The organism is Geodermatophilus sp. SYSU D00766 (assembly GCF_054049915.1).
In genome coordinates this window covers 1-57323 of record NZ_JBJGYI010000027.1, presented here as the reverse complement: position 1 = coordinate 57323, position 57323 = coordinate 1, and the positions used below count along the sequence as shown (strand labels likewise).

Below are 57323 nucleotides of genomic sequence, written 5' to 3'. Positions count from 1 at the left end.
GCGGTCCGCACCTCCGCCGGGGACGCCGGAGACGCCGGGGACGCCGGGGACGCGGTGGAGCTGGAGGTGCGGCCCTTCCAGATCGTCACGCTCCGCTTCACCGAGGTGACCGGGGGCTGACCCCCGTCACCCGCCGGACTCCCGCCGGAACGCGCCGGTGGTCCGCCCGGTGGCCGCCCGGAACCGCCGGGCGAGGTGGTGCTCGTCGCTGAAGCCGAGGCTGGCGGCGATCTCGCGGTTGCCCAGCGACGTGCGGCGCAGCAGCTCCGCCGCCGCCTCGATCCGCCGCTGCGCCCGGTAGCGGGCCGGGGGGACCCCGGTCTCTGCCTGGAAGCGCTTGCGCCACGACTCGTACCCCAGGCCCACCTCGGCGGCCACGTCCGCGAGCGCCAGCGGCTCGGACAGGTCGGCCGCGAGCCGGGCCCGGGACCGGGCCAGCCACCCGCCGGGGCCGCCGTCGGCCGCGGGGCCGGACCGCCGGGCGGCGAGCTCGGCGAGCAGCCGCAGCACGTCGCAGACCTCGTCGTCGACCCCGGCGGCGCCCAGCGGGGGGCGCCGGGTGCGGAACCCGTCCAGCCGGGACAGCCACCACTCCACCGGCGCGAGCCGGTGCACCGGCCGGCCGGCACCCAGCAGCCCCTGCTGCAGGCACAGGTCGAAGACCGGCCCCTCGAACACCAGGTGCACCTCGTCCCACCGGCCGGGCCCGGTGCACCCGTACCAGTGCGGGCGGCCGGGCAGCACCTCGACCAGGTCGCCCGGGACCAGGGGCAGGTCGTGCTCCCGGTCGCGGTACCGGCCGCCCCCGCCGAACACCAGCATCAGCGCGTACCCGTCGAAGCGGCGCAGGCCCGGCAGGGGGATCCCGCGCCCGCCCTCGATCCGGCCCGCGTTGCGCACCCGGCCCAGCCGCCCCGGCGGCGCGGCGCGGTGGCTGACCTGCGCCCGCCCGGTGTCCACGCGCGGCCCCCTACCACCCGGTGCACGGGGCGCCACGGCGTTCCCGGCCGGTCGGCGGTGCCGTCCCTAGCGTCCCTCCCGCGACGGCGTCCGCCGCGTCCCCCCGCAGCCCCGAGGAGCCGAGATGACCCTGCCCACCGCGCAGCTGCCCGACCTGCGCAACCCGCACCCCGTCGACGACGACACCGCGGCCGCGTTCGCGCGGGACGGGCACGTCCTGGTGCGCGGACTGGCCTCGCCCGAGGAGGTGGCCCCGTACCGGGAGGTGGTCTCCGAGGCGACCCGCCGGCACGCCACCGAGACCCGGCCGCTCGAGGAGCGCGACACCTACGGCCGGGCGTTCCTGCAGGTGCCGAACCTGTGGCGGCAGGACGCCGGGGTGGCCCGGTTCGTCACCGCGGCGCGGTTCGCCGGGGTCGCCGCCCGCCTGCTCGGCGCCGACGGGGTGCGGCTCTACCACGACCAGGCGCTGTACAAGGAGGCCGGCGGCGGCCCGACGCCCTGGCACCAGGACGCGCTGTACTGGCCGTTCGACACCGACCTGACCGTCACCATGTGGATGCCGCTGGTCGACGTCGCCGAGGACATGGGCGGGCTGTCCTTCGCCAGCGGCTCGCACCGCCGCCGCGCGCTCGGCGAGCACGTCATCTCCGACGCCTCCGACGACTTCTTCACCGAGCTGCTGTCCCGGGGGGAGTACCCGGTGGTGGAGCACGGCCCGGTGCGCGCCGGCGACGCGACCTTCCACCTCGGCTGGACGCTGCACCGCGCCCGCCCCAACACCAGCGCCGTCCTGCGCGAGGTCATGACGGTCATCTACGTGGCCGACGGCTTGGGGGTGGCCGAGCCCGCCAACCGCGACCAGGCCGCCGACCTGGCCACGTGGCTGCCCGGCCACGCTCCCGGGGACCCCGTCGGCGGGGAGCTCAACCCGCGGCTGCCGGCCTGACCGGTGCGCCCCGGTCAGCGTCGGCAGCCGCCCTCGCGGTCGGGGCGCACCTCGGCGGCGAAGAGGTCCTCGTAGCCCTTCCAGCGGTAGGGGTCGGTACCGGCCACCAGGACGACGTCCCGGTGGTCGGTCTTGCCCAGGTGCACGCCGGGCCGGTGGAACCACGGCAGCAGCGACTGCGCGCTCATGTAGTGGTGCACCAGGGCGCGGCGGGTCCCCCGGCGGGCCGTGTTGGGCAGCGACTTGTGCAGCAGGTAGCCGTCGAACAGGACGACGTCGCCGGCGTCGACCTCCAGCGGCACCGCGTCCTCGTCCCGGTAGGGGAAGTCGAAGGCCTCGACGGTGCAGTCGTAGCGGGGGTCGTCGTGCTCGCGGTCGGGGTAGAGCACCCCGGCGCGGTGCGACCCGGGCAGCGCCCAGAGGCAGCCGTTGTCGACGCGGGCGTCGTCCAGGGCGATCCAGGCCGCCGTGAGCGACCGGTCCCGGGTCGGGATGAACAGCTCGTCCTGGTGCCAGGCCTGTCCCGGCTTGCCCTCGGACTTGAGGAAGAGCATCGACTGCATCGACTTGACGTCCGGGCCGATGACCCGGGTCAGCGCGTCGACCAGCACCGGGTGCGCCAGCGTGTCCCGCAGCAGCGGGGAGGCCTTGTGCGGGAAGTGCAGGCACAGGTAGCGCCGCAGCACCTCGTCGTCGGCGTCGTCGGAGGCGTCGTCGGAGGCGTCGTCGTCGGGGTACCGGCCGGCGGGGCCGGCCGTCCCGGCGGGAGCGCCGGGGTCCCGCTCGGCGACGGTGTCGGGGTCGAAGTCCACCGTGCCCCAGTCGGCGCGGCAGAGCCGGACCGCCTCGGCGTTGACGGCGGCGACCTCCGCGGGGCTGAACGCCCCGCGGAGGACGACGTAGCCGTCGCGGTGGTAGTCCTCGAGCCAGTCGGCCCGGACGCCGTGGGTGGTCATGGTCGGGATCTCCTCGGGGGTCAGGCGTCGGCGCGGGCGACCATGTTGAGGAACTTCCGGGTCCGCTCCTCGCGGGGGTTCTCCAGGACCTCCGCCGGCGTGCCCTCCTCGACGACGCGCCCGCCGTCCATGAACACGACCTTGTCGGCCACCTCGCGGGCGAAGCGGACCTCGTGGGTGACGACGATCATCGTCATCCCGGCGTCGGCCAGCCGGCGCATGACCGACAGCACCTCGCCGACCAGCTCCGGGTCCAGGGCGGAGGTCGGCTCGTCGAACAGCATGAGCCGCGGGGTGATCGCCAGCGCCCGGGCGATGGCCACCCGCTGCTGCTGGCCACCGGAGAGCCGGTGCGGGAGGTGGTGGACGTGCCGGTCGAGGCCGACGTCGGCGAGCAGTCCGAGCGCCGTCGCCCGGGCCGTCTCCGGCTTCTCGCCGAACACCTCGACGGGCGCGATGGTCACGTTGTCGATCACCGGCAGGTGGTCGAACAGGTTGAAGTGCTGGAACACGAAGCCGATCCGCGCCTTGGCCCGCGCCCGGTCCAGCCGGTCGGACGGCTTGAGCGCACCGTCGACCCGGCGGTACCCGACGTGCTCGCCCTCCACGAGGATCTCGCCCCCGTCGACGGACTCCAGGTGGTTGACCAGGCGGAGGAACGTGCTCTTGCCCGACCCGCTCGGTCCCATGAGGACGACCACCTCGCCGCGCCGCACCGTGAGGTCGACGCCGCTGAGGATCTCCCGGTCGCCGTAGGACTTGCGGACGCCGCGGGCGGTGACGACCTCCTCGCTGCCGGCCTCGGCGAGGCTCTGCTGGGCGATGACCGCGGTGACCCCCCGGTGCGCCCGGGCCTCGGCGACGGCCGCCTCGTCGGTGGCGGCGGCGTCGTTCGCGCCGGCAGGGGCACCGGGACCGCCGGTGAGCGGGGCGTCCGGGCCGGACCCGCCGTCCATCTCGCCACCCCGGCGCCGGCCGCGGATCCCCAGCATCCGGGCCATCACGCCGTTGCGCTCGGTGACCTCCCGGTCGAGGGAGTACCGGCGCTCCAGCATGTTCTGGACGATGCTCAGCGCGGTCGTGATGAGCAGGTAGATCGCCGCCGCGGCGCCGAAGATGGGGAAGAACTGGAAGGTCTGCGACACGAAGGTCTGCGCGACGAGGGTCAGCTCCTCGACGGCGATGACGGAGGCGAGCGACGTGGCCTTGAGCAGGGAGATGGTGTTGTTCCCGAGCGCCGGCACGATGGCCCGCAGCGCCTGGGGCAGCACGATCCGGCGGAGGGTGAGCACCGGCCCCATGCCCAGCGAGTGCGCCGCGACGACCTGGCTCGGGCCGACCGACCGGATGCCACCCCGGATGATCTCGCCGGCGAAGGCCGCCTCGTTCAGCGCGAAGCCGATGACCGCGGTCCAGAACGACGAGAGCGGCACGCCGATCGCCGGGAACATCACGTAGAAGAAGACCAGCTGCAGCAGCAGCGGCGTCCCCCGCATGAACCACACGTAGAAGGCGGCCGGCCAGCGCAGCCAGGCGTGCTTGGACTCGCGCATGAGCGCGAGCAGGAGCCCCAGCACGAGTGCTCCGGTCATCGCCAGGGCGGCGATCTGGACGGCGACCCAGGCGCCCTCCCAGAGGGCAGGCAGTCTCAGGTAGTACCAGAAGTCGGCCATGTCGGTCTCTCAGTCCGTTCGGATGGGTGTGCTCGGGGCCCCCGCTCGGAGGTCACCGGGTCACTGGACGATCTCCGGGTCGATGACGGCGTCGGCGGAGAAGCCCCACTCCTCGGCGATGGCGACGACCTGGTCGTCCTCGTGCATCGCGACGAGGGCGTCGTGGATGCCGTTGAGCAGCTCCTCGTTGTCCTTGCCGACGCCGATCCCGAACCGGAAGTCCGACACCAGGTCGAAGCCGACCTCGAGGCCGTCGAACTCGTCGGCCAGGTAGGCGGCCACACCGGTGTCGGTCAGGAAGACGTCGGCCCGCTGGTCGGTCAGGGCGCTCACCATCTGGTTGTTGGTGGTGAAGTCCAGCGTCTCGATGGCCGGCTGCCCGCCGGCCAGGCACTGCTCGTTCTGCTGGGCGGCCAGCTCGACCTCGACGGTGCCGACGACCTGGGCGACCGTGGTCCCGCACAGGTCCTCCAGGCCGCCGATGTCGGAGGGGTTGCCCTGCTGCACCACGGCCGACTGCGAGGCGTTCATGTACGTGACGAAGGAGACCTCCTGGGCCCGCTCCTCGGTGGCGTACATGCCCGAGGTGATCAGGTCGATCCGGTCGGACTGCAGCGCCGGGATCAGGCCGTTGAAGTCGGTCTTCTGGTACGTGTACTCGAAGCCGAGGCACTCGGAGACCGCGCGCATCAGGTCCGGCTCCAGGCCGATCACCTCGTCGGGCCGCGACTCGTCGACGAGGTTGTAGTAGTTCAGGCCCGGGGTCGAGCCGATGGTCAGGGTCTGCCCCTCCAGGTCAGGGTACTGCTCCCCGACGTCGGAGCAGGAGCCCGCCGCCTCGTCGGCCACGCCCTCCTCGGCCTGGGCGGCGACCGCGTTCTGCCGTTCACCGCCGCTGCACCCGGTGGCGAGCAGCGCCGCCGCCGCGGTCAGGACGAAGATCCGGGTGTTCCTCATGGGGTGTCTCCTCGGTCGGGGATCCGGTGACGGGGCTCGACGGGTGGGTGTCCCCGTGAGACCCGGATCACAGTCGCTGTCTGATTCTTTATACGGTATTAGCGAGGTGTCAAGGGAACGCCGCGGTCCGCCGCCGCACCCCGTCCGCCGTCCGCGCCGGGCGCCGGCCTCAGCGGTGCCCGCCGGGCGGGTGCTCCGCGACCCTGGTGACGACGGGGTCGTGCCCGCAGACGACCCGCGCGTCCGTGGCGGCCGCCAGCGAGACGAGCCTGTCCATCGACGCGCGCGCGAGCTCGGGGGTGGAGCCGCTGGTGGAGCCGCACCCCCGCCGGTCGATCCAGTTCTGGGCGAGTTCGGCCGCGTCGGACGGGAAGAGCCACGTGCCGGTCTGCGGGAGGTCGACCCGCAGCGACACGTGCCCGGGCGTGTGGCCCGGCGTGGACAGCGCGGTGACCCCCGGCGCGACCTCGGTGTCGCCGCTCAGGGACACCCAGCCGTCCCCCAGCGGCGCCCAGTCCGCCCGGTCGAAGCCCTCCTCGAAGCGGGGTGCCCCGGAGCGGGCGAAGGCGATCTCGTCCTCGTGCAGCGCCACGGGGACGCCGGCGGCGGCGAGCAGCCCGATCCCTCCCGCGTGGTCCCAGTGCAGGTGGCTGATGACCGCCAGCCCGAGGTCGCCGACGGTGAGGCCCACGTCGGACAGCGCGGCCCGCAGCGGTTCGCCGTCCCGCCCCCACGTCCACCGCCCCGGCCCGGGATCGGCCGGGAAGACCGGGGGGACGGCTCCCCGCTCCGGGGTGTCGCGGCCGCCCCGGTAGGTCTCGTCGACCCGGCGGGCGTCGTGGTTGGCCCGGCGCATGCCCGAGTCGAAGAGGACCCAGCCGTCGTCGGTCTCGACGAGGGCCCCGGTGATCGGCGCCCAGAAGAGCGTGTCCGGGTCCCCGGCGACCGACAGTGACTTGGGGATCAGCTCGGCACCGAAGGTGAGCACGAAGAGCCGCCGCGCCCGGCTCCCGGTCACCGGCTGTGCCCGGCGCGGACGGACGGCGGGGCCGGCGACCGCGACGGGTCGCCCGCGTACCCGCGCCCCGCTGTCCGGGAGGTGCACAGGCGCACCAGCACGAGGTAGACGGCGGAGGAGACCAGCAGGCCGGGGATCCAGGACAGGTCCGCGTCGCCCAGCGCCGCGGCGGCCAGGCCGGTGTACCACCCGTTGGCGACGAAGGGCACGGCCGCCGCGACGCCCACGGCGTAGGCGACGAGGGCGGGGACGTTGAACCCCGCGAAGGTCCAGGTGGCCGGGTCCCGGTAGTAGCGGCCGCGCCGGTCGAAGAACCCGCGCACGTCGTACTCCCCGCGCCGCACCAGGTAGAAGTCGAGCAGGTTGATCGCCCCCCACGGCACGAAGCCCAGCGTCAGGAAGGACAGGAAGTTGCCCACCTGCGCGTAGAAGTCCGCCGACGCCTGCAGCGCCAGGAAGGTGCCGAGCAGCAGGGTGGGCAGCAGCATGGCGATCCGCAGGCCGACCGACGGGCGGAACGTCCGGAACGACGAGGCCGCGGTGATCAGGTTCAGCATGCTGCCGTACAGGTTGAGGGCGTTGTTGCCCGCGATGGCCGCCGCGGTGACCAGGAGGACGACCGCGGCCAGCGCCCCGCCTCCGAGGACCTCCCCGACCGCCTGGAAGGTGTCGGTGCCGACGACCTGGGCGGCGAGGAAGACACCCAGCAGCTCCGACCAGACCGAGGCGAGGACCGCGCCCGCGAAGGTCGCGGTGAACGCCGCGCGGGCCGGGGTGTCGACCGGCAGGTAGCGGGAGTAGTCCGAGACGTAGGGCGCGTAGGTCAGCAGGAACGTCGCGATGATCCCCAGGGCGCCGAAGAACGGGCCGGGGGCGAACCCGGAGACGGTGAGGACGACCCCCTCCCGGGCGACGGTCACGGCGGTGACGACGGTGACGACGACGACGGCGGCTGCCAGGGGCCACACCGCCCACTTCGCCGTCAGGTGGATGGCCCGGTAGCCGAGCAGTGCCAGCAGCAGGCTGATCGCCACGCTGACGAGGACGCCCTGGTTGACCGACACGGCGGGCGCGGCCGCGGCCAGCGCCTGGCCGCTGATGACCGCGGTGAGCGTGAAGAAGCCGGCGTAGAGGAGCGCCGCCAGCACCACGGGCAGCAGCGCGCCGTAGAAGCCGAACTGGCCGCGGCTCTGGATCAGCTGGGGGACCCCGAGCCGGGCGCCCTGGACGGAGTGCAGGGCCATGAACGTCCCACCGAGGACGTTGCCGAGGACCACGACGACCAGCGACCAGAAGACGTTGTTGCCCAGGGCCACGGCGAGGGCGCCGAAGACGGCACCGCCGATGTTGAGGTTCGCGGAGAACCAGACGGAGAACAGGTCCCGCGCCCGCCCCCGCCGGTCGGCCGGGTCGACGACGTCGATGTGGTGCTTCTCGAGGACGCTGCGGTCCGCTGCGACGGCTTCGCTCATCGGTGCTCCCTCCGGACGCCCCGGTACCCAGGGGGTGACGGCCGTCGGCCGCGACGGGCTGGTGGGGCTCTCGACCGCCCCGCTCCTCGGCGGGGACGGCAGATCGTATAAAGAATACGAATGATGACCCGGAGGATGTCAACCCTCCGGACGCCGTGCGGTCAGCCGAGCTGCCAGCCGCCGTCGACCACGATCGACTGCCCGGTGACGTAGCCGGCCATGTCGGAGGCCAGCCAGACGTAGGCGTCGGCGACCTCCGCGGGACGCGCCATCCGCCGGCTGGGGATCCGCGCCAGCATGGCCTGCTCCACCGCCTCCGGCGAGGACCCGGTCAGGCGGGCGCGCTCGGCGATCAGGTCGCGGATCATCACGGTGTCGACCTGGCCGGGGCACACCGCGTTGACGGTGATGCCGCTCTCCCCCAGCTCGGCGGCCAGGCACTGCGCCAGCCCCACCACGCCGAACTTGCTCGACGAGTAGGCGGTGTTCTCGACCCCTCCCCGCAGGCCGAACAGGGAGGAGGAGACGATGATCCGGCCACCACGGCCGGCCTGCACCATCCGCCGCGCCCCCTCGCGACAGGTGAGGAACGTGCCGGTGAGGTTGACGTCGAGGACCCGGCGGTAGTCCGCCGCCGACAGGTCCAGGGCGCGCTCGAGCACCAGGATCCCGGCGTTGGCCACCAGGACGTCGACGGCCCCCAGCGCGGCCTCCGCCTCGTCGAACGCGGCGGCCACCGACACCTCGTCGGTCACGTCCACGGCGACGCCGGCCACGCGGGCGCCGTCGGCCCGCAGGTGGGCGGCCGCCTCCCGCACCGCCCCCTCGGCGACGTCGGCCAGGACGACGGCGGCACCGGCGGCCGCCAGTCGCGCCCCCACCTCCCGGCCGATCCCCCGCGCGCCTCCGGTCACCAGCGCCACGCGCCCGTCGAGCAGTCCCATGAGCGGTCCCCTCCCCTGTCCCTGTTGCCCGATCTTGAGATACTGTATAAACAATCTCCAGCCCGGTGCGACGGCCCGTGTCCGTCCGGCACCGCGCGTCCCGTCCGGCCACATCCCCCGTCCCGAGTGGAGAAGCCCGTGACCCAGACCGATCTCGCCCCGGCTCCGACCGCGGACCCGCCGCCGCGCGACGAGCAGCTCCACCTGCTGCGGTTGATGCTGCGCATCCGGCGCTTCGAGGAGAAGCTCGCCTACCTGTTCAAGCGGGGGCGCCTGCCCGGGTTCGTGCACCTCTACCTCGGTGAGGAGGCGGTGGCGGTCGGCGTGTGCTCGGCGCTGCGCGCCGACGACCGCATCACCAGCACCCACCGCGGCCACGGCCACCTCATCGCCAAGGGCGCCGAGGTCGACCGGATGATGGCCGAGCTGCTCGGCAAGGTCGACGGCTACTGCCGCGGCAAGGGCGGCTCGATGCACATCGTCGACTTCGGGCTCGGCATCATCGGCACCAACGGCATCGTCGGCGGCGGCATCCCGATCGGCACCGGCTCGGCGTGGGGCGACAAGCAGCTCGGCCGGGACAACGTCACGGCGACCTTCTTCGGCGACGGCGCCTCCAACCAGGGCGTCTTCTTCGAGTCGATGAACCTCGCGTCGGTGTGGAAGCTGCCGGTCGTCTTCGTCTGCGAGAACAACCAGTACACCGAGTGGACGCACACCTCGAAGCTCACCGCGGGGCGGATCGCCGACCGCGGCCGGGCGATGGACATCCCGGGTGTCCAGATCGACGGCAACGACGTCCTGGCCGTGCGGCAGGCCACGGACGAGGCCGTCGCCCGCGCCCGGGCCGGTGAGGGCCCCACGCTCATCGAGGCCATGACCTACCGCTGGCACGGCCACAACGAGGGCGAGGAGGCCTTCGCCGGCGACTACCGCCCGCGCGAGGAGCAGGACCACTGGCGGGCGAGGGAGCCGATCGCCGCCTACCGCCGCCACCTGGTGGCCGCCGGCATCACCGAGGCCGACCTCGACGCCGTCGACGCCGAGGAGACCCAGGCCGTCGAGCGGGCGCTGGCCTTCGCCGAGGCCAGCCCGTTCCCGGACGCCGAGGAGGCGCTCCAGGCCCTCTACGCCCAGCACGCCGACGACGACCGAGGGGACATCTGAGATGACCGCCACCACCAGCGCCCCGCCGGCCGCCACCGCGCCGGCCGTGCGCCGCGAGTACTTCATCAAGGCGATGCAGGAGGGCCTGCGCGACGCCATGCGCGAGGACCCCACCGTCGTCGTCCTCGGTGAGGACGTCGACCGCTCGATCATCGGGGCCACCCGCGGCCTGATCCAGGAGTTCGGGGAGGACCGCGTCCGCAACACGCCCATCTCCGAGGCCACGTTCGTCGGGGCCTGCGTCGGCGCGGCCGCGGTCGGCCTGCGGCCGGTCGTGGACCTGATGGTCGGTTCCTTCTTCTACGTGGCCATGGACCAGGTGGCCAACCAGGCGGCGAAGCTGCGCTACATGTCCGGCGGCCAGGTCGAGCTGCCCATCGTCTACTTCACGATGAGCGGCCCCTCCGGCGCCGCCGCGGCCCAGCACAGCGAGAACCCGCACCCGATGCTCATGAACGTCGCCGGGCTGAAGGTCGTCATGCCGTCGACGCCCTACGACGCCAAGGGCCTCATGGTCACGGCGGTGCGCGACCCCAACCCCGTCGTCTACTTCCAGGACGCCGTGCTGGGCGGCACCAAGGGCGAGGTGCCCGAGGAGCCCTACGCGATCCCGTTCGGGGTCGCCGACGTGAAGCGGACCGGCACCGACGTCACCGTCGTCGCCATCGGTGCCCTGGTGCCCAAGGCGCTCAAGGTCGCCCGCGCGCTGGAGTCCGAGGGCGTCTCCGTCGAGGTCGTGGACCCGCGCACCCTGGTACCCCTCGACCGGGACACGATCCTGGCGTCGGTGGCCAAGACCGGGCGCCTGGTGGTGTGCGACAACGCCCGGCTGACCTGCGGCGTCGCGAGCGAGATCACCGCGATGGTCAGCGAGGCCGCCTTCGGCTCGCTGAAGAGCGCTCCCCAGCGGGTGGCCTGGGAGGACGTCCCGGTGCCGTTCTCCCCCGTGCTGGAGAAGCGCGTGCTGGTCGACGAGCAGGAGATCCGCGCCGCCGTGCAGAAGACCCTGGAGGGCTGACCCGTGGACGTCGTGCTGCCCAAGTGGGGGATGACGATGCAGGAGGCCGTCGTCGGCGAGTGGCTGGTGGCCGTGGGTGACGAGGTCAGCGAGGGCCAGCCGCTGGTGACCGTCGAATCGGACAAGGTGGACGCCGACGTGGAGTCCCCCGGGTCCGGCGTGGTCGCCGAGATCCTGGTCGAGACCGGCGAGACGGCCGAGGTCGGCGCCGTCATCGCCCGGCTGCAGTGACCGCGGCGGGCGCGCCGGCGGTCGCCGACCGGCTGGTGCCGCTCTCCCGGGTGCGCCGCGCCGTGGTGCGCACCGTCCTCGCCTCGGCGGCGGTGCCGCAGTTCACCGTCGAGCGGACCGTCGACGTCCGGACGGTCCAGCAGCTGCGCGCGGCCGGTGGACGCCGCTTCTCCCTCAGCGACGCGCTGACCGCCGCCACGGCCGCCGGGTTGGTCGCCCACCGCCGGCTCAACGCCTCCTGGACCGAGGAGGGCATCGTCGAGCACGGGGCGGTCCACGTGGGCCTGGCCGTGGCGGTGGAGGACGGGCTGGTCGTCCCGGCCGTCCGCGACGCCGACCGCCGCACCCTGGGTGAGCTGGCCGCCGAGCGGGTCCGGCTCACCGCGGCGGCCCACGCGGGCACGCTGCGCCCCGACGACGTCTTCTCCGCCACCTTCACCATCTCCAACCTCGGCCCGCACGGGGTGCACCGCTTCCGCGCCCTCGTGCTCCCCCCGCAGGCGGCCGTCCTCGCCGTCGGCGCGGTGGTGGACGGCCGGCTCGAGCTGGCCCTCTCCTGCGACCACCGCGTCGTCGACGGCGCGCCGGCGGCCGGCTTCCTCGCCGAGGTCGCCGACCGGCTCGAGGATCCCGCCGGGCTCCCCGGAGCCCTCTCCGATGCCCTCCCCGGTGCCCTCCCCGATGCCCTCCCCGATGCCCCGGAGGCAGTCTCGTGACCCTCACCGCCCGGACCCGTTCGCGGGCCGACGCCAGCCTGGACCTGGCGCTCACCGTCCTCGCCGGCGTCCGCGCCGAGGCCGAACGGCGCGGCGCCGCCATGGGAGCCGCGGTCGTCGACGCCGGCGGCAACCTCGTCGCCGCCATCCGCATGGACGGCGCGCAGCTGGTCGCCCTCCCGCTGGCCACCGACAAGGCCTACACCGCGGTCGCGCTCGACGCGCCGACCGAGACGTGGGCGGGGTCCACCGCGCCCGGCGGCGCGGACTGGGGCATGTCCACCGCACTGGGCGGGCGCCTGGTGGTGTTCGCCGGCGGGCTGCCGATCCACGCCGACGGCGCCCTGGTCGGCGGGGTGGGTGTGAGCGGGGCGGCCGCCGCCGTCGACCGCGCCTGCGCCCTCGCCGGGCTGGCCGCCGCCGGGCTGGAGGGCTGACCGTGGTCTCGGTGCTGGTCGCCGGCGGAGCCCGCGGCATCGGCCGGGCCGTGGTGCGGGCGTTCCGCGAGCGCGGTGACGCCGTCCTGGTGGCCGACCGGGACGGGGACAGCGCCAAGGCGACCGCGGCCGAGGACCTGCCCGGACCGGCGGCCCCCTTCGTCGCCGACCTGGCCGACCCCGGGGCGGCGGCCGAGGCGGTGGCCGCGGCCGCCGCGCACGGCGGCGGGCTGGACGTCGTCTTCGCCAACGCGGGCCTGCTGCTCGCCCGGCCGCTCCCCGACTGGACGGTCGAGGACTGGGACCGCTCGCTGGCGGTCAACCTGCGCGCCCCGTTCCTGCTCACCCAGGCCGCCCTGCCCCACCTGCGCGCCTCCACCGTCCCCCGCGTCGTCATCACCTCCTCGACCGGGGCCCTGCGCGGACACGCGGGCATGCCCGCCTACCACGCCTCGAAGGCCGGGGTCCTGAACCTGGTGCGCGCGCTGGCCGACGAGCTCGGGCCGGAGGGGATCACGGTCAACGCCGTCTGCCCGGGCTGGATCGACACCCCGTTCAACGACGCGTTCTGGGACCACCAGGACGACCCCGCCGGCGCGCTGGCCCGGCTGGAGGCCGCCATCCCGCTGCGGCGGCAGGGCGTCCCCGAGGACGTCGTGGGCAGCGTCCTCTTCCTCGCCTCCCCCGGCGCCGCCTACGTCACCGGCCAGGCCCTGGTCGTCGACGGCGGCTACAGCGCCGTCTGAGGCGCCCGTCCCGTGACCGTCCCACCAGGAGGGCGACCGTGTCGCACCGGCTGCTGCTGAACGAACCCGCCCGGCTCGGGTGGCCCGCTCCCCCACCACGCCCGCCTGCGGGCGACGGTCCCCCCGGACCGCGGGAGTTCCACCGCCTGCTGCCCGGCTACCGGCCCACCGAGCTGCGCGACCTGCCGTCGCTGGCCGAGCGCCTGGGCGTCGGGTCGGTGGTGGCGAAGGTGGAGACCCTCCGGATGGGCCTGCCGGCCTACAAGATCCTGGGCGCCTCCTGGGCCACCTACCGCGCCGTGCTCGCCGCCCGGGCCGAGCCCGTCAGCGCCTGGTCTGACCTCGACGGGCTGAAGTCGCAGCTCGGGGACCTGGCCGGCACCCGCCTGGTCGCGGCCACGGACGGCAACCACGGGCGCGCCGTCGCGCGGATGGCCCGGCTCCTCGGCTGGGAGGCGCACGTCCTGGTGCCCGCGGGGACGGCGCAGGCGCGCATCGAGGGCATCACCGGCGAGGGGGCCGGCGTCGAGGTGGTCGACGGCAGCTACGAGGACGCCGTGACCCGCTCGGCCACGTACGCCGACGAGCGCACCCTCGTCGTCTCCGACACCGCCTGGGAGGGCTACCGGGACGTGCCCGGCTGGGTGGTCGACGGGTACGCCACCGTCTTCGCCGAGGTCGACGACCAGGTCGCCGAGGCCGGGCTGGCGCCGCCCACCCACGCGGTGGTCCCGGTCGGGGTCGGCAGCCTGGCCGCCGCCGCCGCGCACCACCACGGGCCCCGGGGGACGACGCTGGTCTCCGTCGAGCCCACGTCGGCGGCCTGCGTCATGGCCTCGGTGGCGGCCGGCACCTCGGTGGAGGTGCCCGGCCCGCACACCTCGAGCATGGCGGGGCTGAACTGCGGGCTGCCCTCGCCCCTGGCGCTGCCGGTCGTGCGGGACACCTTCCGCGGCCTGGTGGCCATCGACGACGCGTGGGCCGAGGAGGCCATGCGGGTCCTCGCGGGACTCGACCTCGCCGTCGGCGAGTCGGCCGCGGCCGCTCTCGGCGGGCTGCTGTGCCTGCGGCCGGAGGAGTCGGCCGCCCTCGGCCTGGACGCGTCGGCCTCGGTGCTGCTGGTGCTCACCGAGGGCGTCACCGATCCGGTGAACTACGCGCGGGTCCTGGCCGGGTCGCGAGCGGCGGAACGATGATCGGCGCGCTCCGGCCGGTGATCCCGCGCCGTCCGTCCGGTCAGGCAGAATCGTTCTGGAACCAAGGGGGCACCACCGTGACCACGAGCACGTCGACGCCGCAGCACGGCCACCCAGCACTCGCGTCCCTCGACTCCGGCACGCTGCCGGCCCGGATCCACGAGATCCTCGAGGACGCCATCATCCAGGGCGTCTTCGCCCCCGGCGAGCGCCTGCACACCGACCGCCTGGCGGCGCAGTACGGCGTGAGCCGGATCCCGGTGCGGGAGGCCATGCGCTCCCTGCACGAGGCCGGCTGGGTCGACATCCGCCCGCGCTACGGCGCCTACGTGCGCGAGCGGTCGGGAGAGGAGCTGACCGCGCTCTTCGAGGCCCGGGCCGTGATCGAGGGGGCCATCGCCGAGTGGGCCGCCCAGCGCCGCACGCCGGCCGACCTGGAGGCGCTGCGCCGCGTGGTCGACCGCAGCCGGCGGCTGCTGGAGCTCGGGGACGACGAGGCCCTGGAGCGGTCGGGCTCGGACTTCTACGCGGCGATGCGGACGGCGTCCCACAACGAGGTGCTGGGCACCCTCTCGACGGAGCTGCACAAGCGCGCCCGCTTCTACTTCCACATGGTCGCCGGCGACCTCGGCAGCGACTGGGTCTCGCTGCACGAGCAGCTCGCCGACCTCGTCGGCCGCGGGGACGCGGCGGAGGCCGGCCGGCTCGCCCGGCAGCACGTGCTCGACACCGGGGAGGCGGTCGCCCAGCTGCTCGGGGAGCAGGACGCGCGCGAGGCCCGCTGAGCCGCACCCGTCTCCCGGCAGGCCCGGGACCGGCCGGAAGCCCCTACCCAGGCCGGGTCGCGGTCGGGACGCTGTCCCCACGCCGCCGGACCGCCGGACGTCGACGGCGCCCCTCCCCGAGGAGGACGCATGACGGTGCAGGAGCAGGCGACGGTCCCGATCCGGACGCCCGACCAGCGGCTGCGGGTGTTCGTGAGCTCCACCCTCACCGAGCTCGCCGGGGAGCGCGCCGCGGTGGCGCGGGCCGTCACGGCGCTGCGGCTGACCCCGGTGATGTTCGAGCTCGGGGCCCGGCCGCACCCGCCCCGTGAGCTGTACCGGGCCTACCTGGCGCAGTCCGACGTCTTCATCGGCCTGTACTGGCAGCGGTACGGCTGGATCGGACCCGACATGGACGTCTCGGGCCTGGAGGACGAGTTCCGGCTGTCGGGCTCGATGCCCCGGCTGCTCTACGTCAAGGAGCCGGCCCCCGAGCGGGAGGCCCGGCTGACGGCCATGATCGGCGAGCTCCAGTCGCAGGGGACCGACTCCTACCGGCCGTTCCGCACCCCCCGGGAGCTGGCCCGGCTGGTCCGCGACGACCTCGCGCTGCTGCTGAGCGAGCGGTTCGCGACGGCGGAGCGCACCGGCGCCCCCTCCCCGGGATCCCCGCCCGCGGACCGGCCGGCGACGCGGACCCTGCCGCTGACGTCGACGTCGCTGATCGGACGCGAGCAGGACATCGCCGCCGTCACGGCGCTGCTGGCCTCCCCCGAGGCGCGGCTGGTGACGCTCACCGGCCCGGGCGGGGTGGGCAAGACCCGGCTGGCGATCGCCGTGGCCGAGCGGGTGCAGGCCGGCTACCCGCGCGGGGCGGTGTTCGTGCCGCTGGCCTCCGTCGACGACCCGGCGCGGGTGCTGCCGCGCGTCTCCGCCGTCCTCGGCCTCCCGCCCGACGCCGCGCGCCCGCCCCTGGAGGCGCTGGCCGAGCACCTCGCGGAGGCGCCGACCCTGCTCGTCCTGGACAACCTCGAACAGGTCGTGGCCGTCGCCGCCGATCTCGACGGCCTGCTGGCGCGCTGCCCCGGCCTCACGATCCTGGCCACCAGCCGCACCGCCCTGCGGCTGCGGGCCGAGCGGGAGTACGCGGTGGGGCCGCTGACGGTGCCGGAGCCCTCCCGTCTGCCGACGACGGAGGAGCTGGCCGCGCTCCCCGCCGTCCGGCTGTTCGTCGACCGGGCCCGCGCGGTCCGCTACGACTTCGCGCTCACCGAGGACAACGCGCCGGCGGTGGCCGAGATCTGCCGGCGCCTCGACGGGCTGCCGCTGGCCATCGAGCTGGCGGCGGCGCGCACCCGCCTGCTGCCCCCCGACGCGCTGCTCGCGCGGCTCGGCACGCGCCTCGACGCGCTGGGGTCCGGGCCGGTCGACCTGCCCGAGCGCCAGCGCACCCTCCGCGCGGCCGTCGAGTGGAGCGTCGGCCTGCTGACCGACGCCGAGCGCCGGATGCTGGCGACCCTGTCGGTCTTCGCCGGGGGCTGGAGCGCCGAGGCCGCCGCGCACGTCTCCGGCCTGCCGGAGGACACCGCGCTGGACCTGCTCGACGCGCTCGCCCGGAACAGCCTGGTGACCATCGACCTCACCGACGCCGGTCCCCGGTTCCGCATGCTGGCGGCGGTGCGGGAGCTCGCCGCCGAGCGCCTCGCCGGCAGCCCGGACGCCGACGGCGTGGCCCGCCGCCACGCCGAGTACGTCGTCGGGCTGGTGGAGCACGCCGACTGGCCCACCGAGCACCAGGGCGAGTGGGCCGCCCGCCTGCGCACCGAGGAGGAGAACCTCCGGGTCGCCATCCGCTGGTTCCTCGCGCACGACATCACGCCGCTCCCCCACGTCTTCCGCATCCTCTGGCTGTTCTGGCAGATGCGCGGGCGCATGCCCGAGGGCCGGGCGTGGATCGACGAGGTCCAGCTGCGCGCCGCGGCACTGGACGACCGGGGCCGGGCCGAGCTGCTGCTCACCTCGGCCGTCACCGCGGTCGAGGTCGGCGACGACGACCGTGCGCTCACCGCCGTCGACGGGTTGCGCGCCCTGGAGGGCCGGTTCGACGACCCGTACCTGGTCGACTCCGCGCAGCTGGCCGTCTCGTGGATCCTCCCGATCACCGGCGACCTCGAGGGCGCGCTGCGGATCGCGTCGTCGGCCCTGGAGGGTCTGCGCCGCCAGAACGAGCCCTTCGCCGCGTTCGCCGCCCTCACCGTCGGCATGCTGGAGATGGCGCTGGACCGGGACGAGGCCGCCCGCGCGCACCTCGCGGAGGTCGACGAGCACGGTGGGCGGCTGGACAACGAGTGGCTGACGGCGACGGCCCGCACCCAGCTGGCCACCCTGGCGGTGCGGTCCGGCGACCTGGACGAGGCGCAGGCGCTGCTGGTCGCGTCGGTCGACGGGGGCGAGGACGCCGAGGTGAGCACCCTGACGCTGACCTTCGCCCTGGTCGCCGCCGCCGGGCTCGCGCTGGCCCGGGGCGACGCCCGGCGCGCCGCGACGGCCCTCGGCGCGGCCGACGGGCTGCGCCGGCGGGCGGGGCTGCGGGCCTGGCCGTCGGCGCGGCCGGGCGAGGCCGCCCTCGCCGGCCGCGTGGCGGGCGCCGTCGACGCCTCCCACTTCGCCGATGCCTTCACCGACGCCTTCGCCGCCGGCGCCGCGCTCGACCACCGCCGCGCGGTCGCCCTGGTCCGCGGCCGGTAGCCGTCCCGGAACCCCCGGGGGTCAGGGCAGCGCGCCGACCTCGCGGAGGACCGCGAGGACCTCCGGCAGGTCGGAGAACGCCTCGCGGACGTCCTCGGGCTCGGCGACGGTGTGGGCGTTCTCGGCGACGTAGCGGGCCAGCGCGGCGTCGAAGACGTCGTGCCCCGCGCGGTCGCGGGCCTCCACCAGCGCGGCGCCGCCGCGGGTGTAGACGGTGTCGTAGTACGCGCTGCTGGGGCGGTCGAACTCCGCGGCCCAGTAGGCCATCGACCCACCCACCGGCGGGTCGCCCCCCGCCGAGCCGTGCACGTAGGGCTCGTCGTCGTCGGCCACCACCTGGGCGAACGTCGCGAACGACTCGTCCAGCCACGGGTGCTCGCCCTGGTCGTTGCCCACCAGCCCGTAGAACCACATGTGCGCGAGCTCGTGCGTCACCAGCCCGCGCCGCTCGGCCGGGACGACGTCGCCGAACTGGATCGCCCCGGGGAACTCGATGCCGCTCGACTGGCTGGAGAGCACCACCACCTCCAGGTCGTCGTAGGGGAACGGGCCCAGCAGCTCGACGAGGTCGCCGGTGGACGCCTCGATCTGGTCGAGCCACTCCTCCCCGGTGCCCTCCTCCACCTCCCGGTCCAGGCCCACGCGCACGCGGACGCCGTCGATCGTCCGCTCGGTGACGTCGAGGTCCCCGACCGCGACGGCGACGTCGCGCACCGCCGGGGCGGTGAAGCGGTGCACGGTCGTCCCGTCGGGCCCGTCCTCCGTCCCCTCCGCCTGCCCGGTGCCGAGGACCTCGAGGCCCGACGGCGCGGCGACCTCCAGCGACCGCAGCCGGAAGTCCTCGCTCACGGCGGTCTCCCCGGCGACCGGGACGGCGGGCCCGCGTTCCCAGCCGCGCCCGCGCTCCCACGCCAGCAGGGGGAACGCCGTCGCGAACCAGGCGACCTCCGCGTCGGAGGAGGTCCCGACCCGCTCGTCGACCTCCTCGCCCAGCTCGACGTCGAAGCGCAGCTCGGCGGTGACCGTCTCCCCCGCCGCCACGCAGTCCTCGAGCGGGACCTCGACCAGGGTGCCGGGCGCGTCCTCCGGCGCACCGGCGGCGACGTCGCGGACGTCGACGTCGCGGCCGTCGACCCACACGCCGGACACCGTCAGCGAGCTGCCCGCCTCCGCGGTGGCGGGCTTGTTCGGCCACGCCCGGAAGACCAGCTCGCAGGTGTCCAGGTCGGGCGTGAACTCGACGACCTCGCGCCCGGCGACCGAGGCGAGGTCCTCGGCGACGTCGAAGCGCAGGTCGACCACCGGGCGGTCGGGCCGGGGCTCGGCGAGCGCGGGCCCCGGGGCGCCGGGCTCCTCCTCCTGCGTGTCCGGGGCCGCCGCGGTGCACCCGCTCGCCAGCACCACCGACCACGCCAGGACGACCGTGGACCACCGACGACCTCCGCGCATCCCCGTCCTCGCGAGCTGGCCACCGGGTGGCTCCGACCGGATCTCTCCCCGATCATCCCCGAAGCGCGCGACACGCGGGACGGTCGACGAACGCAGCACCGGTCGTCGGCAGGCTCACCGCGGCCCGTGGGGCGGGTGGTCCGGACGGGGCGGGTGTGACCCAACCCGCTCTGGTCGGCACGGAGTTGATCTGTCAGCCTCGTAGCGTCACAGTGCAATCACGGTCCGTCGTCACTGGCGGACGTCCGGAGGCTTCCCCACCCGTGCGCAGTTCCCTCTCCGCAGCCGGCCGTCGGGCCGGCGTGCTCGCGGCCGCGGCTCTCGTCTGCCTGACCACCGCCGCCTGCGACCCCGCCGGCCTGCAGCTCGGCGCCGCCGCCCCGTCGGGTGCCGCCGACGCGAGCAGCCAGGCGGGGACCGCGTCGCCGGCTCCGCTCGCCGACGCCGCCCCGAGCAGCACCGTCCCGGCGCCCGCGCCGACTCCGCCGGCGGAGGTCCCGGCCGAGGCGACGGTCCCGGCCCCGGTCGAGACCCCGGCCACCGAGCCCACCGAGCCCACCGAGGTCGTGGAGCCGCCGGCCGGGGACGCGCCGGCGCCGGACACGGCGGACGAGGAGACGGGCGAGGACCGGGGCGAGGAGGTGGCCGAGGACCAGCGGACCGCCGCGGCCGCCGGCACCGGCCGCAGCGGCACCGCCCCGACGGCGTCCCGCTCGTCGGGCGCCCCGGCGGGCGCCGCCTCGGCAGCAACCGCGGCCGGCGGCTCCACCGGCGGCTCGGGCGGGTCGTACACCGACCAGCCACGCCAGTCGTTCCGGGCCGGCAACGGGCAGACGGGCAACTTCCTCCTCTACGCCGCGGGGATCGACCCGACGCGCCCGGTGGGCCTGGTCGTCTACGTCGACGGGACCGGCGAGTACGGCGTCGACAACCCGGACTCCTCCTACGCGCTCGGCGGCCCGTCGGGGCTGGTCGCGACCAGCCGCGCCCGCAACACGGTCACGCTGGCCGTCGAGAGCCCGAACCAGTCCTGCGAGTGCTGGCACACCGGCGACACCGCCGCCTACGCCGACTTCCTGGCCGCGCTGATCGAGCGCCAGCTGGCCGCCTACCCGGTCACCGACGTGTGGCTGGCCGGCTTCTCCTCCGGCGCGCAGGAGATCACCCGCTTCCTCGTGCCGCGGCACCCCGAGCTCCTGCGCCTCGGCGGCGGCTGGGTGGTCTTCGGCGGCGGCGGCCCGCCCGCGGACGGCGGGGCCGCGGTGACCGCCGCCCGCATGGCCGGGGTCCGCGGCCACTGGTTCACCGGCACCGCCGACACCGCCGTCCCGCTGACCGCCTCCTGGGGCGCGCAGGCCGGGGAGCGCTTCTACGCCGACCGCGGCGTCGTCACCTCGCACGAGTGGCCGGCCGGCGTCGGCCACGGGCTCGACGGCCGGCTGGGCCGCACGGTGGGGCAGCTGGTCGACGGCTCCTGACCGCCGTCCCGGGGCCGCGGGGTGCTCAGGCCGCCCGGCCCCGGGGCCGGGCGGCCTGCAGGACCCGGTCGACGAGGTCCTGGGTGAGGTCCGCGCGGACGTCGGCCGGCACGGGCAGCCCGCTGTCGGTGTACCAGTCGGGCGTGGCCTCCGGGTGCGGCCCGACGACGCCGACCGCACCGTGCCCGAAGGGGGCGACGACCGCGGCGGGCAACCCGTTGCCGTAGGTGGCGAGCACCTCCGCCGGGCCCCGGGCCGGGTCGAGGTCGAACCACGGACCGTCCTGGAAGTACACCCGCCGACGGCGCCCGGCCCAGTCGACGTCGACCAGGTCGTCGCCGTCGTGGTCCGGTCGCGCCCCGGGTGAGGAGATGAACCGGCCGGCGTCACCGGGCAGCAGGCCGAAGCCCGGGGTCTCGCCGGCGAGGTAGCCGCCCAGGCAGAAGCCGAGGTAGCCCCCGCCGGACCGGACGAACTCCCGGACCGTCCCCGCCGAGCGCCGGAGCCTGCGGTAGGCCGCCCGCAGGCCGCCGCCGCCGGGCTGGGCGTAGAGGCGCGCCCCGGCGAGGACGGCGGGCTCCAGCGCGAGCTCCTCCCGCGGCCCGACGAAGCGGACCTCCAGGTCCCACCGGCTGCGCCGCAGCGCGGCCGCCACCGCCTCCGGGCACCCCGGGGTCGAGGCCCGGCCGCGGTAGACCAGCGCCAGGTCGCGACCCGGAGGCCGGTCCCCGTCAGGCGCCGGCACCGGCCCTCTCCCCGCGCCCCGCCTGCACCCGCCGCCGGACCGCGCCGGTCGCCTGCGCCACGAGGTCCTCGAGCGGGCCGCGGACGTGGGCGCTGCTCCACGCGAAGGCGAAGGCCACCAGGACCAGCACCTGCAGCAGCAGGGAGGCCAGGTCGTCGTCGGGCATGAACGGCGAGCTGAGCATCAGCAGGTGCAGGGAGTACAGCGTCAGCGTCATGCTCCCGGCCACCGCGAGCGGCCGCAGCAGGCCGGTCGTCATCCGCCCGACGAGCAGGCAGACCCCGAGGACCGCCAGGCCCACCCCGATGGTGAACACCAGGTCCAGCGGCGTGCTCGAGTGCGGCACGACCGTCGCCAGCCACCACGCGGTGTCCGCCGGCGTGGTGCCCGCGGGACCCCACACGAGCAGGTCGGAGTACTGCTCCCCGGTCAGCGACCGCAGCGCCACCTCCTCGAGGTCGGCGCGCCCGCCCAGGACGTCCAGGAGGACCCACGAGGCCATCCGGGCGGTCACCGCGAGGGCGATCCCGGTGAGCGTGATGGTGACGACGGTCCGGCGGGAGGACAGCGCCACCCGCCCCACGGCGAGCCCGACGCACAGGTAGGCCAGCCACGGCAGCGCGGGGTAGGTCCCGGTGAGCGCCAGCTCGGTGAGCACGCCCAGCGGGTCCGAGGCGAGCTGGCCGAAGGTCGTGTTGGGGGCGGTCACCAGCTCGCTGCCCGACCGCAGCAGGTGGCTGAGCACCGGCATCCCGAGGGCGATGGCGCCGGCGACCAGGACGAGGGCGCGGACCGACAGCGACAGCAGCGGGATCGCCAGCAGGAACAGCAGCGCGTAGTACGGCAGGATCACCGCGGCCAGCTCGCGGGGGACGACGGCCCCGAGGACGAGGCCCACGACGCCGATGACCAGCGCCCGGACGACGAGGGAGCTCGCGTCGGCCGCCCAGAGCCGGCCGTGCGGGCGCTCGCGGCGGCCGCTGGCGAAGGCGACGCCCACGCCGGCGAGCAGGGCGAACAGCGCCGCCGACTTGCCCGCCGCCAGCGACCACGCCAGGGAGGGGTTCTCCCCGTCGGCGGCGACCGGGTCCATCACGTGGACGGCGATCATGCCCAGCAGGGCGACCCCGCGCGCCGCGTCGATCCCGATCAGCCGCGTCCCGGCCCGCCGGCCCCGCGACGTCGTCACGGGGGTGCCCGAGGCGTCCCCCGGCGGCGGCGCGGGGTCGCACGCGTGCGCCAGGGCGGACGCCGGGGCGGGTGCCGTCACCCGGTCCCGCTGCTCCTCGGCACTCGTCGTCATCGCCGGCTCGCCCCCGCCGGCAGCCGGCGTCCGCGCCGGGACGGAGCGGCGACCGGGGCGCGGTCGACCTTCTGGGCGGGGATGCCGCACCAGGTGGTCTCCCGCGGCAGCACCTCGCCCTTCATCGCCAGGGACATCGCGGCCAGCGTGGCGTCCTCCTCGACGACGGAGTCGTACAGGACGACGGCCTTGTCGCCGATGGTGGCGCGGTCGCGCAGGACCACGTGGTCCATCTTCATGACGCGGTCCTCGAACAGGTGGGTCTGCAGCGACGCGTTGGCGCCCACCGAGACGTCGTCGCCGATGGTGACCAGGTCGAACTCCGTGACGTAGGTGGTGTCGACCAGCGTCCGCCGGCCCACCCGGCAGCCGAAGAGGCGCAGCGCCGGGCCGAGCAGCGGCGTGCCGGTGAGGAAGGTGAGCAGCGCCGGCACCGCCGCGGCCTCGTAGACGCCGGTGACGAACTCCGTCCGGCGGACGAACCCGCTCCACAGCGGCCGCACCCGCGGCCGGTAGCGGCCCACGACGACCCACTTGAGCGCGGCCACCGCGACCACCACCAGGACGCTGGAGGTCAGGGCCACCAGCGGGGCGAGCAGGACGGTGGCCGCCGTGCTCCACGACAGCGCCAGCGAGGACAGGCCGTAGAGGGTGGCGAACGTCGCGACGGCGAGCAGGGAGCTCGGCAGCACGATGCGCAGGAACTCGATGGCGTACCGGGCGCGGACCTGCCGCCGCGAGGGCGCGTAGGTCTGGGCCTCGGTGAACTCCTCGAAGACCTCCCGGCGGGGCAGGTAGAACGGCGGCGAGCCGAGCCAGGACGTGCCGGGCTCGGTCCCGCCCGTGGGCGGGACGCTGCGGACGCCGACCAGCGAGCCCTCGCCGAGCCGCGAGCCCGCGGGGACGAGGGCGGCGTTGCCCACGAAGGCCCGGGAGCCGATCTCGGTGCGGCGGAAGGCCACGTGCCCGTTGGCGTAGACCGCGCTCCCGACGCTGGCCATGTCGGCCACGAAGCTGCCCTCGCCGAGGGTGAGCAGGTCCGGGTCGATGTTGGCGATGGTGGACACCTCGGCGCCGGGGCCCACGCGGGTGCCGAGCGCCCGCAGCCACAGCGGCGTGTAGAGGGTCGAGTACATCGTGTTGGTGAACAGCAGGCTCTGCTCGAGCAGCTTGTCCCCGAGCCACTTCTCGACGCCCAGCTGGGAGCGCAGGTGGTGCACGCCCTCCGGCGTCTCGGCCAGCACCAGGCGGCGGGCGCCCAGCAGCAGCCCGCAGGAGACGAGGACGAACAGCGGCCCGGACAGCGCGCTGGCGAGGAACGCCGCCCCGGTGCCGAAGGTGAGCAGCGCCCACCACACGACGGTGACCACCGGCAGCAGGACCAGGAACGGCACCAGCTCCAGCAGGGCGACGCCGCCGGCGAAGCCGGCCAGCAGGCCCCGGGACCAGGTGCGGGGGGCGTCGGCGCAGCTGGCCATGAGCTCGACGACCGGGTCGATCGCCTCGGGCGCCGGCCGCGCCGGGGACCCCGCCCAGCTCTCCCCCGCCGGGACGACGTGGCCGGAGGGCAGCAGGGACTGGTCGCCGAGGATGGCGTTCTCCCCGACCTCGGAGCCGCACTCGAGCACGCTCTCGGAGCCGACGACGGCGCCGGTGCCGATGGTGACGGGGGCGAGGGTGAGCACGCCCTCGGCGACGCGGTGGCCGTGCAGCTGGGTGCCGTAGCCGATCGTCGCCCCGGGGCCGACGCGCAGGAACGACGGCAGGGAGACGGCCGCCGAGCCGAGGTGGCACTCGTCGTCGACCCGGGCGCCGGCCAGGCGCAGGTAGGTCGCCGCCCACGGGGACCCGCTGAGCACGGTCAGCGGGGAGAGGGCCATCAGCTTCTGCACCGCCCACACCCGCAGGTGCGTGCTACCCCACAGCGGGTGGTCACCGGCGCGCAGGCCGCGGCCGAGCAGCCGGGCGCCGACGACCGGGAGGACCCAGCGCAGGAGCAGGTACGCCGACGGCAGCGCCACGGCCAGCTGGAGGACAAGGGCGAGGGAGGGCTGGCCGTCGCTGAGGCCGTACGCGACGGCGACGGGGAGGAGGAAGAGCAGCACGATCGCGTAGAGGACCGACACCTGCGCCGACCCGAAGGCCAGGACGCGGCCGCGGGACGGTGGTGCCGGGCGGGGCTCGCGCGGCTCGAGCGTCGCGGCGTCGTCCGGCCGGTGGCCCGCGCCGTCCTCCAGGAAGGCGGCCAGGCCGCGGACGGTCGGGTGCCGGTAGAAGTCCAGGATGGACAGCCCGGCGCCCAGGTCGCTCTCCCGCATGGCGGAGACGACGTTCGCGGCCACCAGGGAGTGACCGCCCAGCGCCTCGAAGAAGTCGGCGTCGGCGGAGACCGCGCCGGCGGGCAGGGAGAGCATCTCCTCCCAGAGCCCGGCGATCCACGCCTCCGCGGGGGTGGCCGGGGGCTCGTGCTGCGGGCCGCTGCGGATCAGCCGCGGCCGCGTCGGCGCCGGGAGCCGGCCGCGGTCGGCCTTGCCGCTGGGCAGCATCGGGATCGAGGTGACCACGTCGAGGTAGGACGGCACCATGTACGGCGGCAGCTGCTGCACCGCCTGCTCGTGCAGCTGGGCGACGACCTCGTCGGCGCGGGCCGTGTCGCTCCCGCGCAGGACGACGTAGCCGGCCAGGTCGCCCCCGGTGTCGGCGGAGGACAGCAGGGTGACGACGGCGGCGGTCACCGCGGGGTGCTCCAGGAGGACGCTCTCGATCTCCTGCAGGTCGACCCGGTGTCCGCGGACTTTGACCTCGCTGTCGGCCCGCCCGAGGTACTCGATCTCGCCGTCGGGGAGGAAGCGGCCGAGGTCGCCGGTGCGGTAGATGCGCTCCCCGGGGATGCCGCGGGGGTCGGGGATGAAGCGGTCGGCGGTGAGGTCGGGCCGGTTGACGTAGCCGCGGGCCACGCCCGGACCGCCGACGCAGATCTCGCCGACCTCCCCGGCGGGCACCGGCCGCCGGTCCTCGTCGAGCAGGGTGACCCGGTAGGTGGGCAGCGGGCGCCCGATCGTCACCGGCTTGCCCGGCCGCAGCTCGGCCATGGTGCAGGTGACGGTCGTCTCGGTGGGCCCGTAGGTGTTCAGGATCCGGCGCCCCGGCCCCCACCGGTCGACCAGCTCGCGCGGGCAGGCCTCCCCGCCCACGTTCACCGTGCGGATCGCCGGCAGCAGCCGGTCGAGGGTGGCCAGCACGGTGGGGACGCAGTAGATCATCGTGATCTCGTGGTCCTCGAGGAAGTCGGCCAGGCCCGACCCCACGCGGCGGCCGTCGGTGGGCCCGGCGACGAGCGTCGCGCCCACCGCCCAGGTGGGCCAGATCTCCTCGATGGAGAAGTCGAAGGCGATCGTCATGCCCTGGTAGACGCGGTCGGAGGGCTCGACCCCGTACAGGGACGGCACGATGCCGATGAAGTTGCAGATGCTCGACTGGCTGATCTCCACGCCCTTGGGGCGGCCGCTCGAGCCGGACGTGTAGATGACGTAGCAGACCGGGTCGCCGTCGGACTCGGTGCCCGGACGCGCGCTCGACTGGACGGCGAGCTCGTGGCCCACCTCGTCGAGCAGCAGGCTCTCGCAGGGCAGGGCGGCGCACGACGCGGCGAACGACGAGTGCGTCACGACCAGGCCCAGCGCGCAGTCCTCGGCGATGTACTGCAGCCGGTCGGCCGGCGCCTCGGGGTCGATGGGGACGAACGTCGCCTCGGTCTTGGTGACGGCCAGCAGCGCGACGTAGGTGTCGACGGAGCGGTGCAGCAGGATGCCCACCCGCACGCCGCACCCCACGCCCCGGCTCTTGAGCAGGTTGGCCAGGCGGTTGGCCCGCTGGTCGAGGTCGGCGTAGGAGAGGCGCTCCCCCTCGCACTCCAGCGCCGTCGCCGAGGGGCGGACGTCGCAGGTCCGCTCGAAGTACCGGCTCAGGCGGGTGACGCCGCTCGTCTGGCCCAGCTCGGCGACGAAGTTGTCGTGCAGCCGGTAGCCGGAGGCGGTGGCGCCGGCCGGCTCGTCGAGGGGGGCCGGGACCGCGAAGTTCCCCGTGAGGTGCACGTCCGCCCGGTGGGGGGAGTCCCGGAAGTCGTGCGACCATTCGTTCTGCGTTGTCATCTACTCACTCTCTGCAGCCCCCGACATGACATTCGACCGACCACTGAACATGTCGCCCGGCGGATTCCCCAAGGAAGAGAGGGAAATGGGTCACGACACGCCCGGCCTCGTCACTGAGCAGCACCGATGGGCTCCGGGACGTAACGTGGCCGGGCATTGAGTGGTGCAATCCGTAACGTTGCGGAGTCGCTCGATCACGCCGTTTCCGTGCCCTACCCTCGCCCCCGACCACGACGTCGGCACAGCGGGGGCACCGGGATGCAGCGGGGATCCGAGGGGCCCCTCGTGGTGGCGGCCCGCGCCCGCGCGGTCCTCGACGTCCTCGACGACGGCGTCCTGACGTCAGCCGAGCGACGGCGCCGGGACGCGCTGCACCACCCCGCCGACCGGGAGTCCTACACCGCGGCGCACCTGCTGGTCCGGTACTGCGCCGCCGCCGTGACCGGCCGCGCCCTCGCGACGCTCGAGCTGGTGCAGCGGTGCCCGGGGTGCGGGTCGGGCGACCACGGCCGGCCGTCGCTGGCCGGCCTGCCCGACCTGCACGTCAGCCTCGCGCACACCCGCGGCGCCGTCGCCGCCGCCGCGGACCGGCACCCGGTCGGCGTCGACGTCGAGGGCCCTCCGGTCCGCGGCGCCGGCCGCGCGGTGCCCACCCACTCGCTGACCCCGGCCGAGGGGCACCGGGTGCGCTCGGCCGCCGACCCGGCGACGGCGTTCCTGCGCGCCTGGGTGCGCAAGGAGTGTCTGGTGAAGGTGGGTGCGGCGACCCTCGACGACCTGTCGCGGACCGAGGTCGCCCCCTCCCCCGGACACGACCCGGGCGACGGGCCGGCGGTTGGCCGGTTCGGTGCCCTGCACGTCGTCGACTGGTTCGACGACGCGCTGGGGGTGGCGGTCGGGGTGGCGGGGACGGGGACCCCGCGGCTGGGCACCCTCCCCGCGGCGGGGGCGGTCGACCGGGCGCACCCGCTGCGCTCCTGAGCCGTCCCGGGCGGGGACGGTCCAGCCGTTCGTGCCGGCCGGTGTCCCCCGGACGGTCGACGCCGCCCTCCCGGCGGCCTCGCGGGAGCGGACCCGGGGCGGGGCCCACGTAGAGTCCGCTGCCCGGGCGTCGGGTGCCCGGTCCCCCCTGGAGGTCGTGTGCGCAGGCCCGTGGTCGTCGTCGGGGTGGCGGCGCTGCTGTCGCTCGTCGCCGGACCGGCGGCGGCGGAGCCCCCGCTGGAGGTGACCGACCGGGTCACCGACGAGGTCGCCGCCCTGGGTCCCGGGGCGGAGGCGGCCCGGACCGCGGTGGCCGACCTGGCCGCCGAGGCCGACCTCGGGGTGCACGCCGTCTTCGTGTCCTCGTTCGACTCCGCCGACCCCGGCACCTGGGCGGAGGACACCGCGCAGCTGTCCGGCCTCGGGGAGTCCGACCTCCTGCTCGCCGTGGCCGTCGGCCAGGAGACCTACGAGTACGGCTGGTGGGTCGACGACGACTTCCCGCTGTCCCAGGTCGACGTCGAGGCGGTCGTCGCCGACGAGGTGGAGCCGCGGCTGGAGACCCGCGACTGGTCCGGCGCCGTCGTCGCCCTGTCCGACGGACTCGGGTCCCTCGCCGCCCCCGCGGAGGAGGAGGAGGAGGAGGAGGAGGCGGGCCCGCAGTGGTCGGCGACCCGGACCCTCGCGGTGGTCGGCGGCGTCGCCGTCGTCCTGCTCGCCGCGCACCTGCTCTCCCGTCGGCGGTCCTCGACCGGCCCGTCCCGGTGACCGCGCCGGGACACCGGCGGCCCCCGGTGTCCCGCGCCACTCCTCCCAGGGGACTCACAGGCCGGATCCCGGGCAACCCCCAGGCCGTGCCCCGACGCTGTCCGGCGTGTCCATCCCCCCGGCCGTCACCGAGCCGCCGTCGGCTCGCCCACCGGTCCCTCCGGCAGCACCTCCCGCCGCCGGCCGGCCGGTCCGGGACGACGTCCGCACGGACCGGGTGGCTCGCGCCGCGCCGGCCGGAGCCGCACCCGGCATGAGCCCGGCCGGCCCGCACGACCCCGAGCGGTGCGAGGGGCGCAGCTGCTCCCGGCACTCCCCCAGCGCCCACCACATGCGGACGTGGCCCCTGGTGTGGCGGGAGGCCTACGGGTTCTCCGACCGCATCTGTCCCCACGGCGTCGGGCACCCCGACCCGGACGACGTCGTCGCCCTCCAGGCGCTCGGCGGTGCCCCGACCGCCCACGCGTGCGACGGCTGCTGCCTCGCGCCGCTGCGGGACGCCCGCTGAGGGGAGGCCGCTGACGGGCCGGGACCCGGCCGCGGTGCCGCGGCCGGGTCCCGGTGTCTCAGGCGGCCAGCGCCGGCGTCGTGGTGGCCGGCTCCAGCGCCAGGGCGAGCACCTCCCGCACGTCGCCGACCAGGTGGACGGTCAGCAGGTCGCGGACCGCGGCCGGGACGTCGTCGAGGTCGGGCTCGTTGCGTGCGGGCAGCAGCACCTCGGTGAGGCCGACCCGGTGCGCGGCCAGCAGCTTCTGCTTGACCCCGCCGATCGGCAGCACCCGGCCGGTGAGGGAGACCTCGCCGGTCATCGCCACGTCACTGCGCACCGGCCGCCCGGACAGCACCGACGCGAGCGCGGTGACCATCGTGATCCCGGCGCTGGGCCCGTCCTTGGGCACCGCGCCCGCCGGCACGTGCACGTGCACCTCGCGCTCCCGCAGGTCCGACACCGGCAGCTCCAGCTCCGCGCCGTGCGAGCGGAGGAACGACAGCGCGATCTGCGCCGACTCCTTCATCACGTCGCCGAGCTGCCCGGTCAGGCGCAGCCCCGTCGCCCCGGTCTCGGGGTCGGCCAGCGACGCCTCGACGAAGAGCACGTCCCCGCCGGCGCCGGTGACCGCCAGGCCGGTCGCCACCCCGGGCAGCGCCGTCCGCTCGGCGGACTCCGGCGTGAACCGCGGGCGGCCGACCAGCCCGCGCAGCGTGCCGGCGTCGACGTGCACCGGTGCGCCGTCGGACCCCGACAGCCGGGCGGTCACCTTGCGCAGCAGCCGGGCGAGCTGGCGCTCGAGCTCCCGGACGCCGGCCTCGCGGGTGTACTCGGCGGCCAGCGTGCGCAGGACGTCGTCGTCGACGGCGACCTCGTCGGCGGTGAGGCCGGCGCGCTCGAGCTGCCGCGGCAGCAGGTGGTCGCGGGCGATGGTGACCTTCTCGTCCTCGGTGTAGCCGTCGAGGCGGACGACCTCCATGCGGTCGAGCACCGGCGCCGGGATCGCCTCGAGCACGTTGGCCGTGGCGAGGAAGACGACGTCGGACAGGTCGAGCTCGACCTCGAGGTAGTGGTCGCGGAAGGTGTGGTTCTGCGCGGGGTCGAGCACCTCGAGCAGGGCGGCCGCGGGGTCTCCCCGGTAGTCGCTGCCGAGCTTGTCGACCTCGTCGAGCAGCACGACCGGGTTCATCGAGCCGGCCTCGGTGATCGCCCGCACGACCCGGCCGGGCAGCGCGCCGACGTAGGTCCGGCGGTGGCCGCGGATCTCTGCCTCGTCCCGGACGCCGCCGAGGGCGACGCGGACGAACCGCCGTCCCATCGCGCGGGCCACCGACTCCCCCAGCGAGGTCTTGCCCACGCCGGGCGGGCCCACCAGCGCCAGCACCGCGCCGCTGCGCCGGCCGCCGACGACGCCCAGGCCGCGCTCCTCGCGCCGCCTGCGGACGGCGAGGTACTCGGTGATGCGCTCCTTGACCTCCTCCAGGCCGGCGTGGTCGGCGTCGAGCACCGCCCGGGCGCCGGCGACGTCGTAGGCGTCCTCGGTGCGGGTGGCCCAGGGCAGGTCGAGCACGGTGTCCAGCCAGGTCCGGATCCAGCCGGCCTCGGGGGAGGCGTCGGAGGTGCGCTCGAGCTTGTCGACCTCCCGCAGCGCCGCCGTGCGCACGTGCTCGGGCAGGTCGGCGGCCTCCACCCGCGAGCGCAGGTCGGCCGGCTCGTCGCCGTCGTCCCCGCCGCCCTGCAGCTCGCGCAGCTCCTTGCGGACGGCGGCCAGCTGCTGGCGGAGCAGGAACTCCCGCTGCTGGCGGTCCATGCCCTCCTGCACGTCCTTGCGGATGGTCTCGGCGACCTCGAGCTCGGCGAGGTGCTCGCGGGCCCAGCCGATCGCCAGCTCCAGCCGGGCGGCCACGTCCGGGGTCTCCAGCAGGGTCAGCTTCTGCTCGGCGGTCAGGTGGGACGCGTACCCGGCGGTGTCGGCCACCGCGGACGGGTCGGTCAGCCGCTGCACGCCGTCGATCAGCTGCCACGCCCCGCGGGCCTGCAGCACGGACACGACCAGCCCCTTGTACTCGCGGGCCAGCTCCCGGACGCCCTCGTCGGCGGCCTCGTCGGCGAGCACGGTGACCTCGACCCACAGCGCGCCGCCGGGCCCGGTGGCGCCGGCGCCGATGCGGGCGCGGGCCGTGCCGCGCACCAGCGCGCCCGGCTGCCCGCCGGGCAGCCGGCCGACCTGCTCGACGACGGCGACGGTGCCGACGCCGGCGTAGCGGCCGTGCAGCCGCGGCACCAGCAGCACGCGGCTGGTCCCCTCCTGGGTGCCGGCCGCCTCGACGGCGACGCGCGCCTCGGCCCCGTCCAGCTCGACGGGCACCGCCATCCCGGGGAGGACGACGGTGTCGTCCAACGGCAGCAGCGGCAGTCTCTCGGTTCCGCTCATCGTCTGCTCCTCCTCTTGCAACGGTGTAATCACCGATGCCGCGGCCAACGCGACCGGAGCGGGCGGCGTTCCGGGCGTTCGCCCACAGCGCACCGCCGGACCTGCGCCGCGGCACTGGACGCCCGGCCGCCCGTCGGACACGCTCGGTCCATGACCGCCGGCCCGCCGGGGCTCCCCCGGCCGACGGCGGCACGCACCACGGCGCCGGACCGCACCGGGCGCCGCGTCCTGGCGCTGTTCCGCCCCTACCGGCGGCGGGTCGCCGTCGTCGCGGTGGCGATCCTGGTGTCCTCGCTGCTGGGCATCGTGCTGCCGTTCCTCACCCAGGCGGTCTTCGACCGCGCGCTGTTCCCCCGCACCGCGGACGGCTCGGTCGGGCCGCCGCGGCTGGGCCTGCTCCTCGTGCTGGTGGGGGCGAGCATCGGCGTGATCCTGCTGGGCGCCGTCCTCGGGGTGGCGACGACGTGGCTGACCACCCGGCTGGGCAACGCCGTCATGCGCGACCTGCGCGACCGGCTGTTCGCCCACCTGCAGCGCATGGAGCTGGCGTTCTTCACCGGCACCCGCACCGGCGAGATCCAGAGCCGGCTGGGCAACGACGTCGCCGGGGTGCAGTCGGTGGTCACCGACACCGCGAGCTCGATCCTCGGCAACGTGGTGACCGTGGTCAGCGCGCTGGTCGCCATGCTGGTGCTGTCCTGGCGGCTGACGCTGGTCGCGGTGGTGCTGCTGCCGGTGTTCGTCGCGCTGCAGGTGCGGGTCGGCCGGGTCCGCCGCCGGGTCGCCGGGGCCACCCAGCGGTCGGTGGCCGACATGACCGCCATCACCCAGGAGACGCTGTCGGTCAGCGGCGTGCTGCTGGCCAAGGTCTTCGACCGCCAGGACGCCGAGGTGCGCCGGTACGCCGCGGAGAACGCGCGGCAGGCCGACCTGCAGGTGCAGCAGACCATGACCGGCCAGTCGTTCTTCGCCACCGTCCAGGCCTTCTTCGGGCTGACCCCGGCGCTGGTCTACCTGGTGGCCGGGCTGTCGATCGGCGGGGTCTTCCTCGCCGGCGGGGCCGCCACGCTGACCCCGGGACGATCGTGGCGTTCACGACGCTGCAGACCCGGCTGCTGTTCCCCGTGGTGGCGCTGCTGCGGGTCGGCGTCGACGTCCAGACCTCGCTGGCGCTGTTCGAGCGCGTCTTCGAGTACCTCGACCTGCGGCCGGCGATCGTCGACCGGCCCGGCGCCGTGGACCTGCGGGCGGAGGACGTCGCCGGGCACGTCGCCTTCGAGGACGTGCGCTTCCGCTACGCCACCGGGGACCGCGCCGGCAGCGACGGCACCCAGCCGTGGGTCCTCGACGGGGTCACCCTCGACGTCCCCGCCGGGTCGCTCGTCGCCTTCGTGGGGCCCAGCGGCGCGGGCAAGACGACGGCGTCCTACCTGGTGCCCCGCCTCTACGACGTCGACGCCGGCCGGGTCACCCTCGACGGCCACGACGTCCGCGACCTGACCCGGGCCACCCTCGCCCGCGCGATCGGCGTGGTGACCCAGGAGTCCTACCTCTTCCACGCCTCGGTGCGGGACAACCTGCGCTACGGCCGCCCGGACGCCACCGACGAGGAGGTCCGGGCGGCGGCCCGCGCGGCCAACATCGACGAGCGGATCGAGCGGCTGGCCGAGGGCTACGACACCACCGTCGGCGAGCGCGGCTACCGGCTCTCCGGCGGGGAGAAGCAGCGGCTGGCCATCGCGCGCGTGCTGCTGGCCGACCCCCGCGTGCTGATCCTCGACGAGGCCACCTCCGCCCTCGACACCGCCAGCGAGCGGCTGGTGCAGCAGGCCCTGGAGCAGGCCATGCGGGGGCGGACCACCATCGCGATCGCCCACCGGCTGTCGACCGTGCTGGCCGCCGACACCATCGTCGTGTTCGACCGGGGACGGGTGGTCGAGCAGGGCACGCACGCCGAGCTGCTCGCCCTCGGCGGCCTCTACGCCCGGCTCTACGCCGAGCAGTTCGGCGGCGGGGCGATCCAGGCGCGGTGCGACGACGGCGTCGTCCTCGCCGACGGCGACGTCGTGCCGCACACCCCCTCGACCCGCGACGGGTGGTCCACGACCGGCGCAGAGGTCGGGGCGGTGGACGGGGCGGTGGACGGGCGCGCGGCGCCGGCGGGGAGCCGGTGACCGCCGCGCTCAGCGGGTCAGCGCGGAGCTGTGCGCGAACGTCGTCCGGAGCTCGACGCCGGTGCCGAGCACACGGGTGAGGGGTGCCTGGCCGGCGACCTCGCGGGCGCCGTCGAGCTGCTCGGCGTCGAGGTCCTCGGTGTAGGTCACCCGGACGTCGAGGACCCACCCCGGGCGGACCGCCACGACCACCTCGAGGTCACCGCCGTAGGAGTACGTGCTGTCCAGGTGCGCCCGCAGCGTGATGGCGGTGTCGGAGGCCAGCGCGGCCGCGAGCAGGCCCAGCGGGCTCGGGCCGGCGCTGCCGCCGTCGCGGTGCGGCGGGGCGCTCACCGTGAGGTGCTGGCGGCCGACGTGCACCGCCGTCACCCGCTCCTCGGTGGCGGGCAGCAGGGCGCTGGCCACCGCCAGGCCGTCCTGCGCCGTGGTGTACGGGGTCGCCGCGGGATCGGTCACGTCGTCCTCCAGGTGGTCCACGCGCCCGGTGGGGCCGCCACGCCCGACCCTGGCACGCGGGCCGGGCCCCGTCGAGGTCGCCGGCCGCGGTGTCCCGGGACGGCGGCCGGTCAGTTGCGGCTGAGCAGCATCTCCTCGGTGTCGAGCTCCCGCAGGATCGCCGTGACGACCTCCTCCTCGATGCGGCCCTCGTCGCGGGCCCGGAGGAACACCGCCCGCTCCACGGCCAGCATCTCCCGGCGCAGCCGCCGGTAGACCGTCGACGGCGGCTCGCGGTCCTGGCTGCCCAGCCGTTCCCAGGCGAACAGCCCGCGGATCTCGGCCTTGTCCCGGAGCCGGTCGACGACGTCCGGCGGCACCGCGCCGTCGCCGGCGACGAGCTCGTCGAGGCGCTTGATCGCGGCGTTGGCCGCCTCGTGCTGGACGGCGGCCTCCTGCAGCGCGTCCTCGGTGGCGCTGGGCCCGGGCAGCGCGGCCCGGCGGATCACCCAGGGCAGCGTCAGGCCCTGCCCGACCAGGGTGGCGACGACCACCACGAAGGTCAGGAAGACCAGCAGGTTCCCCTGCGGGACGCCGGGCAGGAAGGCCAGCGCGGCGGCCAGGGAGACCACCCCGCGCATCCCGGCCCACGACAGCACCGCCGGGTACTGCCACGGCGTCACCGGGTCGCGCCGGCGCACCCGCGGGACCAGCCGCCCCAGGTAGGTGGCCGGGAAGACCCACGCCGGGCGGCTCAGCACCACCGCGAGGGTCACCGCCACCGCGGCACCCACCACGGTGGCGGCCGGCAGCCCGCGGACCTCCTCGAGGATCGACGGCAGCTCGAGCCCGATGAGCGCGAACACGATCCCGGTGAGCAGGAAGTCGATGATCTCCCACAGCGGGTCGGCGAGGGTCCGCGAGGCCGCCGTGAAGTACCGGTACCACCGGGTGCTCAGCCAGAGCCCGGTGGTCACCACCGCGACCACGCCGGACGCGCCGACGGCCTCGGCGAGCAGGTAGGACGTGAACGGCGTCAGGAGGCTGAGGACGACGTCGATCATCGGCTCGTCGTTGCGCCGGTGCAGCTGCGCGGCGACCCACGCGGTGCCCAGCCCGATCGCCACCCCGCCGACCGCGGCGAGGACGAACTCCCCGAGGAAGTCCGCGATCGTGACCGACCCGGCCAGCGCCGCGATGGCCACCCGCAGCGTGGTCAGCGCCGTCGCGTCGTTGACCAGGCTCTCCCCCTCGAGGACGCTCACCAGCCCCCGGGGCAGGCCGGCGCGGCGGGCCACCGCCGTCGCCGCCACGGCGTCGGGAGGTGCCACCACCGCCCCGAGGGCGAAGCCGGCCGCGAGCGGCAGGCCCGGGACCACCGCCCAGGCCACCAGCCCCACGACCAGCGTCGTGAACAGCACCAGCCCGACCGACAGCAGCCCGATGGTCCGCAGGTTGGCCCGCAGCGAGCGGTTGGACGTGCGCCAGGCCGCGGCGTAGAGCAGCGGCGGCAGCAGGAGCAGCAGGACCACGTTCGGGTCGATGCGGTAGTCGGGCACGCCGGGCACGTAGGACAGCGCGAAGCCGACCAGCACGAGCAGGATCGGGCCGGCCACCGGCACCTTGCGGCTGAGCGCGGTCACGGCCGCCACCACGAGGACCAGACCGAGCACCTCGAACAGCCCCCCGAGCGTCACCGCGCTGTCCGCCGCGGCCGCCAGGAGCGTCCGGTCCGTCGCCATCGAGCCTCCACCGGTCCGGGAGGGGGTCGGACCGCGGCCCAGTATCGGCCTCCCGGCCGCCTCCGCCGTCGCACCTCCCCCACGGGCCGCGCCCGCCACGGCGCCCCCTGGCGTTCCTGTACCGCCCGGTCCGCGGCGCGGAGCATGCACCGGGGTGCACCGGCGCACCCCCGGGGAGGTGCCAGGTGTCGTCGTTGTCGGATCCGGCCGTCGCGCGGGTGCTGCGCCACCACGCGCAGCGCTCCCCCGGCACACCGATGCGGGCGGTGGTCTCCAAGGCCGCGGCGCTCGGCTACGAGGTGGTCGCGCCGCAGGAGGGCAGCAGCGCCACGTACCTGCGGCTGGTGGCCACCGCGCCGACCGGCCACCGCACCACGCTGTACGTCGACGGCGGCAAGCTGAGCTCCGGTGGCCGGGCCGACCGGGAGTTCGCGCGCGGGGTGCCCGGTGCGGTCGAGACCCGGGCCGACGTGCAGTTCCCCTTCGCCGGCGCCGATCCCTTCGCGGTGCTGGTCGCCTTCGCGGAGGGGGCGCACCGCGCGGCCGCGGGCCGACCGCCCGTTGCGCCGCCGCCCGTGCCACCGCCGCCCGCTCTGCTGCCGCCCGCTCCGCTCCCGCCCGTCCCCCTCCCGCCCGCGCCCGTCCCGGCGGGCGGACCGCGGCGCCGGCTCGTCGTCCTCGGCGTCGTCGCGGCCGTCGTCCTGCTGGTCGCGGTGGCCGGCACCGCCGGCTCCGGGCCGGCCGGCGGCGTGCTCGCGCTGGGGCTCGCGCTGCTGCTGGTCGGCCTGGGTGCCGTGGTGGCCGGCCGCGCGCGGTGGGCCGGCATCGCCTCGCGCCGGGTCGGCGGGGCGGTGCTGGCCGCCGGGCTGGTGACCACCGGGATCGGCGGGGCCACCGTGCCCGCGGCCGCACCCACCGCCGCCGCGGGGCCCGCGACCGGCTCCGCGCCGGCCGCCCCGACCACCTCGGCCGCCGAGGTGAGCGCCGCGGCCGAGGCGGCGGCCGCCGCCGGCGACGCCGCGGCCACACAGGCGGAGACCGACGAGACCGCCGTCCCCGCGCTCGACCCGGCCACCGGCCTGCTCTCCGACGGCGCCACCGAGGCCGCCGTCGACGGCGCCGCGCCGTCCACCGCCCTCGCCGCACTGGCCGCCGTCCCCGTGCAGGGTCGGGCACCGCGCACCGGCTACGACCGCGACCTGTTCGGCGCCGGCTGGGTCGACACCGACCGCAACGGCTGCGACACGCGCAACGACGTCCTGGCCCGCGACCTCACCGGCGAGACGTTCAAGGCCGGCACGCGCGACTGCGTCGTCCTCGCCGGCACGCTCGCAGACCCCTACTCCGGCCGGACGATCGACTTCCGGCGTGGTCAGGGCACCAGCGAGGCGGTGCAGATCGACCACGTCGTCGCGCTGTCGGACGCCTGGCAGAAGGGCGCGCAGCAGTGGGACGCGGCGCGCCGCACGCAGTTCGCCAACGACCCGCTCAACCTGCTCGCCGTCGACGGGCCGCTCAACCAGGCCAAGGGCGACGGCGACGCCGCCACCTGGCTCCCGCCCGACCGGTCCTACCGCTGCGCCTACGTGGCCCGGCAGGTCGCGGTGAAGGTGAGCTACGGGCTGTGGGCGACCGCGGCCGAGCGCAACGCGATCGCCACGGTGCTGGCCGGCTGCCCGGCCGAGCCGCTGCCCGGCGGCGTGGCGGTCCCGGCGCGGCAGACGGCGGCGCCGACCACCGCGGCTCCCAGCCGGCCGGCGCCCGCGCCGACGACGAGCCCGCGTCCGGCGCCCGTGCCCGTGCCCGCGCCGGCCCCGGCTCCGGCGCCCGCCCCCGCGCCGCCACCGGCACCGGCACCGGTCCCCGAGCCGGCGCCCGCGCCCCCGCCGGTGGCCACGTCGTACGCGAACTGCGACGCCGTGCGCGCCGCCGGTGCCGCTCCCATCACGCCCGGCGACCCGGGCTGGGACCCGAAGTTCGACCGCGACGACGACGGCGTCGGCTGCGAGTGATCGCCGGGGCCTGGACCCCGCGCCCCCGTGGTGCGGGGGCCAGGACCGGCGGATCGGGGGGCCGGCCTCAGTCGGCCAGCAGGGCGGCGTGCGCGCCGAGGCGGTGCGCGAGGGCCGCGGCGGTGCCGGTGGCGCGCAGGACGTCGGCCAGCAGCTCGGCGAACTCCGTGGCGTCGCCCGCGCGCTCGTCGAGCTCGTCGTCGAGCAGGGCGTGGAGGTCGGCGGGCTCGAGGTCGGCCAGGTCGACCAGCACCAGGGGGAGGCCGGTGGTGTCCGGGGCGGTGTCCACGGCGGTGCTCCTCGGGTCGGGCCGGGGTCGGTCCCGGCACCTGCGACCCTGCGCGGGCTGCCGCAGCGGCGGCTGCGCGCAACCGCACGATCGGCGCAAGACCGCCGCACCGACCCCCTTCGGGTGACGCCCGGCGCACCCGGGTGTGAGCGCGCGCCGCGGCGGTCATCGACCGGGCGCCCGGCACCGCCCGGGCCCGCGGCACCCTGACCAGCGCCCCGGTCCCCCACGCGGGGCTCCGGACGGCTAGGGTCGTCGCGTCGGGAAGGCCCTGCGCACTGGCAGGACCCCGATGCACCATCGCAGCTAGGAGCGAGCAATGCCCGAAGGAACTGTCAAGTGGTTCAACGCGGAGAAGGGGTTCGGCTTCGCCACCCCTGACGGCGGTGGGCCGGACGTGTTCGTCCACTACTCGGCCATCCAGACCAGCGGGTACCGCTCGCTCGACGAAGGCCAGCGGATCTCGTTCGACATCGAGCAGGGCCAGAAGGGCCCGCAGGCGGCGAACGTCAACCCGCTCTGATCCCCTGATCAGCGCAGCGCCCCCGTCCGGCTCCGCCGGGCGGGGGCGCTGTCGTGTGCGGGCCGGTCAGCGCGCGCGGGGCACGTAGCCGCCGATCAGCGCCGACATGAGCAGCGCGCCGTCGTCGGGCCCCACGGCGGTCGCGGCGTCGGCGAACGCCCGCCAGCGGGCCCGCTCGACGTCGGTCGGGGCGTGGGCCGCCCGGGCGGTGAGCTGCTCGACCAGCCGCTCCCACTCCGACTGCGGCGTCGGCCAGAGCCCGGCCAGGCGGCGGGCCTCCGGCGAGATCCCGGTGAAGCGGACGATCTCCCCGGAGTAGGTGGTGAGCACCTCGACGTAGCCGGCGGCGACCAGCGCCCGGGCGGCGGCGAGCACGTCGGGCTTGGGCAGCCCGCTGGCCGGCACCACCTGGCCGAGGTAGGGGTTGCCGCCGTGGTCGGGCCCGTCGACGAGCCGCGCGACCGCCCGCAGCACGGGCAGGTCGCGGCGGAACCAGGTGTCGGGCAGCGGCGTGTCGGACCGCGGCGTGTCGGGCAGCGGCCGGTCGGGCGGGGTCACCGGCCCAGTCTCCGCCGGACGCGACGGAGCCCCGCCACCCGGGGGCACGGGGTGGCGGGGCCATCGGTGTGGTGGTGATCGGCCTGCGTGCAGGGTCCCGCCGCGAGCCTGCGAGCGGTGGGGGCACGGGAGTCCTCCGTCAGGCGTCGCGGGCGCCGGTCAGCTCCGGCCGCAGCGCCAGGACGACGCCGAGGGCGACGTAGCCGACCAGCAGGTGACCACCGGCGGTGTAGGCGATGAGCTCCGGCGCGATCTGCGCGACCGGGATGTTCACCGGCGCCCAGCTCTCGGCCACCATCGGCCACCAGCGGGCGGCGCCGGTCCAGCGGCCCGCGATCGCGATCCGGATGCCGATGAGGAACATGCCGACCATCGACAGCGGCCAGAAGACGTCGAGGGCGAGGTACCAGCCCTCCTCGGCGTGCTGCGGCAGGAACGCCGAGCTGAGCGTCGACAGGATCGCCAGGCCGAGCAGCACGTGCTCGAGGTGGAGGGAGAACCGGGCGAGCCGGCCCGTCCCGATCGCCCCGGTGCGCAGCTGCACGGAGACCAGGGCGAGGAGGCCGAGCTGGAACAGCAGCGCGGTCACCTCGTAGGTCAGGTCCTGCCAGCGGCTCGCGGGGTCGATGCCGAAGGCGAGGGTGGCGGCGGCCCAGGCCGCCGAGCCGGTGGCGACCGCGATGCCGGCGCGGCGCACCGAGCGGGTGGAGGCGACGGGGCGGGGCGCCGGTCCGGCCGGCACCGCGGGGGCGTCGGTCCGGGCGGGTGCGGGGGTGGTGTGCAGGGACATCTCGTCTCCCGGTTCGTGGCTCGCGGCGCCCTGTGCGCCGTTCCGGGAGAACCGTCGCGGGGACGCGTCCCGGGCGCCCAGGGCCCGCTCCCACCGATCCGGTCCCGTCCGGTGTCCCGGGTGACACGGGACGGCCGACCCGTGACGACGGGGACGGCGGCAGGTGAGGATCCTGCGCGTGCAGGCAGCGAGCGTGGTGGCCGGTCCGGGGCCCGAGGCGGCCGGGGCAGCGCCGCCCGCCTCGGCGTTCCCCGTGGACGACGACCCCGGGCGCACGCCGCGCGCGGTCCGGGTCACCGCCTGGGCGGTCGTCGCGGTCACCGTGGCCTCGCTCGCCGGGGCCACCGTCCTCGACCTACTCACCCCCGCGGCGGCGCGCACCGCCGCGCAGGCCGGTCCCGGCTGGCTGATCGGCCTGCCCGGCGTGGGGCTGGCGGTGCCCGCGGCGCTGCTGCTGCACCGGGCCCCGCGCAACGCCGTCTCGTGGGTCGTGGCCGGCACCGGGCTGCTGTGGGCGCTCGACGGCGTCGCGCAGTCCTGGCTGGTGTTCGCCGTGCAGTCCGACCCGCCGCTGCCCGGGGCGACGGCGTCGTTCTGGTTCGTCCAGCGGTTCGGCGCCTGGCTGCTGCTGGGCCTGCCCCTGCTGCTGCTCCTCTACCCCGACGGGCGGCTGCCGGCCGGGCGGTGGCGCCCGGTGGCGGTGCTCAGCCTGGTGTCCACGGCGCTGCTGCCGACGCTGCTGCTCGTCGTCCCCTCGGAGATCGCCGACGCCCGCACCGGCAGCCGCGTGCCGGAGGTCTACCGGTCGCTCGACCTCGACCCCACGAGCCTGCCGCTGCCGGAGGCGGTCGTGCTGCCGCTGCTGCGGGTGGCGTTCCCGGTGGCCGTCCTGGGTGTGGTCGTGCCGGTCGCGGCCGTCGTCGCCCGGTACCGGCGGGCCTCCGGGGACGGCCGCCGCCGGATGCGCTGGCTGCTGTGGGCCGCCGTCGTCGACCTGCTGCTCATGGTCGCGACCCTCTTCCTCCCCGGCGACGAGGCCTCGATCGCGCTCTCCCTCGCCGTCACCCTGACCGGGGCGGCGGTCGCCGTCGGCGTCCTGCGGCCGCAGGCGGTCGACGTCGACCGCCTCCTCGGCGGCACGCTGGTGTACGGCGGCCTGGCCGTGGGCGTGGTGCTCCTCGACCTCGCCGTCCTCGGCGCCGCCGGGGCGCTGCTGGGCGACTCCTTCGGCGAGCGCGACGCCACGCTGCTCACCCTGGTGCTGGTCGCCGGCGTCTACGTCCCGCTGCGCTCACCGCTGTGGCGGCTGGTCCGCCGGTGGGTGCTCGGCGAGCGCGAGGACCCCTACCGCGTCGTCTCCGGCCTGGCCGAGCGGCTGGAGCGCACCGACGGCGCCGAGGAGCAGCTCATGGCGGTCGCCGCGGGCATCGCCGAGGCGTTCCGCAGCCCCTACGTCGGTGTCGAGGTCGACTCCGCCGACGGTGGGCGGCTGGTCGCCGAGCACGGCACCCGGCCGGCCGCCGTCAGCTCCCTGCCGATCGCCTACCGCGACGAGCAGGTCGGCCGGCTGCTGCTCCCCCGCGACGGCGTCCGCGCGCAGCTGGTGACCCGCGACGAGCGGCTGCTCGCCGACGTCGTCCGGCAGGCCGCGGCGGCGGCCCGGGCCGGCGCCCTCGCCGCCCAGCTGCAGGCCAGCCGGGAGCAGCTGGTCACCGCCCGCGAGGAGGAGCGCCGTCGCCTGCGCCGCGACCTGCACGACGGGCTCGGCCCCTCGCTGGGCGCGGTGGTGCTGCGCATCGACACCGCCCGCAACCTCGCCGCCGCCCGGCCCGAGGACGCCGACCGGCTGCTCCGGCAGGCCCGCGACGACGTCGCCGCCGCGCTGGCCGACGTCCGCCGGCTGGTGCACGACCTGCGCCCGCCGGCCCTGGACGACCTCGGTCTGGCCGGGGCGGTGCGCCAGCAGGCCGAGCGGCTGCTCGCCCCGCGGGTGCCGGTGACCGTCACTGCCGACGGCGTGGGTGACCTGCCCGCGGCGGTGGAGGTGGCCGCCTACCGGATCGCCTCGGAGGCGCTGGCCAACGCCGCCCGGCACGCGCGGGCCTCCCGGGTGGACGTGACCCTGGAGCGCGACGGCGACGGCGCTCTCGTGGTCACCGTCGCCGACGACGGCACCGGCATCGCGCCGGACCGGGCCGCCGGGGTGGGGCTCGTGTCGCTGCGCGAGCGAGCGGCCGAGCTGGGCGGACACTGCACGGTCAGCTGCCCGGCCGAGGGCGGCACGCGGGTGCGGGCGGTGCTGCCCGGCGAGGGAGGGGTCCCCGGTGAGCGAACCGGATGAGCCGGTGCGGGTGGTCGTCGCCGACGACCACCCCGTCTACCGCGACGGGCTGGCGCTGCTGCTGGGCTCGGTGCCCGGGCTGGAGGTGGTCGGCACCGCGGCCGACGGCGCGGCAGCGGTCGAGGTGGTCCGCGAGCACCTGCCCGACGTCGTGGTGGTGGACGTGCAGATGCCGGTGCTCGACGGCATCGAGGCCACCCGGCGGATCGCCGCGGAGGCGCCGTCGGTGGGCGTGGTGGTGCTGACGATGAGCGAGGACGACGGCACGGTGTTCGCCGCCGTCCGCGCCGGCGCCCGCGGCTACCTGCTCAAGGGCGCCGACCAGGAGGAGGTGGTGCGCGCGATCACCACCGTGGCCTCGGGCGGGGCGGTGTTCGGCGCGGCGCTGGCCCGCCGGATCGCCGACTTCTTCACCGCCGGGCCGGCCGGTCCCGAGACGGCGTTCCCGCAGCTGACCGCCCGCGAGCGGGAGGTGCTCGACCTGGTCGCCGCGGGGCGGTCCAACGCGCAGATCGCCGCGGCGCTGTACCTGTCGCCGAAGACCGTGCGCAACGTGGTCTCCAACGTGCTGACCAAGCTGCAGGTCACCGACCGCGCGCAGGCGATCGTGCGGGCCCGCGAGGCCGGCCTCGGGCGGTGACGGCCGACGACGCCGACGACGTCCGCGGCGTCCTGCGGCGGGTGGCCGGCTGGGCCGCGGGCCGCCCGGACGTCGTCGCCGTCGGGCTCGCCGGGTCGCGGGCCCGCGGGACGGCGCGGCCGGACTCCGACGTCGACCTCGTCGTCGTCACCCGCGACCGGGACGGCTACCGCGGCGCCGACCGGCTGGCCGGCCTCCTCGGTGCCGGGGCGGCCGACCTGCGGACGCGGCGCTGGGGGCCGCTGCTCGAGCGGCGCCTCCGGCTGCCCGGGGGGCTGGAGGTCGACGTCGGGCTGGTGCCGGAGAGCTGGGCGTGCGACCCGGTCGACGCCGGCACGGCGCGGGTCGTCGAGGACGGGTTCGTCGTCCTGCACGACCCCTCGGGGCTGCTCGCCCGGCTGGTCGCGGCCGTGCGCCCGGGGAATCCGCCCGTCGGCCGGCCTGTTCCTCCAGGCATGACGACCACTCCCCAGCCCAGGGTGACCAAGACCGACGAGGAGTGGCGGGCCGAGCTCTCCCCGCAGGAGTACGCCGTGCTGCGCCAGGCCGGCACCGAGCGCCCGTTCACCGGTGAGTACGTCGACACCAAGACCGTCGGCGTCTACACCTGCCGCGCGTGCGGGGCCGAGCTGTTCCGCTCGGAGACCAAGTTCGACTCGCACTGCGGCTGGCCGTCCTTCTACGAGCCGTCGTCGTCGGACAACGTGGTGCTCCGCGAGGACCGCACCTACGGCATGGTCCGCACCGAGGTCCTCTGCGGCAGCTGCCACAGCCACCTCGGCCACGTCTTCGACGACGCCCCGCAGACCCCGACGGGCGACCGCTACTGCATCAACTCGGTCTCCATCCGGCTGGTCCCCGCCGAGGGCTGAGCCCTCCCCGCACGCCCCGAGGGCGGTCACCCGGATCGGGTGGCCGCCCTCGGTCGCGTCGGGGCGCGCGGCGCCGTCCTCCCCCACCGCAGCGCGTCCTCCCCCACGGTGGACCGTGCGGGAGGACCCGCCACGATCAGGTCACCTGATCGTGGCGCGGCCCCGCATCAGGCCAGGTCGCGCACCAGCTCGGCGACCGGCTTGCGCATGCCGGTGTAGAAGGGGATCTCCTCGCGCACGTGCCGGCGGGCGCGGCTGGCCCGCAGGTCGCGCATGAGGTCGACGATGCGGTGCAGCTCGTCGGCCTCGAAGGCGAGCATCCACTCGTAGTCGCCGAGCCCGAACGAGGCGACCGTGTTCGCGCGGACGTCGGGGTAGGGCCGGGCCTGCATGCCGTGCTCCTTGAGCATGTCCCGCCGCTCCTCGTCGGGCAGCAGGTACCACTCGTAGGACCGCACGAACGGGTAGACGCAGACGTAGCGGCGCGGCTCCTCGTCGGCGAGGAACGCCGGGATGTGGCTGCGGTTGAACTCCGCCGGGCGGTGCAGCGCCATCTGCGACCAGACCGGCTCCAGCGCGCGGCCGAGCGTGGTGCGGCGCAGCCGGGTGTAGGCCTCCTGCAGCGCGTCGGGGGACTCCGCGTGCCACCACACCATCAGGTCGGCATCGGCGCGCAGGCCGGCGAGGTCGTAGGTCCCGCGGACGACGACACCCTTGCCCGCCAGCTCCTCGAACAGCCCGGCGACCTCCTCGGCGGCGGCGGTGCGCTGCTCGTCGGCGAGCGGCCGGGCGAGCCGGAACACCGACCACATCGTGTAGCGGATGAGGGCGTTGAGCTCGTTGGCCCGCTTGCCGGTGCTCTTCGTCTCCGTCTGCTCGCTCATGCCCCCCATCCTCCCGCGGTGGGCGGGGGCCCTGCCGGGGCGCGGGGTGTGGCGCGGACCGCAGCGGCGGCGGACGCCAGCACCAGCGCGTCCTCGGCCAGCGCCGCCGGCAGCGCCCCCAGGCGCGGCGCCGCCTCCCGCCGCCAGCGCAGCCCGCCCAGCGTGCCCGCCGTGGCACCGGCCGCCCCGGCCAGCGCCGCCGGCACCGCCGTCCCGCCGGCGCGCCGCGCCAGCAGCACCCCGCCGGCGGCTCCCGAGAGCACCCGGACGGCGAAGCTGGGCGGCATCGTGCGGTCCGGGGTCGTGGGCAGCTTGTCGGCCACCAGCTCCCCCCCGACGGCGGCGAGCGCGGCCCACCGCACCGGCGCGCGGGGCGAGGCGGCGAGCGCGGGCGCGGCCACGCCGAGGGAGCTGCGGCCACCCGCGGCGGTGCCGAGCAGGGCGGCCCGCAGGAGGATCGAGGCGGTCACCGGCACACCCTGTCAGGTCAGGCCAGCGCCTCGACCGCCCGGCGGGCGCCGCGGATGCACGCCGGCACCCCGACCCCGTCGTAGGCCGCCCCGGCCACGGCCAGGCCGGGCACCGCGGCCACCGCGTCCCGGACGGCGACCACCCGCTGCGGGTGCCCGACCAGGTACTGCGGCAGCCCGCCGCCCCAGCGGGCCAGGTGCGTCTCCACCGGTTCCCGGCGCTCGAGGTCGAGCAGGTCGGCGACGTCGGCGACCACCGCGGCGGTGAGGTCGTCGTCGTCGCGCTGCAGCTGCACCTCCTCGCCGTAGCGGCCCACCGACGCGCGCACCCGCACCAGGCCGTCGCCGGACAGGTGCGGCCACTTCGACGACGACACGGTGACGCCCTTGACCAGCCGCCCGGTCACCGGCGGCACCAGCAGCCCGGACCCGGCATCGACCGGCTGCGCCGGGAAGGCCATCGCCACCACCGCCATCGAGGCGTACGGGATGCCGCGCAACGGCTCGACCGCGCCGGGCGCGACGCCGGCCAGCAGCCGGGCGGACTTGCCCGCCGGCGAGGTCACGACGACGGCGTCGGCCTCGATGACCTCCGGTGCCGCGAGCCGGCCGACGGCGACCTCCAGCCGCCCGCCCGCCCGGCGCAGCGCGTGCGCGGGCGTGCGCAGCCGCACGTGCGCACCGGAGGCATCGGCCAGCGCCTGCGGCAGCGCCCCGAGCCCGTCGGCGACGGTGACGAACACCGGCCCGTCGACGTCGCCGCGGCTGCGCGCGCCGGCCTCCCGGGCCGCCACCGCCGCGGCGAGCACGCTGTCGGTGCGGGCGAGCTGCGCGGCCAGCGCCGGCATGGTCGCCGCCAGCGACAGGTCGTCGGGCCGGCCGGCGTAGACCCCACCCAGCAGCGGCTCGACCAGCCGGTCGACCACCTCGTCGCCGAGCCGCTCGCGCAGCAGGCGCCCGACCGAGACGTCGCCGTCGAGGCGCAGCGGCGGCAGATCGGCCTCCGCCCGCACCCGCGCGACGCCGTCGGGGGTGAGCACCCCGGCCAGCCCGTCGGCCGACGTCGGCACCCCGAGCACGGTGCCCGGCGGCAGCGGGTGGCGGCCGTCGGGCAGCACGATCGAGGCCTGCGTCGTCGACGGCGCGACCAGCCGGTCGGCCAGCCCGAGCTCGGCGACCAGCTCGAGCGCCTCGGGGACGCGGGCGAGCACCGCCTCCGGGCCGGTGTCGTACCAGGTGCCGGCCAGCTCGACCCGGTCGACCTTGCCGCCGATCCGCCCGCCGGCCTCGACGACGACGACCTCGTCACCGGGGCGCTGCCGCGACCACGCGAACGCCGCAGCGAGCCCGGTGATCCCCGCGCCGACGACGACCAGCCGGCTCATCGCCGGGTCAGCTCGTGCACCAGGTCGACGACGTGGGTGAGCACGCCGGGGTCGGTGTCGGGCAGCACGCCGTGGCCGAGGTTGAACACGTGCCCGCGGGCGGCGCGGCCCTGCTCGACGACGCGGCGCACCTCGCGGTCGACGGTGGCCCGGTCGGCGAGCAGGACGGCGGGGTCGAGGTTGCCCTGCAGCGACCGCTGGGGGCCCACCCGCCGCGCGGCCTCGTCCAGCGGCACCCGCCAGTCGACGCCGACGACGTCGGCCCCCGCGTCGCCGATCAGCGCCAGCAGCTCCCCGGTGCCGACGCCGAAGTGGACGCGCGGGACGTCGCGGTCGCCGAGCCCGTCGAAGACGGCGCGGGAGTGCGGCAGCACGCGGGTGCCGTAGTCGGCCGCGGACAGCACGCCGGCCCAGGAGTCGAACAGCTGCACCGCCGAGGCGCCGGCGTCGACCTGCGCCCGCAGGAACGTCGCGGCGGACACCGCCAGCCGGTCCAGCAGCCGGGTCCATGCCTCGGGCTCGGCGTACATGAACGCCTTGGTGCGGGCGTGCTCCTTCGACGGGCCGCCCTCGATGAGGTAGGTGGCCAGCGTGAAGGGCGCCCCGGCGAAGCCGATCAGCGGCGTGGGCCCGAGCTCGGCGACCAGCCGGCGCACCGCCGTCGCGAGGAAGTCCAGCCGGTCGGGCTCGAGGTCGGGCAGCGCGTCGACGTCGGCCACCGTGCGCACCGGGTCGGCCACCACCGGGCCGACGCCGGGCTTGATCTCGATGTCGACCCCGGCCACCACCAGCGGCAGCACGATGTCGGAGAAGAGGATCGCGGCGTCCACGCCGTGCCGGCGGACCGGCTGCAGGGTGATCTCGGTGACCAGGTCGGGGTCCTGGCAGGCCTCCAGCATCGCCGTCCCGGCGCGCAGCGCGCGGTACTCCGGCAGCGAGCGGCCGGCCTGCCGCATGAACCACACCGGCGTCCGGTCGACCGGGAGGCCGCGCGCGGCACGGACGAGGTCCGAGTCGGCGGGGGACGTCGGGCGGGCGGCAGCGGTGCTCACGACGGCCGATCCTCCCAGACCCGGGGCGCCCCGGTGCCGGAGCGCCCGGCGCCCGGGACCGGCCCGCCGCCCGTCCCGGGCCGCCGACCTGCGGCGAGTCCGAGACAGACCGGGCCCGGGGCCCTACCCTGCGAGCGTGGAGCCTCGCAAGCTGGCCGGTCCCCGGGAGGGTGCCGGTGCACGCGCGGCCACGGACCCTCCCGCCGACTTCGTCGCCGGCGTCGCCGCACTCACCGCGCTGCGCGTCCGCCCGGAGATCGTCGTCGAGCCCATCCCCGCCCCGCAGCGGCTCGCGCCGTTCGTCCACGCGCTGGGTGTGCGGGTGACCGAGGGCGAGGGCGACGACGAGGTCGAGCTCGCCGTCGGCCGGTTCATCGTGCTCCACGACCCCGCCGGTCACGAGGCCTGGCACGGCACCACCCGCTGCGTCGGGTACCTGTCGGCCAGCACCGACGAGCACATGGTCGACGACGCGATGTTCTCCGAGGTCGCGTGGAGCTGGCTGACCGAGGCGCTGGCCGGCTCCGGTGCCGCGGCGCAGGCCCTCGGCGGGACGGTCACCCGCACCGCCTCCACCCGCTTCGGCGACCTGGCCGGCCCGGAGCACACCGTCGACGTCGAGATCCGGGCCTCCTGGACCGCCACGGACACCGCCCTCGACCGGCACCTCGACGCCTGGCTGGAGGTCATCGGCACCGCGGCGGGGCTCCCCCCGCCCGGGGTCTCCCTGCTGGGTCCCTCCGGCTCCGCCGACGACGGCAACTAGCATCGGACCGGGGAGTCCGGCACTCCCCGGTCCGCACCGGGGGCGACCAGGGCGGGCGCACGGACGAGACGGGCGAGAAGGTGGACGGCAACTGAGCACCCAGCCCCTGCCCGACCCCGCACCGGCCGACGACCCCACCCCGGCCGACGACGCACCGGCGGCCGACGCCCCCGCCCCGGTGCCGCTGCTCGCCCCCCGCGACGGCCTGCCGCCGGTCATCGACACCCCGGCGGCGCTGGCCGAGTACGCCGCGGCCCTGCGCGCGGGCACCGGCCCGGTCGCCGTCGACGCCGAGCGCGCCTCGGGCTACCGCTACGGCCAGCGCGCCTACCTGGTGCAGCTGCGCCGCGCCGGCGCCGGCACCGGCCTGGTCGACCCCGTCCCGCTGGACGACCTCTCCGGGGTCCAGGCCGCCATCGGCGACGAGGAGTGGGTGCTGCACGCGGCCAGCCAGGACCTCCCCTGCCTCGCCGAGATCGGGCTGGTGCCCGCGCGGGTCTTCGACACCGAGCTCGCCGCGCGCCTCGCCGGGCTGCCGCGGGTGGGCCTGGCCGCCGTCGTGGAGTCGCTGCTGGGGTACTCGCTGGTCAAGGGCCACTCCGCCGCCGACTGGAGCACCCGCCCGCTGCCGGAGGAGTGGCTGGTCTACGCCGCGCTCGACGTCGAGGTGCTCGTCGACCTCCGCGACGCGCTCGCCGCCCTGCTGGCGGAGCAGGGCAAGACGGAGTGGGCACGGCAGGAGTTCGCGGCGGTCCTCGCCGCCGGGCCGCCGGCGCCCCGGCAGGACCCGTGGCGGCGCACCTCCGGCGTGCACGGGCTGCGCAACCGCCGGCAGCTGGGCATGCTGCGCTCGCTGTGGGAGGCCCGCGACGACCTCGCCCGCCGGCGCGACATCGCCCCGGGCCGGGTGCTGCCCGACGCCGCGATGGTCTCCGCCGTGCAGGCCGACCCGCAGACCGAGGCGGCGCTGCTCGAGCTGCCGGTGTTCCGCGGCCGGGCCAACCGCCGGCTGGTGGGCACCTGGTTCGGTGCGCTCGCCCGCGGCCGCGCGCTGCCCGAGTCGGAGCTGCCGCTGCACAGCCGCCCCGGCGACGGACCGCCGCCGGTGAGCCGGTGGGCCGACCGCGACCCGGCCGCGGCCACCCGCCTGCAGGCGGCCCGCGCCGGACTGGCCGAGCTCGCCGCGAAGCACGACCTGCCCGTGGAGAACCTGCTCTCCCCCGACCTGGTCCGCCGGCTGGCGTGGACGCCGCCGGAGCCGCGCGACCCCGCGACGGTCGCCGCGACGCTGCGCGCCGGGGGTGCGCGCGAGTGGCAGGTCGAGCTCACCCGCGACCTGCTGACCGACGCCGTCAACCGCGCCTGAGCGGAATCCCCACCGACGGCGAGGGCCCGCCGTCCGGATCGGACGGCGGGCCCTCGTGGTGAGGTGCTGGAACGGCCTCCCTGCAGGGGCCCGCGCCGAGCGGAGCGAGGCGTGGGGGGCAGGGAGGTCCTTCGTCAATGGCCCGTGGCGGCGGCCCTCCTCCGGGCCAGCGCGTCGACCGAGGCGGCGAGCAGCAGCACCCCACCGGTGATGATGAAGTTCAGGTACGCCTCGGTGCCGAGCAGGCCGAGCCCGTTGGCGATGATCGCCACCACCAGGCCACCGAGGACGGCGTCGCGCACCCGTCCGCGGCCGCCGAAGAGGCTGGTGCCACCGATGACCGCGGCGCCGACGGCGTAGAGCAGCGTGTTGCCACCGCCGGAGCCGGGCGCCACCGAGCCGAGCCGGGCGGCGGCGACGATCCCGCTGATCGCCGCCAGGGTCGAGCCGATGACGAACACCGCCACCCGGATCCGGGTGACGTTGATGCCGGCCCGCCGGGACGCCTCGGCGTTGCCGCCGACGGCGTAGACGTGCCGGCCGAAGCCGGTGCGGCCGAGCACGAAGGTCAGGAACAGCAGCAGGACGACCACGAGCGGGATGGCGTACGGGATGCCGGCGAGCACCACGCCGGGCGCCGGGGCCCGGTCGACGCTGAGCACGGCCGTGACCACGACGACGACGGCGGCGATGACCGCGATCCGCACGAGCACCACCGCCAGCGGGGCGTGCGCGAGCCCCTTGGCCTTCTGCACGCGGAACCGGTTGAGCTGCAGCGCGGCGTACAGGGCGATGACCACCACGGCGAGGACCCAGCCGAGGACGACCGGCAGGTTCTTGTCGCTGATCGCCGAGATGACCGGGTCGCGCACCGGCACGGTGCCGCCCTCGCCGATGAGCCGCAGCGTGAAGCCCTGCCAGCCGAGGAAGAGCGCGAGTGTGACCACGAACGACGGGATGCCGACCAGGCCGACGAGGCTGCCGGTGAACAGACCGATGACCACGCCGGTGGCGATGGCCGCGAGCACCGCGACCCACCAGGGCGCGCCGGTGTCGGCGAGCAGCTTGGCCATGACCGCGGCGCAGACGCCGCTGACCACACCGGCGGACAGGTCGATCTCGCCCAGCAGCAGGACGAAGACCAGCCCCATCGCCAGGATGATGATCGGCGCCGCCTGGTCGGCCAGGTTGGCCATGTTGCGCGGGGTCAGGAACGTCTCGGGCCGCAGCACGAAGAACAGCAGGCCCAGCGCGACGATGCCGAGGACGGCCGGCAGCGCCCCCAGGTCACCGCCCCGGACACGGTCGACGTAGGCGCGGGCCGCCGCGCCGAGGGAGTCCGCGGAGCGGTCGGCCTCGAAACCCGACGGGGCGCCGCCGGGCTCCTGCGCGCTGGTGGGCTTGGAGATGGTGCTGGACATGGTTCAGACCTCCACAGCCGCGACGTCGGCGGGCGCGATGCCCAGGTTCCCCGACCGGCCAGCGGTGATGAGCTCGATGACCTGGGGCCGGTCGACCTGGGAGATGGGGATGTCGGCCGCCATCCGGCCCAGGTACAGGGCCGCGACCCGGTCGGCCACCTCGAAGACGTCGACCATGTTGTGGCTGATGAAGACCACCGCGTGGCCGGTGTCGGCCAGCCGGCGGACCAGGTCGAGCACCTGGCGGGTCTGCGCGACACCGAGGGCGGCGGTCGGCTCGTCGAGGACCACCAGCTTGGACTCCCACAGCACGGCCTTGGCGATCGCGACCGTCTGGCGCTGGCCACCGGAGAGGCTGGAGACCAGCTGGCGCACCGACTTCAGCGTGCGCACGGAGAGCCGGGCGAGGGTGTCCCGGGCGGCCTGCTCCATGGACGACTCGTCGAGGACGAAGCCGTTCTTGCGCTCGCGGCCGAGGAACATGTTCTGGACGACGTCGAGGTTGTCGGCGAGCGCGAGGTCCTGGTAGACGATCTCGATGCCGAGCGCCGCGGCGTCGCGCGGGCCGCCGATCGTGACCGACCGGCCCTCGAAGAGCACCTCGCCGGAGTCGATGGCGTGGATGCCGGCGATCGACTTGATGAGCGTGCTCTTGCCCGCGCCGTTGTCGCCGACCAGCGCGGTGACCTGGCCGGGGTAGACCTTCAGGTGCACGTCGTGCAGGACCTGGATCGCGCCGAAGCTCTTGTTGACGCCGCGGAGCTCCAGGGTGGGGGTGCCGTCCTCGGGACGGTCGGTGGGTGCGGACACGCCGGGCCTCTCGGTCGCGCGGGTGGGCGGGTGCAGCGGTGGAGCAGCCGCCGGGGCGCCCATCATCGACGCCCCGGCGGCTGCTGGCCACTACTCGATCCCGAGCTCCTGGCACGCGGCGGCGAAGTCGCCGGTGCACAGCTCCTCGGCGCTCACGAAGTCGTCCTCGACGACGTCGTTGACGTTGTCCCGGAAGATCGAGACCGGCGTGAGCAGGATCGACGGGACCTCGCGGCCGCCCTCGGGGTCCTCGACGGTGCCGGTGGTCTCGGCCTCCTCGCCGTTGATCAGCGCGACGGCGAGGTCGGCCAGCGCGCTGGCCTCCTCGCGGACGGACTTGTAGACCGTCATGCACTGGTTGCCGGCGAGGATGTTCTGCAGGCCCTCCACGGAGGCGTCCTGGCCGGTCACGTTGGACTGGCCGGCGGCGTTGTTGCGCTCGAGGATCTGGATCACCGAGTTCGCCAGGCCGTCGTTGGCGGCGAGCACACCCTGGATGTTGCCGTTGTTCTGGGTGTACATCTGCTCGAAGATCGTCGCCGCCTCCTGGTTGTCCCAGTCGGGCACGGCCTGCTCAGCGACCTGCGTGTACTGCGTCAGCGGGTCGAGGACCTCGTGCGCGCCGGAGGAGAACAGCGTCGCGTTGTTGTCGTCGGGCGAGCCGTTGACGAACGCGATGTTGCCCTGCGTGACGCCGTTGGCCTCGAGGCACTGCTGCAGGCCCTGGCCCTGCAGCCGGCCGACCTCGGTGTTGTCGAAGGAGACGTAGTACTCCGCCGTGCCGCCCAGGGTGAGCCGGTCGTAGTCGATGGTGGCGACGCCCTCGGCGGACGCCTGCTCCTGGATCTGCGCGCCCGAGGCCGAGTCGAGGTTGACGATCGCGAGGACGGTGGCGCCCTCGGTGATCATCTGCTCGGCGATGGTCGCCTGCCGCTGGGCGTCGCCCTCGGCGTTCTGGATGTCGTAGTCGACACCGGCCTCCTCGAAGGCCGCCTCGAGGTAGGGGCGGTCGAAGTTCTCCCAGCGCACCGAGGACTCGGTGTCGGGGAGGATCACGCCGACCCGGCCGGCGGAGTCGCCGCCACCGCCGCCGCCACCGCCGTCGCCGGAGTCACCGCCGCCGCTGTCGCTGCCGCAGGCGGCCAGGCTGAAGACGAGGGAGGCCGCGAGGGCCGTCATGAGGGTGCGCCGTCGCGCCATGGATCTCCACCGTTCCGTCGGGAATCTACAGAAGTGCGGCGGCCAATATGCGCTCTCCGTCACACCCGTCGCAAGAGTGCGTCCGGCACGTTGCCGGACCGTGACCCTCCCGGGACGCACGGGAGGCCCGCCGGCACGCCCGACCCGGAGGGGTCGGCCGTGCTTGGCCACGCGGTTACCGGCGGGTAACTTCATCGGTGCCGCGCCCCTCTCCGGGCCGGTTCCCGTTCCCGCTGCGGAGGTCCCATGTCCCGCTCGCTGCGCGAGGTCGTCTTCGTCGACGGCGTGCGCACCCCCTTCGGCAAGGCCGGCCCGAAGGGTCTCTACGCCGAGACGCGCGCCGACGACCTCGTCGTCCGCGTCATCCGTGAGCTGCTGCGCCGCAACCCGGCGCTGCCGGCCGAGCGCGTCGACGAGGTGGCCATCGCCGCCACCACCCAGGTCGGCGACCAGGGGCTGACCATCGGCCGGACCGCCGCGCTGCTGGCCGGGCTGCCGAAGACGGTGCCCGGCTACGCGATCGACCGCATGTGCGCCGGCGCGATGACCGCCGTCACCACCACCGCGAGCGGCATCGCCTTCGGCGCCTACGACGTCGCCATCGCCGGCGGCGTGGAGCACATGGGCCGCCACCCCATGGGCGAGGGCGCCGACCCCAACCCTCGGTTCTTCAGCGAGAAGCTCGTCGACGGCTCGGCGCTGGTCATGGGCTCCACCGCGGAGAACCTGCACGACCGCTTCCCGCACCTGACCCGGGAGCGCGCCGACGCCTTCGCGCTGGCCAGCCAGCAGCGCTACGCCAAGGCCGTGGCCAACGGCCAGATCGGCCCGGAGCTGGTGACCGTGGCGACCCGCTCGGCCGAGCACGGCTGGGGCCTGGCCACCGCCGACGAGCCGCCGCGGCCGGGCACCACCCTCGAGGGGCTGGCCACGCTGCGGACGCCGTTCCGCCCGCACGGGCACGTGACCGCCGGCAACGCCGCGGGCCTCAACGACGGCGCCACCGGCTGCATCCTCGCCGCCGAGGAGGTCGCCCGGGAGCTGGGCCTCACGGCCGGCATGCGGCTGGTCGGCTACGGCTTCGCCGGCGTCGAGCCCGAGGTCATGGGCGTCGGGCCGGTCCCCTCGACCGAGCGCGCGCTGGCCCGCACCGGCCTGACCATCGGCGACATCGGCCTCTTCGAGCTCAACGAGGCCTTCGCCGTCCAGGTGCTGGCCTTCCTCGACCACTTCGGCATCGCCGACGACGACCCGCGGGTCAACCCGTGGGGCGGCGCGATCGCCGTCGGCCACCCGCTGGCCTCCTCCGGCGTGCGGCTCATGACTCAGCTGTCGCGGCAGTTCGCCGAGCGGCCCGACGTCCGCTACGGCCTGACCGCCATGTGCGTGGGCCTCGGCATGGGCGCCAGCGTCATCTGGGAGAACCCGAACTGGGAGGGTGTCAGCAAGTGACCACCGCCGTCTTCGCGAACGAGGTCGTGACGCAGGCGCACGTGCAGTACCTGCGCGTGCCCGGCCTGGCCGGCGAGATCGCCCTCGTCACGCTCGACAACGGGCACGACCACACCCGCCCGTCCACCTTCGGCCCCGGTGGCCTGGCGGCGCTGGACGCCGCGCTCGACGAGATCGAGGCGCACACCCCGGCGCCGGCGGCGATCGCCGTCACGGGCAAGCCGTTCGTCTTCGCCGTCGGTGCCGACCTCTCCGGCGTCCCGGCGGTCACCTCCGCCGACCAGGCGCGGGAGACGGCGCGGACCGGGCACCGGGTGTTCCGCAGGCTGAAGGACTCGGCGGTCCCGACGTTCGCCTTCGTCAACGGCGTCGCCCTCGGCGGCGGCCTGGAGCTGGCGCTGCACTGCCACCACCGCACGATCGCCTCGACGGCGCTGGTGGCCTTCCCCGAGGTGTTCCTCGGCCTGGTGCCCGGCTGGGGCGGCACCCAGCTGCTGCCGGACCTGATCGGCATCGACGCCGCCGTCACGGTGGTCGTCGAGAACGCGCTGGCGCAGAACAGGATGACGCCGGCCCCGAAGGCGGCGGCGCTGGGCATCGCCGACGCCGTCCTCGAGCCAGCCGACTTCCTCGAGCGGTCGCTGGAGTGGGCCGCCGGCGTGCTCGACGGCGACGTCGTCGTGTCCCGCCCCGAGGTCGACCGCTCGGCCTGGGACGCCGCGATCGGGCGCGCCCGCGGCATCGTGGCCGCCCGCACCCGCAACGCCTCCCCGGGTGCGCTGCGCGCCGTCGAGCTGCTCGACCTCGCCCGCCACGGCGTCGACGGCGAGGCGTTCACCGCCGGCACCGCGGCCGAGGACGAGGCGCTCACCGACCTGCTGATGAGCGACGAGCTGCGCGCCTCGCTGTACTCGTTCGACCTCGTCAACAAGCGGGCCAAGCGGCCGGCCGGCGCGCCCGACAAGGGCCTGGCCCGCAAGGTCACCAAGGTCGGCGTCGTCGGCGCGGGCCTCATGGCCTCCCAGCTGGCGCTGCTGCTCGTGCGGCAGCTGGAGGTCCCGGTGGTCCTCACCGACGTCGACCAGGCGCGCGTCGACAAGGGCGTGGGCTATGTGCGCGGGGAGCTGGAGCAGCTCGCCGCCCGCGGCCGGCTGTCGGCCGACCGGCTCAACCGGCTCACCGGCCTGGTCGGCGGGTCGCTGGACAAGGCGGCGTTCGCCGACGCCGACCTCGTGATCGAGGCCGTGTTCGAGGAGATGTCGGTCAAGCAGCAGGTGTTCGCCGAGGTGGAGGCCGTCGTCTCCGCCGAGTGCGTGCTGGCCACCAACACCTCGGCGCTGTCGGTGACCGAGATGGCCTCCAAGCTCGAGCACCCCGAGCGGGTGGTGGGCCTGCACTTCTTCAACCCCGTGGCGGTGCTGCCGCTGCTGGAGGTGGTGCGCGCCGAGCAGACCGACGACGCCACGCTGGCCACCGCGTTCGCCGTGGGCAAGGCACTGAAGAAGAGCTTCGTGCTGGTCGCCGACGCCCCGGCGTTCGTGGTCAACCGGCTGCTCACCCGCTTCCTCGGCGAGGTCACCGCCGCCGTCGAGCAGGGCACGCCGGTGGCCGTGGCCGACCGGGCGCTGGACCCGCTGGGCCTGCCGATGACGCCGTTCGAGCTGCTCACGCTGGTCGGCCCGCCGGTGGCGCTGCACGTGGCCGAGCGGATGCACGAGGCCTTCCCCGACCGGTTCGCCGTCGGCGAGGGGCTGCGGCGGATGGTCGAGCTGGGCAAGACGTCGGTGTACTCCGAGCCCGGCGTCGTCGACCCCGAGCTCGAGGGCATCGACGCGGGCGACTCGCCGCTGAGCGAGGAGCAGGTGCGCGACCGCGCCGTCGAGGCCCTGGCGCAGGAGATCGGGCTGATGCTCGACGAGGGCGTCGTCCAGGCCGTGCAGGACGTCGACCTGTGCATGCTGCTGGGCGCGGGCTGGCCGTTCTGGCTGGGCGGGATCTCCGCCCACCTCGACCGCACCGGCGTCTCCGAGCGGGTGACCGGCCGGCGGTTCCTGCCGCGCGGGGTGGCCTCGCTCCCCGCCTGACCCCGCGCACGTCCCGGGACGTGCACGGACGACGACGGCCCGGGTCCCCGCGTGGGGGCCCGGGCCGTCGTCGTCGAGGGGGCCGTGGTCGAGGGGGCCGTCGTCGAGGGCCCGTTGTTGAAGGGGCCGTCGTCGAAGGGGCCGTCGTCGAAGGGGCCGTCGTCGAAGGGGCCGTCCTGGCTCACCTCCGCGGGGGGGGGGGGGCCCCCCCCCCCCCCCCCCCCCCCCCCCCCCCCCCCCCCCCCCCCCCCTCGCGGCGGGGCCCCGCCCCCCCCCACCTGGCGCCCCCCCCCCCCCCCCCCCCCC

50 protein-coding genes (1 of these 50 running past the window's edge) are annotated in these 57323 nt (G+C 75.8%); 26 read left to right on the top strand and 24 right to left on the bottom strand.

The features are described from left to right. On the top strand, window positions 1-120 hold the final stretch of the coding sequence (locus ACI8AD_RS17865; RefSeq protein WP_456871868.1) for an alpha-mannosidase. Its footprint begins 2946 nt before the window's first position; 120 of the gene's 3066 nt are visible here — the last part of the coding sequence; its start codon lies beyond the left edge, outside the window; its stop codon occupies window positions 118-120. Between the two features lie 6 nt (window positions 121-126). Here ACI8AD_RS17865 and ACI8AD_RS17860 read toward each other — a convergent pair whose 3' ends face one another. Beyond that, window positions 127-960, bottom strand: coding sequence for a helix-turn-helix domain-containing protein (locus ACI8AD_RS17860; protein WP_456871867.1), 834 nt, complete (start codon window positions 958-960; stop codon window positions 127-129). Window positions 961-1084: 124 nt separating this feature from the next. Here ACI8AD_RS17860 and ACI8AD_RS17855 point away from each other — a divergent pair, with 124 nt between their 5' ends. Then, window positions 1085-1909, top strand: coding sequence for a phytanoyl-CoA dioxygenase family protein (locus ACI8AD_RS17855; RefSeq protein ID WP_456871866.1), 825 nt, complete (start codon window positions 1085-1087; stop codon window positions 1907-1909). A gap of 14 nt (window positions 1910-1923) precedes the next feature. Here the strand turns inward: ACI8AD_RS17855 and ACI8AD_RS17850 are convergent, their stop codons facing one another. From ACI8AD_RS17850 to ACI8AD_RS17825, 6 genes are all read right to left on the bottom strand, one after another. Continuing rightward, window positions 1924-2865, bottom strand: a complete 942-nt coding sequence (locus tag ACI8AD_RS17850) for a phytanoyl-CoA dioxygenase family protein (protein WP_456871865.1) — start codon at window positions 2863-2865, stop codon at window positions 1924-1926. Window positions 2866-2885: 20 nt separating this feature from the next. Beyond that, window positions 2886-4538 (bottom strand): amino acid ABC transporter permease/ATP-binding protein, encoded by a 1653-nt coding sequence (locus ACI8AD_RS17845; protein WP_456871864.1) that lies wholly within the window; start codon window positions 4536-4538, stop codon window positions 2886-2888. Between the two features lie 60 nt (window positions 4539-4598). Beyond that, window positions 4599-5495 (bottom strand): ABC transporter substrate-binding protein, encoded by an 897-nt coding sequence (locus tag ACI8AD_RS17840; RefSeq protein ID WP_456871863.1) that lies wholly within the window; start codon window positions 5493-5495, stop codon window positions 4599-4601. 169 nt (window positions 5496-5664) lie between these two features. After that, entirely contained in the window at window positions 5665-6513 is an 849-nt protein-coding gene (locus tag ACI8AD_RS17835) for an N-acyl homoserine lactonase family protein (protein WP_456871862.1), read from the bottom strand. Beyond that, window positions 6510-7985, bottom strand: coding sequence for a purine-cytosine permease family protein (locus tag ACI8AD_RS17830; RefSeq protein WP_456871861.1), 1476 nt, complete (start codon window positions 7983-7985; stop codon window positions 6510-6512). The genes ACI8AD_RS17835 and ACI8AD_RS17830 overlap by 4 nt, the downstream gene beginning before the upstream one ends. Before the next feature lie 161 nt (window positions 7986-8146). Further along, window positions 8147-8929: an SDR family NAD(P)-dependent oxidoreductase gene (locus tag ACI8AD_RS17825; RefSeq protein ID WP_456871860.1), complete on the bottom strand. Its 783-nt coding sequence runs from the start codon at window positions 8927-8929 to the stop codon at window positions 8147-8149. A 138-nt stretch (window positions 8930-9067) separates the two neighbouring features. Here ACI8AD_RS17825 and ACI8AD_RS17820 point away from each other — a divergent pair, with 138 nt between their 5' ends. From ACI8AD_RS17820 to ACI8AD_RS17780, 9 genes are all read left to right on the top strand, one after another. Next, window positions 9068-10096 (top strand): thiamine pyrophosphate-dependent dehydrogenase E1 component subunit alpha, encoded by a 1029-nt coding sequence (locus ACI8AD_RS17820; RefSeq protein WP_456871859.1) that lies wholly within the window; start codon window positions 9068-9070, stop codon window positions 10094-10096. 1 nt (window position 10097) lies between these two features. Beyond that, a complete protein-coding gene (locus ACI8AD_RS17815; RefSeq protein WP_456871858.1) occupies window positions 10098-11114 on the top strand; it encodes an alpha-ketoacid dehydrogenase subunit beta in 1017 nt (338 codons plus the stop codon). 3 nt (window positions 11115-11117) lie between these two features. Beyond that, entirely contained in the window at window positions 11118-11345 is a 228-nt protein-coding gene (locus tag ACI8AD_RS17810) for a biotin/lipoyl-containing protein (RefSeq protein WP_456871857.1), read from the top strand. Next, on the top strand, window positions 11342-12061 hold the full coding sequence (locus ACI8AD_RS17805) for a 2-oxo acid dehydrogenase subunit E2 (protein WP_456871856.1): 720 nt from the start codon (window positions 11342-11344) through the stop codon (window positions 12059-12061). Before ACI8AD_RS17810 ends, ACI8AD_RS17805 begins: the two co-directional genes overlap by 4 nt. After that, on the top strand, window positions 12058-12498 hold the full coding sequence (locus ACI8AD_RS17800; RefSeq protein WP_456871855.1) for a GlcG/HbpS family heme-binding protein: 441 nt from the start codon (window positions 12058-12060) through the stop codon (window positions 12496-12498). The genes ACI8AD_RS17805 and ACI8AD_RS17800 overlap by 4 nt, the downstream gene beginning before the upstream one ends. 2 nt (window positions 12499-12500) lie before the next feature. Next, on the top strand, window positions 12501-13244 hold the full coding sequence (locus ACI8AD_RS17795; protein WP_456871854.1) for an SDR family NAD(P)-dependent oxidoreductase: 744 nt from the start codon (window positions 12501-12503) through the stop codon (window positions 13242-13244). Window positions 13245-13282: 38 nt separating this feature from the next. After that, the gene (locus tag ACI8AD_RS17790; protein ID WP_456871853.1) at window positions 13283-14440 is read left to right on the top strand and encodes a diaminopropionate ammonia-lyase; all 1158 of its coding nucleotides are present in this window, start codon (window positions 13283-13285) and stop codon (window positions 14438-14440) included. Window positions 14441-14517: 77 nt separating this feature from the next. Continuing rightward, complete coding sequence (locus ACI8AD_RS17785; RefSeq protein ID WP_456871852.1) at window positions 14518-15225, top strand: GntR family transcriptional regulator; 708 nt, start codon at window positions 14518-14520, stop codon at window positions 15223-15225. Window positions 15226-15354: 129 nt separating this feature from the next. Next, entirely contained in the window at window positions 15355-17952 is a 2598-nt protein-coding gene (locus ACI8AD_RS17780) for a DUF4062 domain-containing protein (protein ID WP_456871851.1), read from the top strand. Between the two features lie 21 nt (window positions 17953-17973). Here ACI8AD_RS17780 and ACI8AD_RS17775 read toward each other — a convergent pair whose 3' ends face one another. After that, window positions 17974-19401, bottom strand: a complete 1428-nt coding sequence (locus ACI8AD_RS17775; protein ID WP_456871850.1) for a M1 family aminopeptidase — start codon at window positions 19399-19401, stop codon at window positions 17974-17976. Between the two features lie 263 nt (window positions 19402-19664). Between ACI8AD_RS17775 and ACI8AD_RS17770 the strand changes: the two genes are divergently transcribed. Beyond that, a complete protein-coding gene (locus tag ACI8AD_RS17770; RefSeq protein WP_456871849.1) occupies window positions 19665-20879 on the top strand; it encodes a hypothetical protein in 1215 nt (404 codons plus the stop codon). A 25-nt stretch (window positions 20880-20904) separates the two neighbouring features. Here ACI8AD_RS17770 and ACI8AD_RS17765 read toward each other — a convergent pair whose 3' ends face one another. Genes ACI8AD_RS17765 through ACI8AD_RS17755 form a run of 3 tightly spaced genes read right to left on the bottom strand, consistent with a single transcriptional unit; the run spans window position 20905 to window position 27021 of the window. Next, entirely contained in the window at window positions 20905-21624 is a 720-nt protein-coding gene (locus tag ACI8AD_RS17765; protein WP_456871848.1) for a BPL-N domain-containing protein, read from the bottom strand. After that, on the bottom strand, window positions 21611-22927 hold the full coding sequence (locus ACI8AD_RS17760; protein WP_456871847.1) for a heparan-alpha-glucosaminide N-acetyltransferase domain-containing protein: 1317 nt from the start codon (window positions 22925-22927) through the stop codon (window positions 21611-21613). Before ACI8AD_RS17760 ends, ACI8AD_RS17765 begins: the two co-directional genes overlap by 14 nt. After that, the gene (locus ACI8AD_RS17755) at window positions 22924-27021 is read right to left on the bottom strand and encodes a Pls/PosA family non-ribosomal peptide synthetase (RefSeq protein WP_456871846.1); all 4098 of its coding nucleotides are present in this window, start codon (window positions 27019-27021) and stop codon (window positions 22924-22926) included. The genes ACI8AD_RS17760 and ACI8AD_RS17755 overlap by 4 nt, the downstream gene beginning before the upstream one ends. Before the next feature lie 342 nt (window positions 27022-27363). Here ACI8AD_RS17755 and ACI8AD_RS17750 point away from each other — a divergent pair, with 342 nt between their 5' ends. The 3 genes from ACI8AD_RS17750 (at window position 27364) to ACI8AD_RS17740 (ending at window position 29335) form a co-directional block, all read left to right on the top strand. Then, window positions 27364-28059: a 4'-phosphopantetheinyl transferase family protein gene (locus tag ACI8AD_RS17750; RefSeq protein ID WP_456871845.1), complete on the top strand. Its 696-nt coding sequence runs from the start codon at window positions 27364-27366 to the stop codon at window positions 28057-28059. A gap of 159 nt (window positions 28060-28218) precedes the next feature. Further along, window positions 28219-28827, top strand: coding sequence for a TPM domain-containing protein (locus ACI8AD_RS17745; RefSeq protein ID WP_456871844.1), 609 nt, complete (start codon window positions 28219-28221; stop codon window positions 28825-28827). A 253-nt stretch (window positions 28828-29080) separates the two neighbouring features. Further along, window positions 29081-29335: a hypothetical protein gene (locus tag ACI8AD_RS17740; protein WP_456871843.1), complete on the top strand. Its 255-nt coding sequence runs from the start codon at window positions 29081-29083 to the stop codon at window positions 29333-29335. 58 nt (window positions 29336-29393) lie between these two features. Here ACI8AD_RS17740 and lon read toward each other — a convergent pair whose 3' ends face one another. Beyond that, window positions 29394-31751, bottom strand: a complete 2358-nt coding sequence (lon, locus tag ACI8AD_RS17735) for an endopeptidase La (RefSeq protein WP_456871842.1) — start codon at window positions 31749-31751, stop codon at window positions 29394-29396. Between the two features lie 150 nt (window positions 31752-31901). On the opposite strand from lon, the gene ACI8AD_RS17730 reads away from it, so the two are divergent. Together ACI8AD_RS17730 and ACI8AD_RS17725 are read left to right on the top strand one after the other, a co-directional pair. Then, on the top strand, window positions 31902-33251 hold the full coding sequence (locus tag ACI8AD_RS17730; RefSeq protein WP_456871841.1) for an ABC transporter transmembrane domain-containing protein: 1350 nt from the start codon (window positions 31902-31904) through the stop codon (window positions 33249-33251). Continuing rightward, window positions 33143-33925 (top strand): ABC transporter ATP-binding protein, encoded by a 783-nt coding sequence (locus tag ACI8AD_RS17725; protein ID WP_456871840.1) that lies wholly within the window; start codon window positions 33143-33145, stop codon window positions 33923-33925. Before ACI8AD_RS17730 ends, ACI8AD_RS17725 begins: the two co-directional genes overlap by 109 nt. A 9-nt stretch (window positions 33926-33934) precedes the next feature. Here the strand turns inward: ACI8AD_RS17725 and ACI8AD_RS17720 are convergent, their stop codons facing one another. Continuing rightward, a complete protein-coding gene (locus ACI8AD_RS17720) occupies window positions 33935-34381 on the bottom strand; it encodes a hypothetical protein (protein WP_456871839.1) in 447 nt (148 codons plus the stop codon). Window positions 34382-34491: 110 nt separating this feature from the next. Next, window positions 34492-36102, bottom strand: a complete 1611-nt coding sequence (locus tag ACI8AD_RS17715; protein ID WP_456871838.1) for a Na+/H+ antiporter — start codon at window positions 36100-36102, stop codon at window positions 34492-34494. Window positions 36103-36287: 185 nt separating this feature from the next. On the opposite strand from ACI8AD_RS17715, the gene ACI8AD_RS17710 reads away from it, so the two are divergent. Beyond that, on the top strand, window positions 36288-38114 hold the full coding sequence (locus ACI8AD_RS17710) for a GmrSD restriction endonuclease domain-containing protein (RefSeq protein ID WP_456871837.1): 1827 nt from the start codon (window positions 36288-36290) through the stop codon (window positions 38112-38114). Between the two features lie 67 nt (window positions 38115-38181). Here ACI8AD_RS17710 and ACI8AD_RS17705 read toward each other — a convergent pair whose 3' ends face one another. After that, the gene (locus tag ACI8AD_RS17705; protein WP_456871836.1) at window positions 38182-38403 is read right to left on the bottom strand and encodes a hypothetical protein; all 222 of its coding nucleotides are present in this window, start codon (window positions 38401-38403) and stop codon (window positions 38182-38184) included. A gap of 319 nt (window positions 38404-38722) precedes the next feature. Here ACI8AD_RS17705 and ACI8AD_RS17700 point away from each other — a divergent pair, with 319 nt between their 5' ends. Then, a complete protein-coding gene (locus tag ACI8AD_RS17700; protein WP_012948038.1) occupies window positions 38723-38926 on the top strand; it encodes a cold-shock protein in 204 nt (67 codons plus the stop codon). A gap of 66 nt (window positions 38927-38992) precedes the next feature. Here ACI8AD_RS17700 and ACI8AD_RS17695 read toward each other — a convergent pair whose 3' ends face one another. Both ACI8AD_RS17695 and ACI8AD_RS17690 read right to left on the bottom strand, forming a co-directional pair. After that, the gene (locus ACI8AD_RS17695) at window positions 38993-39484 is read right to left on the bottom strand and encodes a hypothetical protein (RefSeq protein WP_456871835.1); all 492 of its coding nucleotides are present in this window, start codon (window positions 39482-39484) and stop codon (window positions 38993-38995) included. Window positions 39485-39623: 139 nt separating this feature from the next. Further along, window positions 39624-40274, bottom strand: coding sequence for a hypothetical protein (locus ACI8AD_RS17690; protein WP_456871834.1), 651 nt, complete (start codon window positions 40272-40274; stop codon window positions 39624-39626). Between the two features lie 178 nt (window positions 40275-40452). Between ACI8AD_RS17690 and ACI8AD_RS17685 the strand changes: the two genes are divergently transcribed. From ACI8AD_RS17685 to msrB, 3 genes are read left to right on the top strand one after another with little or no spacing between them, the layout of a single operon-like run. Then, window positions 40453-42615 (top strand): histidine kinase, encoded by a 2163-nt coding sequence (locus ACI8AD_RS17685; protein ID WP_456871833.1) that lies wholly within the window; start codon window positions 40453-40455, stop codon window positions 42613-42615. Next, a complete protein-coding gene (locus tag ACI8AD_RS17680; RefSeq protein WP_456871832.1) occupies window positions 42599-43255 on the top strand; it encodes a response regulator in 657 nt (218 codons plus the stop codon). Before ACI8AD_RS17685 ends, ACI8AD_RS17680 begins: the two co-directional genes overlap by 17 nt. Beyond that, a complete protein-coding gene (gene msrB / locus ACI8AD_RS17675) occupies window positions 43252-44127 on the top strand; it encodes a peptide-methionine (R)-S-oxide reductase MsrB (RefSeq protein WP_456871831.1) in 876 nt (291 codons plus the stop codon). Before ACI8AD_RS17680 ends, msrB begins: the two co-directional genes overlap by 4 nt. A 167-nt stretch (window positions 44128-44294) precedes the next feature. Here msrB and hemQ read toward each other — a convergent pair whose 3' ends face one another. The 4 genes from hemQ to hemE are packed head-to-tail and all read right to left on the bottom strand — an operon-like array spanning window position 44295 to window position 47918. Then, entirely contained in the window at window positions 44295-45011 is a 717-nt protein-coding gene (hemQ, locus tag ACI8AD_RS17670; protein ID WP_456871830.1) for a hydrogen peroxide-dependent heme synthase, read from the bottom strand. Next, window positions 45008-45481 carry a hypothetical protein gene (locus tag ACI8AD_RS17665; protein ID WP_456871829.1) on the bottom strand — a complete coding sequence of 158 codons (474 nt, stop codon included), beginning with the start codon at window positions 45479-45481 and terminating at the stop codon, window positions 45008-45010. The genes hemQ and ACI8AD_RS17665 overlap by 4 nt, the downstream gene beginning before the upstream one ends. A gap of 17 nt (window positions 45482-45498) precedes the next feature. Continuing rightward, window positions 45499-46866 carry a protoporphyrinogen oxidase gene (gene hemG / locus ACI8AD_RS17660; protein ID WP_456871828.1) on the bottom strand — a complete coding sequence of 456 codons (1368 nt, stop codon included), beginning with the start codon at window positions 46864-46866 and terminating at the stop codon, window positions 45499-45501. After that, a complete protein-coding gene (hemE, locus tag ACI8AD_RS17655; RefSeq protein ID WP_456871827.1) occupies window positions 46863-47918 on the bottom strand; it encodes a uroporphyrinogen decarboxylase in 1056 nt (351 codons plus the stop codon). The genes hemG and hemE overlap by 4 nt, the downstream gene beginning before the upstream one ends. A 136-nt stretch (window positions 47919-48054) precedes the next feature. Between hemE and ACI8AD_RS17650 the strand changes: the two genes are divergently transcribed. Together ACI8AD_RS17650 and ACI8AD_RS17645 are read left to right on the top strand one after the other, a co-directional pair. After that, on the top strand, window positions 48055-48684 hold the full coding sequence (locus tag ACI8AD_RS17650) for a DUF3000 domain-containing protein (RefSeq protein WP_456871826.1): 630 nt from the start codon (window positions 48055-48057) through the stop codon (window positions 48682-48684). A gap of 178 nt (window positions 48685-48862) precedes the next feature. Next, complete coding sequence (locus tag ACI8AD_RS17645) at window positions 48863-50050, top strand: HRDC domain-containing protein (protein WP_456871825.1); 1188 nt, start codon at window positions 48863-48865, stop codon at window positions 50048-50050. 134 nt (window positions 50051-50184) lie between these two features. Here ACI8AD_RS17645 and ACI8AD_RS17640 read toward each other — a convergent pair whose 3' ends face one another. The 3 genes from ACI8AD_RS17640 to ACI8AD_RS17630 form a co-directional block, all read right to left on the bottom strand. Beyond that, window positions 50185-51471, bottom strand: a complete 1287-nt coding sequence (locus ACI8AD_RS17640) for a sugar ABC transporter permease (protein ID WP_456871824.1) — start codon at window positions 51469-51471, stop codon at window positions 50185-50187. A 3-nt stretch (window positions 51472-51474) separates the two neighbouring features. After that, on the bottom strand, window positions 51475-52281 hold the full coding sequence (locus ACI8AD_RS17635; protein ID WP_456871823.1) for an ATP-binding cassette domain-containing protein: 807 nt from the start codon (window positions 52279-52281) through the stop codon (window positions 51475-51477). Window positions 52282-52371: 90 nt separating this feature from the next. After that, window positions 52372-53481: a sugar ABC transporter substrate-binding protein gene (locus ACI8AD_RS17630; RefSeq protein ID WP_456871822.1), complete on the bottom strand. Its 1110-nt coding sequence runs from the start codon at window positions 53479-53481 to the stop codon at window positions 52372-52374. Window positions 53482-53727: 246 nt separating this feature from the next. On the opposite strand from ACI8AD_RS17630, the gene ACI8AD_RS17625 reads away from it, so the two are divergent. Together ACI8AD_RS17625 and ACI8AD_RS17620 are read left to right on the top strand one after the other, a co-directional pair. After that, window positions 53728-54933: a thiolase family protein gene (locus ACI8AD_RS17625; protein ID WP_456871821.1), complete on the top strand. Its 1206-nt coding sequence runs from the start codon at window positions 53728-53730 to the stop codon at window positions 54931-54933. Beyond that, window positions 54930-57017 carry a 3-hydroxyacyl-CoA dehydrogenase NAD-binding domain-containing protein gene (locus ACI8AD_RS17620; RefSeq protein ID WP_456871820.1) on the top strand — a complete coding sequence of 696 codons (2088 nt, stop codon included), beginning with the start codon at window positions 54930-54932 and terminating at the stop codon, window positions 57015-57017. The genes ACI8AD_RS17625 and ACI8AD_RS17620 overlap by 4 nt, the downstream gene beginning before the upstream one ends. The last annotated feature ends 306 nt before the right edge of the window (window positions 57018-57323 follow it).

What these genes read in the sequence shown, in the direction of transcription:
- ACI8AD_RS17640 (WP_456871824.1), bottom strand. Translation starts at nt 51,471, where the DNA reads ATGTCCAGCACCATCTCCAAGCCCACCAGCGCGCAGGAGCCCGGCGGC.
- ACI8AD_RS17850 (WP_456871865.1), bottom strand. Translation starts at nt 2,865, where the DNA reads ATGACCACCCACGGCGTCCGGGCCGACTGGCTCGAGGACTACCACCGC.
- hemG (WP_456871828.1), bottom strand. Translation starts at nt 46,866, where the DNA reads ATGAGCCGGCTGGTCGTCGTCGGCGCGGGGATCACCGGGCTCGCTGCG.
- ACI8AD_RS17730 (WP_456871841.1), top strand. Translation starts at nt 31,902, where the DNA reads ATGACCGCCGGCCCGCCGGGGCTCCCCCGGCCGACGGCGGCACGCACC.
- ACI8AD_RS17855 (WP_456871866.1), top strand. Translation starts at nt 1,085, where the DNA reads ATGACCCTGCCCACCGCGCAGCTGCCCGACCTGCGCAACCCGCACCCC.
- ACI8AD_RS17760 (WP_456871847.1), bottom strand. Translation starts at nt 22,927, where the DNA reads ATGACGACGAGTGCCGAGGAGCAGCGGGACCGGGTGACGGCACCCGCC.
- ACI8AD_RS17775 (WP_456871850.1), bottom strand. Translation starts at nt 19,401, where the DNA reads ATGCGCGGAGGTCGTCGGTGGTCCACGGTCGTCCTGGCGTGGTCGGTG.
- ACI8AD_RS17830 (WP_456871861.1), bottom strand. Translation starts at nt 7,985, where the DNA reads ATGAGCGAAGCCGTCGCAGCGGACCGCAGCGTCCTCGAGAAGCACCAC.
- ACI8AD_RS17715 (WP_456871838.1), bottom strand. Translation starts at nt 36,102, where the DNA reads ATGGCGACGGACCGGACGCTCCTGGCGGCCGCGGCGGACAGCGCGGTG.
- ACI8AD_RS17625 (WP_456871821.1), top strand. Translation starts at nt 53,728, where the DNA reads ATGTCCCGCTCGCTGCGCGAGGTCGTCTTCGTCGACGGCGTGCGCACC.
- ACI8AD_RS17630 (WP_456871822.1), bottom strand. Translation starts at nt 53,481, where the DNA reads ATGGCGCGACGGCGCACCCTCATGACGGCCCTCGCGGCCTCCCTCGTC.
- ACI8AD_RS17780 (WP_456871851.1), top strand. Translation starts at nt 15,355, where the DNA reads ATGACGGTGCAGGAGCAGGCGACGGTCCCGATCCGGACGCCCGACCAG.
- ACI8AD_RS17825 (WP_456871860.1), bottom strand. Translation starts at nt 8,929, where the DNA reads ATGGGACTGCTCGACGGGCGCGTGGCGCTGGTGACCGGAGGCGCGCGG.
- ACI8AD_RS17700 (WP_012948038.1), top strand. Translation starts at nt 38,723, where the DNA reads ATGCCCGAAGGAACTGTCAAGTGGTTCAACGCGGAGAAGGGGTTCGGC.
- ACI8AD_RS17740 (WP_456871843.1), top strand. Translation starts at nt 29,081, where the DNA reads ATGAGCCCGGCCGGCCCGCACGACCCCGAGCGGTGCGAGGGGCGCAGC.
- ACI8AD_RS17815 (WP_456871858.1), top strand. Translation starts at nt 10,098, where the DNA reads ATGACCGCCACCACCAGCGCCCCGCCGGCCGCCACCGCGCCGGCCGTG.
- ACI8AD_RS17840 (WP_456871863.1), bottom strand. Translation starts at nt 5,495, where the DNA reads ATGAGGAACACCCGGATCTTCGTCCTGACCGCGGCGGCGGCGCTGCTC.
- hemQ (WP_456871830.1), bottom strand. Translation starts at nt 45,011, where the DNA reads ATGAGCGAGCAGACGGAGACGAAGAGCACCGGCAAGCGGGCCAACGAG.
- lon (WP_456871842.1), bottom strand. Translation starts at nt 31,751, where the DNA reads ATGAGCGGAACCGAGAGACTGCCGCTGCTGCCGTTGGACGACACCGTC.
- ACI8AD_RS17690 (WP_456871834.1), bottom strand. Translation starts at nt 40,274, where the DNA reads ATGTCCCTGCACACCACCCCCGCACCCGCCCGGACCGACGCCCCCGCG.
- ACI8AD_RS17845 (WP_456871864.1), bottom strand. Translation starts at nt 4,538, where the DNA reads ATGGCCGACTTCTGGTACTACCTGAGACTGCCTGCCCTCTGGGAGGGC.